The sequence below is a fragment of the Streptomyces sp. NPDC047028 genome (assembly GCF_040644095.1).
In the GTDB taxonomy this organism is placed as follows: domain Bacteria; phylum Actinomycetota; class Actinomycetes; order Streptomycetales; family Streptomycetaceae; genus Streptomyces.
Window position 1 is genome coordinate 57,672 of record NZ_JBEYVS010000017.1, and the last position, 55,804, is coordinate 113,475.

At 72.0% G+C, this 55,804-nt stretch carries 52 protein-coding genes, 5 tRNA genes, 1 other RNA gene and 2 pseudogenes (2 of these 60 only partly in view); 34 read left to right on the top strand and 26 right to left on the bottom strand.

Annotated features, from left to right (window positions below; translation table 11 throughout):
- Both ABZ854_RS17140 and ABZ854_RS17145 read right to left on the bottom strand, forming a co-directional pair.
- Positions 1-738 carry the 5' portion of a sterol carrier family protein gene (locus ABZ854_RS17140; RefSeq protein WP_361210905.1) on the bottom strand. Its footprint begins 60 nt before the window's first position, so the window shows 738 of its 798 coding nt (coding positions 1-738); it begins with the start codon at positions 736-738; its stop codon lies off the left edge, out of view.
- 47 nt (positions 739-785) lie between these two features.
- Positions 786-1,430 carry a helix-turn-helix domain-containing protein gene (locus ABZ854_RS17145; RefSeq protein WP_361210908.1) on the bottom strand — a complete coding sequence of 215 codons (645 nt, stop codon included), beginning with the start codon at positions 1,428-1,430 and terminating at the stop codon, positions 786-788.
- 96 nt (positions 1,431-1,526) lie between these two features.
- Here ABZ854_RS17145 and ABZ854_RS17150 point away from each other — a divergent pair, with 96 nt between their 5' ends.
- From ABZ854_RS17150 to ABZ854_RS17160, 3 genes are all read left to right on the top strand, one after another.
- Entirely contained in the window at positions 1,527-2,996 is a 1,470-nt protein-coding gene (locus ABZ854_RS17150; RefSeq protein WP_361210911.1) for an MFS transporter, read from the top strand.
- Positions 2,997-3,174: 178 nt separating this feature from the next.
- Positions 3,175-3,456, top strand: a complete 282-nt coding sequence (locus ABZ854_RS17155) for a type II toxin-antitoxin system Phd/YefM family antitoxin (protein ID WP_361210914.1) — start codon at positions 3,175-3,177, stop codon at positions 3,454-3,456.
- A 3-nt stretch (positions 3,457-3,459) separates the two neighbouring features.
- Positions 3,460-3,741 (top strand): type II toxin-antitoxin system RelE/ParE family toxin, encoded by a 282-nt coding sequence (locus tag ABZ854_RS17160; protein ID WP_361210917.1) that lies wholly within the window; start codon positions 3,460-3,462, stop codon positions 3,739-3,741.
- 70 nt (positions 3,742-3,811) lie between these two features.
- Here ABZ854_RS17160 and purL read toward each other — a convergent pair whose 3' ends face one another.
- From purL to purS, 3 genes are read right to left on the bottom strand one after another with little or no spacing between them, the layout of a single operon-like run.
- A complete protein-coding gene (gene purL / locus ABZ854_RS17165) occupies positions 3,812-6,070 on the bottom strand; it encodes a phosphoribosylformylglycinamidine synthase subunit PurL (protein WP_361210921.1) in 2,259 nt (752 codons plus the stop codon).
- Positions 6,067-6,747: a phosphoribosylformylglycinamidine synthase subunit PurQ gene (gene purQ, locus ABZ854_RS17170; RefSeq protein WP_361210924.1), complete on the bottom strand. Its 681-nt coding sequence runs from the start codon at positions 6,745-6,747 to the stop codon at positions 6,067-6,069. The genes purL and purQ overlap by 4 nt, the downstream gene beginning before the upstream one ends.
- Complete coding sequence (gene purS / locus ABZ854_RS17175) at positions 6,744-7,016, bottom strand: phosphoribosylformylglycinamidine synthase subunit PurS (RefSeq protein ID WP_129308198.1); 273 nt, start codon at positions 7,014-7,016, stop codon at positions 6,744-6,746. The genes purQ and purS overlap by 4 nt, the downstream gene beginning before the upstream one ends.
- A gap of 311 nt (positions 7,017-7,327) precedes the next feature.
- On the opposite strand from purS, the gene ABZ854_RS17180 reads away from it, so the two are divergent.
- The 8 genes from ABZ854_RS17180 to ABZ854_RS17215 all read left to right on the top strand — a co-directional run bounded on the left by ABZ854_RS17180 (position 7,328) and on the right by ABZ854_RS17215 (position 12,146).
- On the top strand, positions 7,328-7,645 hold the full coding sequence (locus tag ABZ854_RS17180) for an Lsr2 family protein (protein WP_361210928.1): 318 nt from the start codon (positions 7,328-7,330) through the stop codon (positions 7,643-7,645).
- Positions 7,646-7,869: 224 nt separating this feature from the next.
- A tRNA-Gly gene (locus ABZ854_RS17185) sits at positions 7,870-7,941 on the top strand.
- Between the two features lie 82 nt (positions 7,942-8,023).
- Positions 8,024-8,096: transfer RNA gene (locus ABZ854_RS17190), tRNA-Gly, on the top strand.
- 122 nt (positions 8,097-8,218) lie between these two features.
- Entirely contained in the window at positions 8,219-9,205 is a 987-nt protein-coding gene (locus ABZ854_RS17195; protein WP_361210931.1) for an ABC transporter ATP-binding protein, read from the top strand.
- Between the two features lie 104 nt (positions 9,206-9,309).
- A complete protein-coding gene (locus ABZ854_RS17200) occupies positions 9,310-10,053 on the top strand; it encodes an ABC transporter permease (RefSeq protein ID WP_361211162.1) in 744 nt (247 codons plus the stop codon).
- An 87-nt stretch (positions 10,054-10,140) separates the two neighbouring features.
- Positions 10,141-11,436, top strand: a complete 1,296-nt coding sequence (locus ABZ854_RS17205) for a histidine kinase (protein WP_361210934.1) — start codon at positions 10,141-10,143, stop codon at positions 11,434-11,436.
- Positions 11,433-12,047, top strand: a complete 615-nt coding sequence (locus ABZ854_RS17210) for a response regulator transcription factor (protein WP_361210936.1) — start codon at positions 11,433-11,435, stop codon at positions 12,045-12,047. The genes ABZ854_RS17205 and ABZ854_RS17210 overlap by 4 nt, the downstream gene beginning before the upstream one ends.
- 23 nt (positions 12,048-12,070) lie before the next feature.
- A tRNA-Gly gene (locus ABZ854_RS17215) sits at positions 12,071-12,146 on the top strand.
- A gap of 56 nt (positions 12,147-12,202) precedes the next feature.
- Here the strand turns inward: ABZ854_RS17215 and ABZ854_RS17220 are convergent.
- The 6 genes from ABZ854_RS17220 to ffs all read right to left on the bottom strand — a co-directional run bounded on the left by ABZ854_RS17220 (position 12,203) and on the right by ffs (position 21,573).
- Positions 12,203-13,102: a phosphoribosylaminoimidazolesuccinocarboxamide synthase gene (locus ABZ854_RS17220; RefSeq protein WP_361210938.1), complete on the bottom strand. Its 900-nt coding sequence runs from the start codon at positions 13,100-13,102 to the stop codon at positions 12,203-12,205.
- A gap of 70 nt (positions 13,103-13,172) precedes the next feature.
- Complete coding sequence (locus ABZ854_RS17225; RefSeq protein WP_361210941.1) at positions 13,173-14,690, bottom strand: N,N-dimethylformamidase beta subunit family domain-containing protein; 1,518 nt, start codon at positions 14,688-14,690, stop codon at positions 13,173-13,175.
- A gap of 279 nt (positions 14,691-14,969) precedes the next feature.
- Positions 14,970-16,958 carry a hypothetical protein gene (locus tag ABZ854_RS17230; RefSeq protein ID WP_361210944.1) on the bottom strand — a complete coding sequence of 663 codons (1,989 nt, stop codon included), beginning with the start codon at positions 16,956-16,958 and terminating at the stop codon, positions 14,970-14,972.
- A gap of 283 nt (positions 16,959-17,241) precedes the next feature.
- On the bottom strand, positions 17,242-18,504 hold the full coding sequence (gene purD / locus ABZ854_RS17235; protein ID WP_361210947.1) for a phosphoribosylamine--glycine ligase: 1,263 nt from the start codon (positions 18,502-18,504) through the stop codon (positions 17,242-17,244).
- A 568-nt stretch (positions 18,505-19,072) separates the two neighbouring features.
- The gene (locus tag ABZ854_RS17240) at positions 19,073-21,382 is read right to left on the bottom strand and encodes a DNA polymerase III subunit gamma and tau (RefSeq protein WP_361210950.1); all 2,310 of its coding nucleotides are present in this window, start codon (positions 21,380-21,382) and stop codon (positions 19,073-19,075) included.
- A 92-nt stretch (positions 21,383-21,474) separates the two neighbouring features.
- Positions 21,475-21,573, bottom strand: an RNA gene (ffs, locus tag ABZ854_RS17245) — signal recognition particle sRNA small type.
- A gap of 72 nt (positions 21,574-21,645) precedes the next feature.
- On the opposite strand from ffs, the gene ABZ854_RS17250 reads away from it, so the two are divergent.
- Positions 21,646-21,733 (top strand) — tRNA-Ser (locus ABZ854_RS17250).
- Positions 21,734-21,738: 5 nt separating this feature from the next.
- Here ABZ854_RS17250 and ABZ854_RS17255 read toward each other — a convergent pair.
- A pseudogene (locus ABZ854_RS17255) lies at positions 21,739-22,537 on the bottom strand (tyrosine-type recombinase/integrase); the annotation flags it as partial.
- A 38-nt stretch (positions 22,538-22,575) separates the two neighbouring features.
- Entirely contained in the window at positions 22,576-23,961 is a 1,386-nt protein-coding gene (locus tag ABZ854_RS17260; protein WP_361210952.1) for an alpha/beta fold hydrolase, read from the bottom strand.
- 719 nt (positions 23,962-24,680) lie between these two features.
- On the opposite strand from ABZ854_RS17260, the gene ABZ854_RS17265 reads away from it, so the two are divergent.
- Both ABZ854_RS17265 and ABZ854_RS17270 read left to right on the top strand, forming a co-directional pair.
- Complete coding sequence (locus ABZ854_RS17265; RefSeq protein WP_361210955.1) at positions 24,681-25,316, top strand: hypothetical protein; 636 nt, start codon at positions 24,681-24,683, stop codon at positions 25,314-25,316.
- A gap of 68 nt (positions 25,317-25,384) precedes the next feature.
- A pseudogene (locus ABZ854_RS17270) lies at positions 25,385-25,594 on the top strand (transposase); the annotation flags it as partial.
- A gap of 8 nt (positions 25,595-25,602) precedes the next feature.
- Here ABZ854_RS17270 and ABZ854_RS17275 read toward each other — a convergent pair.
- Positions 25,603-25,842 (bottom strand): hypothetical protein, encoded by a 240-nt coding sequence (locus tag ABZ854_RS17275; protein WP_361210958.1) that lies wholly within the window; start codon positions 25,840-25,842, stop codon positions 25,603-25,605.
- A gap of 501 nt (positions 25,843-26,343) precedes the next feature.
- Here ABZ854_RS17275 and ABZ854_RS17280 point away from each other — a divergent pair.
- Positions 26,344-26,988, top strand: a complete 645-nt coding sequence (locus ABZ854_RS17280; protein WP_361210961.1) for a dihydrofolate reductase family protein — start codon at positions 26,344-26,346, stop codon at positions 26,986-26,988.
- Positions 26,989-27,151: 163 nt separating this feature from the next.
- Here ABZ854_RS17280 and gap read toward each other — a convergent pair whose 3' ends face one another.
- The 3 genes from gap to ABZ854_RS17295 form a co-directional block, all read right to left on the bottom strand.
- Positions 27,152-28,162, bottom strand: a complete 1,011-nt coding sequence (gene gap / locus ABZ854_RS17285) for a type I glyceraldehyde-3-phosphate dehydrogenase (protein ID WP_361210964.1) — start codon at positions 28,160-28,162, stop codon at positions 27,152-27,154.
- A 121-nt stretch (positions 28,163-28,283) separates the two neighbouring features.
- Positions 28,284-29,240, bottom strand: a complete 957-nt coding sequence (locus tag ABZ854_RS17290; protein ID WP_361210967.1) for a helix-turn-helix domain-containing protein — start codon at positions 29,238-29,240, stop codon at positions 28,284-28,286.
- Positions 29,241-29,273: 33 nt separating this feature from the next.
- Positions 29,274-29,450: a hypothetical protein gene (locus ABZ854_RS17295; RefSeq protein WP_361210970.1), complete on the bottom strand. Its 177-nt coding sequence runs from the start codon at positions 29,448-29,450 to the stop codon at positions 29,274-29,276.
- 281 nt (positions 29,451-29,731) lie between these two features.
- Here ABZ854_RS17295 and ABZ854_RS17300 point away from each other — a divergent pair, with 281 nt between their 5' ends.
- Positions 29,732-30,718 carry a hypothetical protein gene (locus ABZ854_RS17300; RefSeq protein WP_361210973.1) on the top strand — a complete coding sequence of 329 codons (987 nt, stop codon included), beginning with the start codon at positions 29,732-29,734 and terminating at the stop codon, positions 30,716-30,718.
- Positions 30,719-30,752: 34 nt separating this feature from the next.
- On the opposite strand, the gene ABZ854_RS17305 is transcribed toward ABZ854_RS17300, so the two are convergent.
- From ABZ854_RS17305 to ABZ854_RS17315, 3 genes are all read right to left on the bottom strand, one after another.
- Positions 30,753-31,547: a DNA-formamidopyrimidine glycosylase family protein gene (locus ABZ854_RS17305; protein ID WP_361210975.1), complete on the bottom strand. Its 795-nt coding sequence runs from the start codon at positions 31,545-31,547 to the stop codon at positions 30,753-30,755.
- A gap of 112 nt (positions 31,548-31,659) precedes the next feature.
- Positions 31,660-34,050 (bottom strand): excinuclease ABC subunit UvrA, encoded by a 2,391-nt coding sequence (locus tag ABZ854_RS17310; protein WP_361210978.1) that lies wholly within the window; start codon positions 34,048-34,050, stop codon positions 31,660-31,662.
- Positions 34,051-34,173: 123 nt separating this feature from the next.
- Positions 34,174-36,015 carry a copper resistance protein CopC gene (locus ABZ854_RS17315; RefSeq protein WP_361210981.1) on the bottom strand — a complete coding sequence of 614 codons (1,842 nt, stop codon included), beginning with the start codon at positions 36,013-36,015 and terminating at the stop codon, positions 34,174-34,176.
- Positions 36,016-36,313: 298 nt separating this feature from the next.
- Between ABZ854_RS17315 and ABZ854_RS17320 the strand changes: the two genes are divergently transcribed.
- Together ABZ854_RS17320 and ABZ854_RS17325 are read left to right on the top strand one after the other, a co-directional pair.
- Positions 36,314-36,913, top strand: a complete 600-nt coding sequence (locus ABZ854_RS17320) for an HhH-GPD-type base excision DNA repair protein (RefSeq protein WP_361210984.1) — start codon at positions 36,314-36,316, stop codon at positions 36,911-36,913.
- 57 nt (positions 36,914-36,970) lie between these two features.
- Positions 36,971-37,711: an HdeD family acid-resistance protein gene (locus ABZ854_RS17325; protein ID WP_361210987.1), complete on the top strand. Its 741-nt coding sequence runs from the start codon at positions 36,971-36,973 to the stop codon at positions 37,709-37,711.
- An 81-nt stretch (positions 37,712-37,792) separates the two neighbouring features.
- Here the strand turns inward: ABZ854_RS17325 and ABZ854_RS17330 are convergent, their stop codons facing one another.
- On the bottom strand, positions 37,793-39,340 hold the full coding sequence (locus ABZ854_RS17330; protein WP_361210990.1) for a helicase HerA-like domain-containing protein: 1,548 nt from the start codon (positions 39,338-39,340) through the stop codon (positions 37,793-37,795).
- A 254-nt stretch (positions 39,341-39,594) separates the two neighbouring features.
- Between ABZ854_RS17330 and ABZ854_RS17335 the strand changes: the two genes are divergently transcribed.
- A complete protein-coding gene (locus tag ABZ854_RS17335; protein WP_003999914.1) occupies positions 39,595-39,891 on the top strand; it encodes a type II toxin-antitoxin system VapB family antitoxin in 297 nt (98 codons plus the stop codon).
- A gap of 157 nt (positions 39,892-40,048) precedes the next feature.
- Complete coding sequence (locus tag ABZ854_RS17340) at positions 40,049-40,678, top strand: LytR C-terminal domain-containing protein (protein WP_361211165.1); 630 nt, start codon at positions 40,049-40,051, stop codon at positions 40,676-40,678.
- Between the two features lie 165 nt (positions 40,679-40,843).
- Here ABZ854_RS17340 and upp read toward each other — a convergent pair whose 3' ends face one another.
- Positions 40,844-41,479 carry a uracil phosphoribosyltransferase gene (gene upp / locus ABZ854_RS17345; protein WP_361210993.1) on the bottom strand — a complete coding sequence of 212 codons (636 nt, stop codon included), beginning with the start codon at positions 41,477-41,479 and terminating at the stop codon, positions 40,844-40,846.
- A 95-nt stretch (positions 41,480-41,574) separates the two neighbouring features.
- On the opposite strand from upp, the gene ABZ854_RS17350 reads away from it, so the two are divergent.
- The 9 genes from ABZ854_RS17350 to ABZ854_RS17390 all read left to right on the top strand — a co-directional run bounded on the left by ABZ854_RS17350 (position 41,575) and on the right by ABZ854_RS17390 (position 47,261).
- Complete coding sequence (locus ABZ854_RS17350; RefSeq protein WP_361210995.1) at positions 41,575-41,853, top strand: hypothetical protein; 279 nt, start codon at positions 41,575-41,577, stop codon at positions 41,851-41,853.
- A gap of 343 nt (positions 41,854-42,196) precedes the next feature.
- Positions 42,197-42,727 carry a hypothetical protein gene (locus tag ABZ854_RS17355; RefSeq protein ID WP_361211168.1) on the top strand — a complete coding sequence of 177 codons (531 nt, stop codon included), beginning with the start codon at positions 42,197-42,199 and terminating at the stop codon, positions 42,725-42,727.
- A 59-nt stretch (positions 42,728-42,786) separates the two neighbouring features.
- Complete coding sequence (gene tadA / locus ABZ854_RS17360) at positions 42,787-43,218, top strand: tRNA adenosine(34) deaminase TadA (RefSeq protein WP_361210998.1); 432 nt, start codon at positions 42,787-42,789, stop codon at positions 43,216-43,218.
- Positions 43,219-43,284: 66 nt separating this feature from the next.
- Positions 43,285-43,369, top strand: a tRNA-Ser gene (locus ABZ854_RS17365).
- 162 nt (positions 43,370-43,531) lie between these two features.
- Entirely contained in the window at positions 43,532-43,711 is a 180-nt protein-coding gene (locus tag ABZ854_RS17370) for a hypothetical protein (RefSeq protein WP_129308157.1), read from the top strand.
- 10 nt (positions 43,712-43,721) lie between these two features.
- Positions 43,722-44,015: a Dabb family protein gene (locus ABZ854_RS17375; protein ID WP_361211001.1), complete on the top strand. Its 294-nt coding sequence runs from the start codon at positions 43,722-43,724 to the stop codon at positions 44,013-44,015.
- 188 nt (positions 44,016-44,203) lie between these two features.
- Entirely contained in the window at positions 44,204-45,151 is a 948-nt protein-coding gene (locus ABZ854_RS17380; RefSeq protein ID WP_361211004.1) for an RNA polymerase sigma factor SigF, read from the top strand.
- A 304-nt stretch (positions 45,152-45,455) separates the two neighbouring features.
- Positions 45,456-46,394, top strand: coding sequence for an RNA polymerase sigma factor SigF (locus tag ABZ854_RS17385; protein WP_129308155.1), 939 nt, complete (start codon positions 45,456-45,458; stop codon positions 46,392-46,394).
- Between the two features lie 102 nt (positions 46,395-46,496).
- Positions 46,497-47,261 (top strand): hypothetical protein, encoded by a 765-nt coding sequence (locus tag ABZ854_RS17390; protein ID WP_361211008.1) that lies wholly within the window; start codon positions 46,497-46,499, stop codon positions 47,259-47,261.
- A 60-nt stretch (positions 47,262-47,321) separates the two neighbouring features.
- Here ABZ854_RS17390 and ABZ854_RS17395 read toward each other — a convergent pair whose 3' ends face one another.
- On the bottom strand, positions 47,322-47,516 hold the full coding sequence (locus ABZ854_RS17395) for a hypothetical protein (RefSeq protein WP_361211011.1): 195 nt from the start codon (positions 47,514-47,516) through the stop codon (positions 47,322-47,324).
- Between the two features lie 238 nt (positions 47,517-47,754).
- Here ABZ854_RS17395 and ABZ854_RS17400 point away from each other — a divergent pair, with 238 nt between their 5' ends.
- The 3 genes from ABZ854_RS17400 to ABZ854_RS17410 all read left to right on the top strand — a co-directional run bounded on the left by ABZ854_RS17400 (position 47,755) and on the right by ABZ854_RS17410 (position 51,767).
- On the top strand, positions 47,755-48,249 hold the full coding sequence (locus ABZ854_RS17400; protein ID WP_361211014.1) for a MarR family transcriptional regulator: 495 nt from the start codon (positions 47,755-47,757) through the stop codon (positions 48,247-48,249).
- A gap of 12 nt (positions 48,250-48,261) precedes the next feature.
- Entirely contained in the window at positions 48,262-50,835 is a 2,574-nt protein-coding gene (locus ABZ854_RS17405) for an MFS transporter (RefSeq protein WP_361211017.1), read from the top strand.
- A 110-nt stretch (positions 50,836-50,945) separates the two neighbouring features.
- Positions 50,946-51,767: a YceI family protein gene (locus ABZ854_RS17410; RefSeq protein ID WP_361211019.1), complete on the top strand. Its 822-nt coding sequence runs from the start codon at positions 50,946-50,948 to the stop codon at positions 51,765-51,767.
- A gap of 114 nt (positions 51,768-51,881) precedes the next feature.
- Here ABZ854_RS17410 and ABZ854_RS17415 read toward each other — a convergent pair whose 3' ends face one another.
- Positions 51,882-52,571, bottom strand: coding sequence for a GAF and ANTAR domain-containing protein (locus ABZ854_RS17415; protein ID WP_361211022.1), 690 nt, complete (start codon positions 52,569-52,571; stop codon positions 51,882-51,884).
- A gap of 279 nt (positions 52,572-52,850) precedes the next feature.
- Between ABZ854_RS17415 and ABZ854_RS17420 the strand changes: the two genes are divergently transcribed.
- On the top strand, positions 52,851-53,213 hold the full coding sequence (locus tag ABZ854_RS17420; RefSeq protein WP_361211025.1) for an STAS domain-containing protein: 363 nt from the start codon (positions 52,851-52,853) through the stop codon (positions 53,211-53,213).
- A 15-nt stretch (positions 53,214-53,228) separates the two neighbouring features.
- Positions 53,229-53,699, top strand: coding sequence for a PPOX class F420-dependent oxidoreductase (locus ABZ854_RS17425; RefSeq protein WP_361211028.1), 471 nt, complete (start codon positions 53,229-53,231; stop codon positions 53,697-53,699).
- Positions 53,700-53,726: 27 nt separating this feature from the next.
- Here ABZ854_RS17425 and ABZ854_RS17430 read toward each other — a convergent pair whose 3' ends face one another.
- On the bottom strand, positions 53,727-54,488 hold the full coding sequence (locus ABZ854_RS17430) for a TetR/AcrR family transcriptional regulator (protein WP_361211031.1): 762 nt from the start codon (positions 54,486-54,488) through the stop codon (positions 53,727-53,729).
- A 97-nt stretch (positions 54,489-54,585) separates the two neighbouring features.
- Positions 54,586-55,804: the 3' portion of a glycosyltransferase family 39 protein gene (locus tag ABZ854_RS17435; RefSeq protein WP_361211034.1), read on the bottom strand. The gene runs 998 nt beyond the window's last position; the window shows 1,219 of its 2,217 coding nt (coding positions 999-2,217); its start codon lies off the right edge, out of view; the stop codon is at positions 54,586-54,588.

Sequence of the window (55,804 nt, forward strand, 5' to 3'; positions counted from 1 at the left end):
CGCGTCCGCGACCGCGTCCCTCCAGGCCAGCCGGCCGGTGGCCAGCCGCACCCAGGTCAGCGGGTCGGTCTCCACGACGTTGGGCGGAGTGCCCCGGGTGTGCCGGGGCCCCTCGACGCACTGCACGACGGCGTACGGAGGCACCCGCACCTCGGTGGAGCCGCCGGGCGCCTTCACCGCGAGCGCGTCGGCGAGCAGCCGAGTGGCGGCGGCGAGGGCGTGCCGGTCGTACGGGACCTCCAGGCCCGGGACGGCGGCGGCCAGGTCGTCGCTGTGGACGACGAGTTCGACGGTCCGGGTGACCAGGTAGTCGTCGAGGAGGAGCGCCCCGGCATTGGTCCGCAGGATGCGGGTGCCGGGGTGTTCGGCGAGCAGGTCGCGCAGGGTGGCGTCGATGTCCGCGAGGTAGGCGTCGAGGTCGGGGTGGTCCGCGGCGAGCCCGCGGGTGAACTCGTCGATGGCCGAGGAGCTGGCCGCCGTGGCGAAGGGCCAGTCCAGGAGGACGGCGTCCTGCTTGGGCGGCTCGGGCAGGGCGAGCGAGCGGTGGACGGCGGTGAGCGCCATCCCGATGTGCGCGACGAGGTCCCGTACGGTCCACTCACCGAGCCGGGTGGGCAGCGCGAACTGCTCGGGACTCAGCCCGCGCACGGCCTCGCGCACGTGCCCGAACTGGGCGAACACGGCGGTACGGGTGCGGGCGGGGTCGTAGGACCGGGCGCGTTTCCTGGCCGGGGGCATGGGGCGAGCCTAGGGCCTGCGCCGGCCGGAGCGGGCAAGGGGCGAGCCTATGCCCTGACGGCGTAGTCCTTGAGTCCGTTCTCGACCAACGCGAAGGCGTGCCGGGCGCGTTCGGCGGCGTCGGCGGCGACCTGGTCGGCGGTCTCGCCCTCGGCGGTGCGGCGGTGGTGCTCCTCGATCAGGGCGTTGCGTGCGGCGCTGAGGGTGGCGGCGGCGATGGTGGCCGTCATCATGTCGCCGGTCTCGGCGGCCAGCAGGTCGGCGAGTTCACGGGTGCCCTTCTGGGCGGCGAGGAAGGCACGCTCCATCAGCACGGGGGTGCGCAGCACCAGTTCGCGTACCTGGCGGGTGGACGCCTCGGGGTTGAGGCCGACGGAGGGGTCCCGCTCCTCGACCATCTCCAGGAACTGGCGGCGTACGGCGTCCACGGCGGACTCGCCGGGCCGACGGTCGCGGACGGCGCGGGCGGTGTCGGAGAAGTGCTCCTCCATGGGCCGGAAGATCAGGTCCTCTTTCGTCCCGAAGTAGTTGAAGACGGTCATCTTCGAGACCTCGGCGGCGTCGGCGATCTCCTGCACGGAGACGTCGTCGAAGCCACGCTCGGCGAACAGTTCGACCGCGGCCCGGTAGATCCGCCGGGCCGTCTGCTGCTTCTTCCGCTCGCGCAGCCCCATCGTCGTCGCCTCAGCCATGACCTCACCTTACCAAGACGAACTTTAGGCCCGGGCGAAACTTAATCGTGGATGAAAGATTGACTCAGTACATGTTCTCAGGGCAGAGTAGGGGCCATGACCGAAACCCAGCGCAAACTCGGCTCGCTCGTGTGCCTGATCACGATCGTGCTGGCCGTCCTGGACATGCAGATCGTGTCCGCGGCGACCGTGCCGATCGTCCGCGACCTCGATCCCGACCACGGCATCGCCCGGATCCCCTGGCTGGTCAGCGCGTTCGCCCTCGCGTCGGCGGCGATGCTCCCGCTGTACGGCAGGCTCTGCGACGTCGTCGGCGCCAAGCGGGTGTTCCTCGGCGCCCTCGGGACCTTCCTCGCGGGCTCGGCGCTTTGCGGCGCGGCCCAGTCGATCGGCTGGCTGATCGCGTCCCGGGCCGTGCAGGGGATCGGCGCGGGCGGGCTGATGAGCGTGACGATGGTCGTCATCGCCCAGCTGAAGGGGCCGGGCGAGAAGAAGAACAAGGGCGCCGGCGCCGGCGGGGTCGTCGCGGGCGGCGGCATGGCGGTCGGCCCGTGGCTCGGCGGTTTCCTCGCCGACCACGCGAGCTGGCGCTGGGCCTTCTACGTCAACCTGCCGCTCGGCATCGCGGCGCTCGCGACGGCCGTGGTCGTCCTGCGCCTGCCCCACGACACCCGCGGCCGCACCATCGACTTCACCGGCGCGGGCCTGGCCGCCGCCTTCTCCGCCACGCTGCTGCTGATCACCGAGTGGGGCGGCAAGCAGTACGCGTGGACGTCAGCGCCGATAGCCGTCCTGGCCGTGTTCGCCGCGGGCACCCTCGCGCTGTTCCTGCGCCGGCAGCGGACGGCTGCCGAACCGATCCTCCCGCCCGCCCTGTTCCGCGTCCCCGAGCTGCGGCTGGGCTTCGCGATCCAGGCCCTGATCGGCGCGGCCATGACCGGTGCCATGTACTACGTCCTGGTCTACCTCCAGGTCGCCCGGGGCGTCAGCAGCTCCTCCGCCGGCATGTTCCTGCTGCCCATGGCCCTCGGCATCACCGCCGTCGGCATCGTCACCGGCCGGCTCGGCGAACGCGGCTGGTCCGAGCGGACGTTCGTGATCAGCGGCGCGGTCGTCACCCTGGCGGCGTTCCTGCTCCTCTCCACCACCGGCGCGGACACCTCCCTGTGGCAACTGCGCGGCACGCTGCTCCTCTTCGGCATCGGCTTCGGCCAACTCCTCGGCCAGCTGATCCAGTTGGTGCAGCAGTCGGCGCCCCCGGCCCAGCTCGGCGTCGCCACCACCGCCATCCGCTTCTTCCAGACCCTCGGCACGGCCCTCGGCGTCGCCCTCTTCGGCACCCTCCTCAACCGCCTCTACGACGGCCCCGGCACCATCGGCGCCCTCGCCTCCCTCCACGGCGCGGCCCGGACAGCCGGCGTCCACGCCTACGTGTCCGCCATGGACACGGTGTTCCTGTGCGGCGCGGGCCTGATGCTCCTGTGCCTGACCCTGGCACTGCGCCTCCCGAAGCCCACCCCCACGCCGATCCCCGCAGGGTTCCGGCTGAGCGGCCAGGACGCCTGAAGTGATCACCGGCCTGAAGACAGTGTCCGGCTGCGCCGCGAGCGACTACCGGCCTGGAAGGCGAGGTGACCCGCGAACCGACCCACGTCGGCACGGGGGCGACAGGGGTGCCTGGGATGGCCGGTCACCCCGATCCGGGCCCGAGATGCAATAGATGTACATCTGCTACATTCATGGCATGAGTGAACCGGTGATCGAATCCATGGCCGAGGTACGGGGTCACCTAGCCGACGTCATCGACCGCGCTCGCCGAGAAGAGACCCCGACGATCATCACCCGGCGCGGCAAGCAGGAAGCCGTCGTGATCGATATCCAGGAATACCAGCGCCTGCGCAGGATCGCCGAAGACGCGGAAGAGGCCTGGCTCAACCGACTGGCGGACGAAGCCGAGTCCGAGGGGACGGAAGGGTCGGTCTCCCTCGAGGAGATGGCCGCGCTGCTCCGTGCCCAGCAGGACTGAGCCATGGGGTTCGCCACTCGCTTCACACCCCGCGCTCAGCGGGACCTGCTCAAGATCCCCCGCCCGGACGCCCTGCGCATCCTCTACCGCCTGGCCGAACTCCAGAAGGCGATGGACGAGAGCGACACAACGGCGTTCGACGTCAAGGCCCTCCAGGGGCACAGCGCACGTTGGCGGCTCAGGGTCGGCGACTACCGCGTCGTCTACACCGTGGAGGACGGCCAACTCATCGTGTGGGTTCTTGCTGTCGGCCATCGCCGCGATGTCTACCGCCAGGTTCCCTAGACCCAGCACACGCGAGGCCCCGCCCGTCACGCGGAGGACGGGCGGGGCCTGGCTGTAGTACGGGCGGAACCTACGCCAGCAGGGCCGGGATCGTCGACTCGTGGGCCTCGCGGAGGTCGGGCAGGGGGAGGGTGAACTCGCCCTGGATCTCGACCGCGTCGCCGTCGACCACGCCGATGCGGGTGGCCGGGAGGCCGCGGGCGCCGCACATGTCGTTGAAGCGGACCTCCTCCGAGCGCGGGACCGCGACGATCGCGCGGCCGGCGGACTCGGAGAGCAGGAAGGTGAACGCGTCCAGGCCGTCGGGTACGACGAGACGCGCGCCCTTGCCGCCCAGCAGGGCGGACTCCACGACCGCCTGGACGAGGCCGCCGTCGGACAGGTCGTGAGCCGAGTCGACCATACCGTCGCGGGAGGCGGAGATCAGGATCTCGGCCAGCAGGCGCTCGCGCTCCAGGTCCACCTTCGGGGGCAGGCCGCCGAGGTGGTCGTGGACGACCTGGGACCAGGCCGAGCCGCCGAACTCCTCGCGGGTGTCGCCGAGGAGGTAGATCAGCTGGCCCTCCTCCTGGAAGGCGACCGGGGTGCGGCGGGCCACGTCGTCGATCACGCCGAGGACGGCCACCACGGGGGTGGGGTGGATCGCCGCCTCGCCCGTCTGGTTGTAGAGCGAGACATTGCCGCCGGTGACCGGGGTGCCGAGCTGCCGGCAGCCGTCGGCGAGACCGCGGACGGCCTCCGCGAACTGCCACATCACCGCCGGGTCCTCGGGCGAGCCGAAGTTCAGGCAGTCGGAGACGGCGAGCGGCTTGGCGCCGGTGGTCGCCACGTTCCGGTACGCCTCGGCCAGGGCCAACTGGGCACCGGTGTACGGGTCCAGCTTGGCGTAGCGGCCGTTGCCGTCCGTCGCGAGGGCGACACCGAGGCCGGTCTCCTCGTCGACGCGGATCATGCCCGAGTCCTCGGGCATCGCGAGGACGGTGTTGCCCTGCACGAAGTGGTCGTACTGCTGCGTGATCCACTTCTTGGACGCCTGGTTGGGGGAGGCGACCAGCTTCAGCACCTGGGCCTTGAGTTCCTCGGGCGTCGACGGCCGGGGCAGCTTGTTCGCGTCGTCCGCCTGGAGGGCGTCCTGCCAGTCGGGGCGGGCGTACGGGCGCTCGTAGACCGGGCCCTCGTGCGCCACCGTGCGCGGGTCGACGTCGACGATCTTGCCGCCGTGCCAGTAGATCTCCAGGCGGTCGCCGTCGGTCACCTCACCGATGACGGTGGCGATGACGTCCCACTTGGCGCAGATCTCCAGGAAACGGTCGACCTTCGCCGGCTCGACCACCGCGCACATGCGCTCCTGCGACTCGCTCATGAGGATTTCCTCGGGCGAGAGCGTCGAGTCACGCAGTGGTACGTCGTCGAGCGTCACGCGCATGCCGCCCGAGCCGTTCGACGCCAGCTCGCTCGTCGCGCAGGACAGGCCCGCCGCGCCGAGGTCCTGGATGCCGACGACCAGCTTCTCGGCGAACGCCTCCAGGGTGCACTCGATGAGCAGCTTCTCCTGGAAGGGGTCGCCGACCTGGACGGCGGGGCGCTTGGACGGCTTGGCGTCGTCGAAGGTCTCGGAGGCCAGGATGGAGGCTCCGCCGATGCCGTCGCCGCCGGTCCGGGCACCGTAGAGGATGACCTTGTTCCCGGCGCCGGACGCCTTCGCGAGGTGGATGTCCTCGTGCCGCATCACGCCGATGGCACCGGCGTTGACCAGCGGGTTGCCCTGGTAGCAGGCGTCGAAGACGACCTCGCCGCCGATGTTGGGCAGGCCCAGGCAGTTGCCGTAGCCGCCGATGCCGGCGACGACGCCGGGGAGCACCCGCTTGGTGTCGGGGTGGTCCGCCGCACCGAAGCGCAGGGGGTCGACGACGGCGACCGGGCGGGCGCCCATCGCGATGATGTCGCGGACGATGCCGCCGACACCCGTGGCCGCGCCCTGGTAGGGCTCGACGTACGACGGGTGGTTGTGCGACTCGACCTTGAAGGTCACGGCGTACCCGTGGCCGACGTCGACCACACCGGCGTTCTCTCCGATGCCGACGAGCATCGCGTCGTTCTCCGGGGCCTTCTCGCCGAACTGGCGGAGGTGGACCTTGGAGGACTTGTACGAGCAGTGCTCGGACCACATGACCGAGTACATGGCCAGCTCCGCGCCCGTGGGGCGGCGGCCCAGGATCTCCACGACCCGCTCGTACTCGTCCTTCTTCAGGCCGAGTTCGGCCCAGGGCAGCTCGACGTCGGGGGTCGCGGCCGCGTGCTCGACCGTGTCCAGAGGCGTCCGGCTCATGCGTTGACCAGCTTCTTGAGGATCGAGGTGAAGAACGGCAGCCCGTCGGTACGGCCCGTACCGATCAGCGGCTCGGTGGCGTGCTCCGGGTGCGGCATGAGGCCGACGACGTTCCCGGCCTCGTTGGTGATGCCGGCGATGTCACGGAGGGAGCCGTTGGGGTTGACGTCCAGGTAGCGGAAGGCGACGCAGCCCTCCGCCTCCAGCTTGTCGAGCGTGTAGTCGTCGGCGACGTACCGGCCGTCCATGTTCTTCAGCGGGATGTGGATCTCCTGGCCGACGCGGTAGTCGCCGGTCCAGGCGGTCTCCGCGTTCTCCACCCGCAGCTTCTGGTCGCGGCAGACGAAGTGGAGGTGGTCGTTGCCGAGCATCGCGCCCGGGAGGAGGTGGGCCTCGGTGAGGACCTGGAAGCCGTTGCAGATACCGAGGACCGGCAGGCCGGCCTTCGCCTGCTCGATAACCGTCCCCATCACCGGCGAGAAGCGGGAGATGGCGCCGGCCCGCAGATAGTCGCCGTAGGAGAAACCGCCGGGCAGCACCACGGCGTCGACCTGCTTGAGGTCCTTGTCCTTGTGCCACAGGGCGACCGGTTCGGCCCCCGCGAGGCGGATCGCGCGCTGGGTGTCCCGGTCGTCCAGGCTCCCCGGAAAAGTGACGACGCCAATACGAGCGGTCACTTTGCGGCCTCCGCGACTTCGGCGGACTCCTCCACCTTGACGGTGAAGTCCTCGATCACGGTGTTGGCGAGGAAGGATTCCGCGAGATCATGGATGCGGGCGAGCGCGGCCTCGTCGACCGGCCCGTCAACTTCCAGTTCGAATCGCTTTCCCTGACGGACGTCCGAGATCCCGTCGAAACCCAGGCGCGGCAGCGCACGCTGGACCGCCTGGCCCTGGGGGTCGAGGATCTCCGGCTTGAGCATGACGTCGACTACGACGCGTGCCACTGGCACTCCCGGTGTGTGGTGCTGAGCAGGTTCCTTCAGACTACCCGCACAAAATTTCTACGCGAGTAGAGTTGGAGGAAACTACGTGACGGCTGTCACGATCGGGTGACAGCCGGGTGGTCCCACGAAAAAATCTGGGAAAGTTCCCACGATCCCCCCACGGCAGCTATTGCCTTGGGACACACCGACGGATTTAGTCGGGCTTCACTTTGCATTGCCGGGCACTGTACAAATGAATTGGCAATAGCCGATACTCGGCACGTCATCGCCGATGAGCTGTATCGACGTGCCGCACGAAGGGACCGATATTCGTGGCGCAAAAGGTCGTGGTCACGCTCTTTGACGACATCGACGGCTCGGAAGCGGCGGAAACGATCGCCTTCGGACTCGACGGCAAGTCGTACGAGATCGACCTGAACGAGGGCAACGCAAAGAAACTGCGCAAGGCGCTCGCGCCCTACGTGGACGCCGGCCGCAAGCGCTCGCGCTCCGGCAAGGCGTACAAGCAGACGGAGGTCGCCCCCGACCCGGCGGCCGTCCGCGCCTGGGCCCAGGCGAACAAGATGGACGTGCCGACGCGCGGCCGCATCCCGAAGAAGGTGTACGAGGCGTTCAGCGCCGCCCAGTGAAGCCCGCGAGGGGCAGTTCTCAGGGCCCGTCAGCGGGCCCTGAGAGCCGCTGACTTGGCCGGGTGCGCCGAGGCGTTCGGCCAGGACGCACCGGCGAGGGGCCCCGCGCGGCGGGTCGGCGCGCGGCGTCGGCGGAACCGACTTGCGCAACCCCCCCGCTGATCAGCTAGTGTCTGGGACACGCCGAGGGGCGAGGCCGAATGGCCGGATCCCGAGGACGGCGTGCGGGTGTAGTTCAGTAGTAGAACATCCCCCTTCCAGGGGGAAGGCGCAGTGTGCAATTCCTGTCACCCGCTCTGGCACCGCCGGTCCGAACCACTCTTGTGGATCAGGTAGGCTGGTGCCCGCACCGATCGGTGGGAGCCGGTCGGGAGCAGTGCGGACGTAGCTCAGTTGGTAGAGCGCAACCTTGCCAAGGTTGAGGTCGCGAGTTCGAGCCTCGTCGTCCGCTCGGGATGAAACCCCGGTCCAGTGGGCCGGGGTTTTTTCGTTCTCCCCGCTTCTGACATTTGTCATGCCCGTCGATGACACCCCGCACTGCCGTTCCGCCCCTCCCGGCGGAACGCTGGGGACATGGACACCGACGAACACGAGCACGTGATCGAGGTCACCGGCCTCCGGCGTGTGTACGGGGGCGGGTTCGAGGCCGTGCGCGGAATCACCTTCTCCGTCGCCCGGGGAGAGGTCTTCGCGCTGCTGGGCACCAACGGCGCCGGCAAGACGTCGACCGTCGAACTGCTGGAGGGGCTCGCCGCACCGGCCGCGGGCCGGATCCGGATCCTCGGCCACGACCCCTACCGCGAACGGCACGCCGTACGCCCCCGCACCGGAGTGATGCTCCAGGAGGGCGGCTTCCCCACCGAACTGACCGTCGCCGAGACCGCCCGGCTGTGGGCGGGCTGCACCACCGCCCCCCGCCCCGAACGGGAGGTCCTGGAGCTGGTCGGGCTCGGGGACAAGTGGGGGGTGCGGGTCAAGCAGCTCTCCGGCGGCGAACGGCGCCGCCTCGACCTGGCGCTGGCCCTGCTGAACGACCCCGAGGTGCTGTTCCTGGACGAGCCGACGACCGGGCTCGACGCCGAAGGGCGCCGGGACACCTGGGAGTTGGTGCGGGCGCTGCGCGACACGGGCACGACCGTGCTGCTCACCACGCACTACCTGGAGGAGGCGGAGGGTCTCGCCGACCGGCTCGCAATCCTGCACGCCGGCCGTATCGCCGCCGCCGGCACCCCGGACGAGGTCACCGCGGGCCGGCCGTCCCGGATCTCCTTCGAGCTGCCGGACGGATACCTGCTCGGAGACCTGCCCCCGCTCGCCGGCCTCGGCGTCTGCGGGCACGAGGTCGAGGGGAACGTCGTACGACTGCGCACCCGGGAACTCCAGCGGTCCGCCACCGCCGTGCTGACCTGGGCCGAACGGGCGGGGGTCGAGCTGCGCGGGCTGGACGTCCGCTCGGCGTCCCTGGAGGAGGCGTTCCTCCAGATCGCGGGCGGGATCACCGGCGGGGGCACCGGCGGAATCAGCGGCGCAATCACCGGTGAGAAGGAGGAGGCTGCGTGAGCGGGACCGGGACCGAAGTGGGGGCACAGCGCGTGAACGGGACGGGAACGGACGCGGGTGGCCGCCTCCGGAGCGGGGTCGCCTGGCGGCCCGTCGCACGGCGCTTGCGGGCGCTCGGGCGGGCCGAACTGGCCCTGCTGGGGCGCAATCGCGGCGCCGTCGTCACCGCGCTGCTCGTGCCGCTCGTACTGCCGTTCAGCGTGCGGCCGGCCATCGACCAGATGGACGTCGAGAAGCAGGGACTCTCCGTCGGCACGGTCATGCTGACCGCGTCCATCGGCTTCTCCTTCCTCTTCGCCGTCTACACCACCCTCGTCGGCGCCTACGTCGCCCGCCGCGAGGAACTCGTCCTGAAGCGCCTGCGCACCGGCGAACTCTCCGACGCCGAGATCCTCACCGGTACGGCCCTGCCCGCGGTCGGCGTCGGCCTCGCCCAGGCCCTCCTGCTGTCGGCCGGCTGCGCGGTACTGCTGCACACCGGCGCGCCCCGTGCGGCGTACCTGATCGTGCCCGGGGTACTCGCCGGGCTGGTGGTGAGCGCCGCGCTGGCCGCGCTCACCGCGTCCTTCACCCGGACCGCCGAGAGCGCCCAGGTCACGGCGCTGCCCCTGGTGTTCGTGTCGATGCTGGGCTCCGGCATGGCGGTCCCGACCGAGCTCCTGCCGGACAAGCTCGCCCGGGTCTGCGACCTGCTGCCGCTGTCCCCGGCCATCCGGCTGGTCCGCGGCGGCTGGAGCGGACAGCTGAGCGGGCACGAGATCCTGGTCGCCCTGGTGACCGCACTGGCCTGGACCGTCCTGTCGGTGTTGGCTGTACGGCGGTGGTTCCGGTGGGAGGCACGCCGGTGAGGTACGCCGGCGTGACGTACTCGGACGTGACGTATGCCGATGGGTCCGGGAAGGCGTCGCCGGTAGGCGTATCCAGGGAAGGTGCACATGCTCAGGCGGATCCGAGGGTTGCAGCAGCGCCACTGGCGGGAGCGGAGCAAGGCCGAGCGGGTCGAGCTGCACACCGTCATCACCTGGCACGGGACGATCTGGTTCTTCGCGATGTGCTGGCTGCCGCTGCCGCTGGCCGGGAACCTGGAGCGGCGCCCGCTCCCGCTGGCGCTGGGCGGGCTGCTGCTCCTCGTCGGCGCCCTGCAGTGCGTCGCCGCGAGCCGGCTCACCAGGCCCGCGCTCGACCACTACCTCGGCCGCCGCGCGGTGCCGCCGAAGGCGCTGACCGGCTCGGTCCTGCTGCTCGCCCTGGCCCTCGCGCTGGTCATGACGCTGACCGCGCTGGACGGGATCGACGCGCTGACGACGCGGTTCACGATCGGCGGCGCACTGGTGCCGTTCGGGCTGATCTACGCGCTGGTCGTGCCCGTCCGCGTGTGCCTGCGCCGGGCCGGCGTCCTCGCGGTGCTGCTCATGGCCGCCGTGGGGCTCATCGACGCGGATGTCTCCGGCGTTCTCGCCACCGCTGCCATGACCGCCTTCGCCGTGGTCTTCTCGCTGTTGGCCAGCCGGTGCGGCGCCTGGACGCTGTCGGTGCTGTGGGAGGCGGAACGGGCCCGTGAGGTGGAGGCGCGGCTCGCGGTGGCCGAGGAACGGCTGCGGTTCGGGCGGGACCTGCACGACGTGCTGGGCCGCAACCTCGCCGTCATCGCGCTCAAGAGCGAGCTGGCGGTCCAGCTGGCCCGGCGCGAACGGCCGGAGGCCGTGGAGCAGATGATCGAGGTGCAGCGCATCGCGCAGGAGTCGCAGCGGGAGGTGCGCGATGTCGTACGCGGCTACCGGGCGGCCGATCTCGCCGCCGAACTTGCCGGTGCACAGGGGGTGTTGACGGCCGCGGGGATCCACTGCGAGGTCCGCGACGAGGCCGGCGGGCTGCCCGCCGAGGTGCAGTCCGCCCTCGGCTGGGTGGTGCGGGAGGCGACCACCAACGTGCTGCGGCACGGGGACGCCGCCCGCTGCACGGTGGGGCTCCGGGCACGGGAGGGGTGTGTGGTGCTGACGGTGGAGAACGACGGGGTGACGAGCGAGGGTGGGGAGGGTGGCCCGGCGTCCGGCTCCGGGCCCGGCGGGTCCGGGCTCGCCGGGCTGCGGGAGCGGCTGGCCGTGGTGGACGGGACGCTGGAGGCGGGTCCGGCCGGCGGGGACCGGTTCCGGGTGGTGGCCGAGGTGCCCGTGCAGGCGGCGGGGACCGAGTGGGAGAAGACCGGCGAAGTGAGCGGGGTCACGCCATGAGCGGTCCGGTGCGGCTGCTGCTCGCCGACGACGAGCACCTGATCCGGGGCGCGCTGGCCGCGCTGCTCGGGCTGGAGGACGACCTGGTGGTGGTCGCGGAGGCGGCCAGCGGTCCCGAGGCACTCGCCATGGCCCGCGCGCACGCGCCCGACGTGGCCGTCCTCGATCTGCAGATGCCGGGCGCGGACGGTGTGAAGGTCGCCACATCCCTGCGGTCCGAACTGCCCGGCTGCCGGGTGCTGATCGTCACCGGTCACGGCCGGCCCGGGCATCTGAAGCGGGCGCTCGCGGCGGGTGTGCGCGGGTTCGTCCCGAAGACGGTCAGCGCGCAGCGGCTCGCCGAGATCATCCGGACCGTGCACGCGGGAAACCGGTACGTCGACCCCGAGTTGGCCGCCGACGCGATCTCCGCCGGTGACTCGCCGCTGACCGTACGGGAGGCCGAGGTGCTGGAACTGGCCGCCGACGGGGCGCCGGTCACGGAGATCGCCGAGCGGGCCGCGCTGTCCCCGGGGACCGTGCGGAACTACCTCTCCTCGGCGGTGACGAAGCTGGGGGCGGAGAACCGGCACACGGCGGTGCGGCTCGCGCGGGAGCGGGGTTGGGTATAGTTGCTCTCGCGCCACGGCGCACTGCGGACGTAGCTCAGTTGGTAGAGCGCAACCTTGCCAAGGTTGAGGTCGCGAGTTCGAGCCTCGTCGTCCGCTCCAGCGGAAGAAGCCCCCGGTTCTCACCGGGGGCTTTCTCCATGTCCGCCGGACAGGCCCTACGACCAGCGGACGCCGGTCAGGCGCTCGTAGGCCTCCACGTACTTGGCGCGGGTCGCCTCGACGACCTGCTGCGGGAGCGGTGGCGGGGGCTGCTCGCTCTTGCGGTCCCAGCCGGACTCGGCGGAGGTCAGCCAGTCCCGGACGAACTGCTTGTCGTACGACGGCTGCGCGCGGCCGGGCTCCCAGGTCTCGGCCGGCCAGAAGCGGGAGGAGTCCGGGGTGAGCACCTCGTCGGCGAGGATCAGGGTGTCGCCGTCGAAGCCGAACTCGAACTTGGTGTCGGCCAGGATGATGCCCCGGTCGCGGGCGATGTCGCGGGCGCGGGAGTAGACGGCGAGGGTGGCCTGGCGGAGCTGGGCGGCGGTCTCGGCGCCGACCTGGCGGGCGACCTCCTCGTACGACACGTTCTCGTCGTGCTCGCCGACCTCGGCCTTGGTGGCCGGGGTGAAGATCGGGCCGGGCAGCTCGGAGCCGTTGACGAGGCCCTCGGGGAGGGCGAGGCCGCAGACGGTCCGGGTCTCCTGGTACTCGAGGAGGCCGGAGCCGGTGAGGTAGCCGCGGGCGACGCACTCCACGGGGACCATGTTCAGCGACTTGCAGACCAGGGTGCGGCCGTCCCAGTCGGCGGGGGCGCCCTCGGGGACCACCGTGCTGATCACGTGGTTGGGGGCGAGGTCGCGCAGCTGGTCGAACCACCACAGGGAGAGCTGGGTGAGGACGCGGCCCTTGTCGGGGATCTCGGTGGGCAGCACCCAGTCGTAGGCCGACATGCGGTCGCTGGCGACCATCACGAGGTCGCCCGCCTCGTTCTGGTACAGCTCGCGCACCTTGCCGGTGTGCAGGTGCACCAGTCCCGGAACCTCGATCGGCTCGGGCTTTTCGACGAATCCGGACACGGTTCCTCCCCGTGGTTTTGTCTGAGTACCTCGATTCTCCCGTATGCGGATGATCGGGATGAGCAGGGGGTCAGTCGCGTTTGCAGATGCGGTCCAGGAGGTTGGCCGTGGCGCGCTGGATACGGGGGTCGACGTGGCCGGGGCGGTCCAGCGCGGGGGACCAGGCGAAGGTGCCGGAGGCGAAGACCCAGGCGCCGGAGGGGGCCCGGTAGAGGGAGGTCTCCTGGTGCCGACGGGCGCCGGCGGTGTCGGTGTAGGGCGAGTGCGCGAGGAGGATGCGCTCCTCGTGCTCGGGCAGCGGGGTGCGCGGGAAGTACCGGTCGGCCTCGCCGGCGACCAGGCCGTCGATCTCGTCGCCCTCGTGCGCTCCGGTGGCGTCCCACAGCCAGTGGCCCGCGTTGCGGACGATCAGCGGGTGCGGTTCGGGCACGCGGCCCGCGTACTGGATGCCCACCAGCTGCTGTTCGGGCCGGTCGATCTCCCGCCAGAGCACCGGCCGGCCGGGGCCCTTGCGTTTGCGGCAGGTCAGCAGCCGGTCGGGCGTCCCGGACGGCGAGGGCGCCAACTCCACGTGCCAGTACATGGTGTTGGCGGACAGGAAGACCAGCGAGGTGCCGTGGTCGCGGGCGAGTTCGACGGTGCGGCGCATCGGCGTCGACCAGTACTCGTCGTGGCCGGGGAAGAGCAGGCCCCGGTAGCGGGTGGGGTCGACGCGGCCGGCGTGCAGGTCGCGGGCGTCGGCGTAGGCGAGGTCGTAGCCGTAGCGCTCGGCCCAGCGGATGACGTCGTAGGCGTGGCCGACGTGCAGGGGCAGGCCCGCGCCGGCGTAGGGGCGGTCGAAGGAGACCGTGGTCGCCGCGTCGGACTCGCCGAGCAGGCGGCCCTGTTCGTCCCAGGCGTGGTAGAGGCTGGCGCCGGTGCGGCCGTCCTCCGGGTACAGGTTGTACGCCTGCCACGTGATGTCCGGCAGCAGCAGGAGCAGGTCGGCGGGGCGGTCGTCGCGGACGGTGAACGGCACGTGGGAGCGGTAGCCGTCGGCGGTGGTGAGGACGGCCACGTAGGCGCCGCTGTTCCAGTGGGTGGGGACCTGGAGCCGCCAGGACAGCCACCAGTGGTGGCAGGAGACGGTGCGGTCGGCGGTCAGCGGCGGGGGCTGGACGATGCCGGAAAGGCGGGGGCTGGTGGTGACCTTGGCGGCGCCGTCACCGCCGTAGTGGCCGATGCGGTAGATGTCGACGCCGAACTGCTGCGGCGGGTCGACGGTGATGTGGAAGTCGATGGCCTCGCCGGGGACGACCGTGCCGGTGGCGGTGAAGCCCTTGATCTGCCGGTGCACGTCGTCGGCGGAGCGGGGACCGCCGGTGGCGCCGGCGGCGCGGGGCGCCGGGACGCGCGCGCCCTGGCCGGGGGGCTGGGGCGGGACGGCCTGCGGCGGGACCGGGTCCATGTACCAGGGGACCACCTGGCCGGTGTCGTCGAAGTAGGTCTCACTGCCACGCAGCCAGGGGAGGGGGCCCTGGCCGAAGGGGTCGGTGACGGCGTGCGCGAGTGCTCCGGACTCCCAGCGCCGGATCTGGTCCGCGGCCATGGTCGCTCCCCTCCCTCATGCCCCCGTGTCCTGTTTCCGGTGGTGCCTGCGCTGCGCGGTGCGCTCTGCTGTTGTGCCCCGGGTCGCGCCGTCGCCGGTCGGGCCGGGCGTGCCGGGCGGCTCGGGCGTGCTGTCGTATGTCGCATGCCCTTGCCATGTGCGTGGTCGGTCCCAGCACATCACATAACGCACGGGCTCGGTCACGATTCGTTGCGAATTGACCGGAAGTGGAGGTTGGCGTTCCGGTACCTGGTGCGGGGTCGGTTCCGTGTTGCGAGGTCAGACCAGCCGTACGGGCTTCTCCGGGCGTATGCCGGACGCCGCCAGCCAGTCGCGCAGGGGGCCCGGATCTCCCTCCTCGATCAGGCTGAGCACTCTGGGCGCGAGGTCGGTGGCCCGCTCGCCGCCCAGCAGCAGGGAGGGTCCGTCGAGCCAGTCCAGGCCGGGGGTCGCGCCGGCGGTGTCCACGGCGGCGCAGCACACCATCGCCGTGACGTGCTCGGCGAGGAGCTCTCGGGCGGTGCGGGGTGGTTGCAGCGGGAACAGCGGCAGCGCGCCGTCCTCCCAGAGCGCGCTGTCGGGGCCCTGCCCGGCCACGGCGGCAGCCGCCCCGCTCGGCACGCCGGCCCCGGCCGCCGCCTCTTCCCGGGCCAGCGCGGCGGTCAGCCCGGCGGCGAGGGCGGCGCTGCGCTCGGTACCGGGGTCGGCTGGGTCGTCGAGGTCGTCCAGGGCGTCGAGGTGATCGAGGTCGTCGAGGTGATCGAGGTGATCGAGGGTGCCGGAGTCTTCGGCGGTGGCGGAACCGTCGGGGTGGGCCGGCACGGCGGGAGTGGGCTCGGCGGGACCGGGCTCGGCCGGGCCGGACTCGGTGGGATCCGGGTCCATGGGGCCAGTGTGGTCGGCGTGGTCGGCGTGGTCCGCGTGGCCGTCGCGGCCGGCGTTGCCTTCGGCGGGGGCTCGTTCCGTGAGGTGGTCCAGGACGCGGGAGAGGGTGGGGCCGGCGGGGTCGGGGGCGGCCGGGTCGGGGGTGGGGCGGACGCCGAGGGAGTCCAGGACGCGGTGCAGCCGGGCCGCGTTCGCGCGCCAGGTGCGGTCCACGACCTCCTCCGGGTACGACGCCCAATCCACCGGAGCCCAGTCCGGGCCCCGCTCCGCCGGGCCGCCGTGGAACAGCCGGGCGGCGAGCAGGGACGCGGCCTCGTCCAGCGTGCCGGGTTCCTCCAGCAGGTCGCAGGCCGGGCGCTCGCCGAGCCGTGAGGTGAACCCCTCGGCCAGCCGGTCCCGGCGGGCCAGCTCGGTCAGCGCGGAGACCACGCCCGCGTCCAGCCGGGACGGCCAGCGGCCCATGCGCCAGGCGGGCAGCGCCACCTTGGTCAGCAGCCGGTCCCAGCCCGCGTACGCCAGCCCGACCTGCTCCTGGGCGACGATCCGCAGACCGTAGTCCACGGCCTGGGCGCGCTCCGCCGCCGAGGTCGCGACGCCCCGCTCCATCAGGACCGCGTGCTCCCGGCATCCGCGCAGCAGCAGCCGGGCCACCCAGCCGAGGGTGGCGCACACCGCGCGGGTCAGCGGGCAGCGGCCGGGTGTGGCGGCGACGGCCACCGCGGCGTCCAGTCCCCGGACGAAGCGCCGGGCGGCGGCTATGTCGGGGTGCGCGGAGGGTGCCGTACCGGCGATGACCGGGGCGAGGACCGCGCGCAGCTCGCCGACGCGCATCCACCACAGGAAGGGGGAGCCGATGACGAGGAGGGGAGCGGCCACGTGCTGCCGGGTGCGCCGGGCGTCGCGTCCCCGCGGACCGGACGGGGAACCCGGGCCCGCCGGCTCGCCGTACCCCGTGGGCGGGGGCGGGCCGTGCGACGGATGCGTACGGTCCTCCAGCCAGCTGTCGCAGTCCGGGGTGAGCGCTATCGCCGAGGGCGCGGGCACGTCGAGGCGGTCGGCGAGGTCGCGCACCATCCGGTAGAGGTCCGGGGCGGACTTCTCGGTGACCGGGACCGTCGGGGTCACGGCCGGGCGGGCGCGGGCCACGACGAGGGCGATGCCGGCCGCGGCGAGCAGCACCAGCACGGCCAGCACGCAGACGACCCAGCGGGCCACGTCCCAGCCCCGGCCCACGAAATGACCGGTGGAACCACCCGTCAGCAGGATCACCGCGGCGGCGGCGGGCAGCAGGGCCACGCCCAGCGCCCGGCCCCGCACGCGCAGCACCGCGAGGGCTCGGGAACGCGCGGCCTGCGCGGCCACCTCCACACCGATTCCGGTCATGCGCCGACCTCACCCCCTCCCTGCCGATGCCGTGCTGTCCTGGCGTTGCTCACTCCCCCACTGTGGCACCCGCCACTGACATCGCAATGCCGGTGGGCCAAGTGGCAATGCCGGTGGGCCAAGTGCCGGACCGCTTGCGCCGCACCATAGTTGGGGCCCGGTCCCCCGTCAGCCGGATGGCGGATTGCTCACTCGATGGAATGGCTTTGGTCAGAGGTGGATGACGGACAGCAAAGATCAGGCCCCGGATCGTCCGGGGCCTGAGGGCAGAACGGGGTGGGGTTCAGCGGGCCTCGGCCGCTCCGGCCGCCTTCGCGGCGATGTCCGTCCGGTGCTGGGAGCCGTCGAGGCCGATGCGGGCCACCGCCCGGTAGGCCCGCGCGCGGGCCGCGCCGAGGTCCTCCCCGACGGCCGTCACGGACAGCACCCGGCCGCCCGCGCTGACGACCGCGTCGCCGTCCTGCCTGGTCCCGGCGTGCAGGACGTAGGCGTGCGGGGCGTCCTCGGCGGCCACCTCGGCGAGACCGGTGATCGGGTCACCGGTGCGGGGGGTGCCGGGGTAGTTGTGCGAGGCGACGACCACGGTGACGGCCGCGTCCTCGCTCCAGCGCAGCGGCTCCAGGTCGGCGAGGGTGCCGTTCGCAGCGGCGAGCAGGACACCGGCCAGCGGGGTCCGCAGGCGGGCCAGCACGACCTGGGTCTCCGGGTCGCCGAAGCGGGCGTTGAACTCGATGACCCGGACACCGCGCGAGGTGATCGCGAGGCCGGCGTAGAGGAGGCCGGAGAAGGGGGTGCCGCGCCGCCGCAGTTCGTCGACGGTCGGCTGGAGGACGGTCTGCAGCACCTCGTCGACCAGCTTCGGGTCGGCCCAGGGCAACGGCGAGTACGCGCCCATGCCGCCGGTGTTCGGCCCTTCGTCGCCATCCAGGGCCCGCTTGAAGTCCTGGGCGGGCTGGAGCGGTACGACCGTCTCGCCGTCGGTGATCGCGAACAGGGAGACCTCGGGGCCGTCGAGGAACTCCTCGATGACGACGCGGTCGCAGCCGGCCGCGTGCGCCTTCGCGGCGTCGATGTCGTCGGTGACGACGACGCCCTTGCCGGCGGCCAGCCCGTCGTCCTTGACGACGTAGGGCGCACCGAACGCGGCGAGGGCCTCGGCGGCCTCCGCTTCGGTGGTGCAGACGTAGGACCGCGCGGTCGGCACGCCGGCCGCCGCCATGACGTCCTTGGCGAACGCCTTGGACCCCTCCAGCTGCGCGGCCTCCTTGGAGGGGCCGAACACCGGGATGCCCGCCTCGCGGACGGCGTCGGCCACCCCGGCGACCAGCGGCGCCTCCGGGCCCACGACGACGAGTTCGGCACCGAGACCGGTGGCCAGCGCGGCCACGGCGGCGCCGTCGAGCGGGTCGACCCGGTGCAGCTCGGCGACCTCGGCGATGCCGGCGTTGCCGGGGGCGCAGTGCAGCGCGGTGACGTCGGGGTCGAGGGACAGGGAGCGGCAGAGGGCGTGTTCGCGGGCGCCGGTACCGATGACGAGGACCTTCACGTGCCTCACCCTACTGGCAACCCCACCGAACCCCGGGCCCCGGCCAAGCTGTGCGTTCCTACGAGAACCGCCGCACGCCGGTAGGTCCGCCGGGGACGTCCGCGAGACGTTCGGGCCGCCTGCGGCGAGGCGTGCGTCGGGGGCCGAGCGATGCGGGGGCCGAGGGGGCGGGGTTCGGCGGCGGAGCGCCACGCCCCGGAACGGATGCCATGGCCCGGAGCGGGTGCCGCGACCGGGTGGGTGCGCTTGTCGCCGCCTGCACGCGGGCCAAAGCCGAGCGGCCGATGAAGTCACCGGCCGGCGGCCGGCTGAGCCGGTTGCGGGCGGCGAACGCCCGCCCTGGGCCTGAGGACGGGACTGTGGACCGGGGTTGGCCGGGGTGGCTTGATCCGGCCCGGCCACTCGATGCCGGGCAGCCGCGAAGTCACCCGCGGTCGGCGAGAGCGCGCGCCGGGCCGGGACGGGTAGCACGCCGGAGCCCCGCGTCGCGGTGCGTCGGGACGGGCCGCAGACCGGAGCCCCGTATCGCGGTGCGTCGGGGCGGGTCGGCCGGGGGCGGCGCGGGCGGTTACTCGTTGGTGAATTCCTCGACCACCGTCGCACCCAGCTCGCGGACGATCAGTTCGTGGCCGGACAGGGCCGACTCGTCCAGGTCCGGGTCGTCGTCCTCGGGGACGTCGTCCTCCGGGGCGACCGGGGCGGGGCGGAGGGCGGGCGAAGGGGCCGGGGCCGCGGAGCCGGTGCCACCGGCCTGTGGGGCGGGGGCGGGCGAGGGGGCGGCCGGCTGGGGTGCCGGCGCTGCCGGGCGAGGGGCCGGGGAGCCGCCGTAGCCGCCACTGGGACCGGCGTTCCCATAGCCCGCGCCCCCGCCGCCGTAGCCCGGTGAGCCGCCGGGCGGCGGGGGTGCGGAGCCGCCCGAGGGGTCGATGACCGCCTCGATCTTCCACTGCACGTTGAACTGCTCGGCCAGCGCCTGCCGCAGCACGTCCTCGCTGCCGGTGCTGGCGAAGTTGTCCCGGGCTCCGGCGTTGACGAAGCCGAGTTGGAGCGTGGTGCCGTCGAAGCCGGTCACCTGGGCGTTCTGGCTGAGCAGGATCCAGGTGAACCGACGGCGGTTCTTGACGGCCTCCAGGATGTTCGGCCAGAGCATGCGGGGGTCGAGCCCACCGGCCGGGGCGGGCGCCGACGGCACCGGTGCCTGCTGCTGGGGCTGCGGCTGTTGCGGCTGCTGTTGCGGTTGCTGTTGCTGGGGCCGCTGCGCGGGGTCCTGACCCGGCTGCGAGCCGGCCGCGGCCGGCGTGGGCCAGCCGCCGGGCCGTCGGCCGCCACCGGCCGGGGCGGCCGTGGGCCAGGCACCGGGGCCCGCGGGAGCCGGCGTCTCGGGGCTGGCGGCCGGCGCCTGGGCCGGGGGCGCCGCGGAAGGAACGGGCGCGGCAGGAACCGTAGGCGCGACGAACGCCGCAGGGGCTTCCGGCGTGGCCGCGACTGGCGTGGGGGCGGGCGCTGGGCCCGCACCGGCCCCGGCCCCCGCACCGGCCCCCGCACCGGCACCGGGAGCTCCCGCAGGCCCGCCCGACGCGCGTACGGCGGCGCGCGCGGCCGCCGGTCCGCCGCCCGGGGGGACCTGGACCGCCGGCGCGTCGGCGCCGCTCGCGGAAAGGTGGGCGTCGGGACCGGGGACGTACCCCATGGCGGGCGCGCCGCCGCCGGTCGAGAAGCTGACGCCGCGTTCGAGCCGGTCGAGGCGGGCCATGACGGAGCGCTCGTCGTCGTAGGCGGCGGGGAGCAGCACGCGGGCGCAGATGAGTTCGAGCTGGAGGCGGGGCGAGGTGGCGCCGCGCATCTCGGTGAGGCCGTCGTTGACGACATCGGCGGCGCGGCTCAGCTCGGCGGGGCCGAAGGTGCCGGCCTGGGCCTGCATGCGTTCGACGACGTCGGCGGGGGCGTCGATGAGTCCCTTGTCGGCCGCGTCCGGCACCGCGGCGAGGATCACCAGGTCGCGCAGCCGCTCCAGCAGGTCGGCGACGAAGCGGCGCGGGTCGTTGCCGCCCTCGATGATCCGGTCGACGACTTCGAAGGCGGCCGCTCCGTCACCGGTGGCGAAGGACTCGACGACGGAGTCGAGGAGCGAGCCGTCGGTGTACCCGAGGAGGGAGGTGGCCATGGCATACGTCACACCCTCCGCTCCGGCGCCCGCGAGCAACTGGTCCATGACGGACATGGAGTCACGCACGGATCCGGCGCCGGCCCGCACGACGAGCGGTAGCACGCCGTCCTCGACGGGGATCTCCTCCCGGCCGCAGACCTCGGCGAGATAGTCGCGGAGCGTGCCGGGTGGGACGAGCCGGAACGGGTAGTGGTGGGTGCGCGACCGGATGGTCCCGATGACCTTCTCGGGTTCGGTGGTCGCGAAGATGAACTTCAGGTGCTCGGGCGGTTCCTCGACGACCTTGAGCAGGGCGTTGAAGCCGGCCGACGTGACCATGTGGGCCTCGTCGATGATGTAGATCTTGTACCGGCTGCCGGCGGGCCCGAAGAACGCCTTCTCGCGCAGGTCACGGGCGTCGTCCACGCCTCCGTGCGACGCGGCGTCGATCTCGATGACGTCGATGGAGCCCGGCCCGTTGCGCGCGAGGTCGCGGCACGACTGGCACTCGCCGCAGGGCGTCGGCGTCGGCCCCTGCTCGCAGTTCAGGCAGCGGGCCAGGATGCGGGCACTGGTCGTCTTGCCACAGCCGCGCGGACCACTGAACAGGTATGCGTGATTGACCCGGTTGTTCCGCAGCGCCTGCTGCAACGGGTCGGTGACATGCTCCTGCCCGATGACCTCCGCGAAGGTCTCCGGGCGATAGCGGCGGTACAGCGCGAGAGACGACACGCTTACGAGGTTATAGGCGCCCACTGACAATCCGGCCCGCGGAAGCCCGCCGGGGTCCGACCGCCCCGCCCTCCCCGTCGGCGATGCCCTCGAACGCAAGCGCCCCCCACGCACCCGCCAGAGCCAACCTACCCTTGCTGCCTTCCGGCCCTGGGGGAGTTCAGTCAGATAGCGCCGCGTGAGGGGCTGCGCCCACAGTACCCGATCCGGGCCTGCGGGAACGAGTTCGCGAGCACTCCCCTCGGTCATGTAATGTTTCCGGCGGAGGATTCGCCTAGAGGCCTAGGGCGCACGCTTGGAAAGCGTGTTGGGGGCAACCCCTCACGAGTTCGAATCTCGTATCCTCCGCCAGTGCCTCACCGGGCACGATGTCGAAGGGCCCCACCGCAAGGTGGGGCCCTTCGGCGTTGTCCTCGGACTTCGTTGTCCTGGTTTTGTCCACAGCGGGTGTTCCCAGATCCCCAGATGGCTTCGGCGATCTTCCGGGCCACGTCCTTGAGCATGGCGTCCGGCACATGCAGATACCTCGCCCGCACACTCGCGGAGGTGCCGGCTCCCACCCCATGATCTGATCGATGACGCGGTCCGGGGCGCCGAGCACCATGAGCACGGTGGCGGCCGTGTGACGTGCGTCATGCAGCCGGGCGTTCCGGCTCCCCGCGTCTTCCAGCAGCCGCTTCCAGTCGTGACAGTCCGTGTTCGGGCCCAGCGGGCCACCCAGCGGCTTGGTGAACCCGTAGTCCGACTCGGTCCACAGGTCGCCGGCGGCCTTGCGCTCGCGCTCTTGCGTCTCGCGGGTACCCGGATCATGGCGACCAGGGGCCGGGCAGTACCCCGCCTTACGGCCGCATGGCGAGGCTTCCGGGCACCCATGCTCGTACCGGGGGCGCAGACGGTTCCGGCGCAGCTTCGGGTACTCGTTGTCCAGGTCGACGTCAGCCCAGCGCAGTCCGAGCGTCTCGCCCTGCCGTAGTCCGAGCGCCAGCGCCAGAATCCAGCGGGCGCTGTTCCGTCGCTTGTTGGCTTCGAGCAACAGGCACTGAACCCCTTCCACGGAGTAGGGCTCAACCTCGGATTGGTCCTCTTCCAGCCGTGGCGGCTTCGCCAGTGCGGCGGATTCCTCGCCGCGTAGCCGCGCCGTACCGCCTCAGCCGTACCGCCGTATCGCCGCACCTGTCGTCCGGGTCGGGCCGCTACGGGCCCGCCTTGAACGGCGCCGGCCGCAGACCGGCCACGCAGCGGGTGTCCGGCGACTGGGGATTGGCCAGGAAGGAGGCGAACACCTGTTGCGCGCAGGCCGACTTCGGTACCACCACGTGTCCCGCGCCTGGGATGACGATGGTGGTGGAGTTCGGGAGCGTGGCCGCGGCGTGGTCGGCCAGGCTCGGCGCCGTGCGCGCGTCGAAGCTGCCCGAGACGAGCAGCGTCGGAACGTTGCTGTGCGTCACGGAGCGCTGTGCGGCCGGCGCCGCCGGTACGTCCCAGATGCCGCAGTCCTCGCTCATGAAGGGTAGTTGCGGTGCCTGGGCCAGCACCGAGTGCGGATACGCGGGGAAGGCGGCGCGCCCGGAGGCCAGGACCTGCCGGGCCGGCTGGTAGGGGACCCACTCGCTGCACAGCACGCCGTAGAAGAGCCCGGTGCCGTCGGTGCCGGCACGGGCCGGATCGGCGGCTGCGGCGCGCACCTGGGCGACCGCCCGCGGATCGCCGTGCGCCAGCGCGTTTATCGCCGCAGGGATCCCGGCCGGTTGGGCGCCGACGCCGACCAGCCACTGCACCAGCGCGCCGCCGTCGATCACCACCTTGACGGGCGCCAGGCCGGGCCCGGGTGAGGCCTGGGTGGTGATGGGGTGGGCCTCCAACTGCTGCACCAGATGGGTGAAGGTGGCCTCGAGGTGAGGGTAACGCCGGTCGCAGGTCGGCTGTTGGGCGCAGGCGGCGAAGATGTTGCCGAACGCCTCCTGGAGGCTGCCCCAGGTGGCGCCGAGGCTCGCTATGTCCGGCGGGAACACCGAGTCGAGCACCACGCTGCGGATCCCCTGCGGGTGCTCGCGCAGGTAGGTGAGCGCGAGGTCGGTGCCGTACGAGGTGCCGTACACGTTCCACTGTGCGATGCGCAGGGCGGTGCGCAGGTCGGCGAAGTCGGCGGCGTTCTCAGTGGTGTTGTACGCCGCAAGGTTCACGCCCTCGGCGACCAGGCGCTGGTGGCAGGCCCGGGTGGCCGCGAGGTGCGCGCTCTCCGTCGCCCGTGCGTCGTACGGCAGGCCGACGGCCGAGGCGTTGAACCGGTCGATCTCCGGGCAGAGCAGCGCGGGTTGCGAGGAGAGTGTGCCGCGCTGGTCCATGATGATCAGCTCATGGTCCTGGTTCACGCCGGCTTCGACCAGCGAGGTCGTCTCCTGGACGATCGGGTCGACGCCGGGGCCACCGGCCATGTAGACGATGGGGTCCGCGGCCGGGATGCGCGACACCGCCGGGACGATGGCGACGGCCAGCCGGAGCTTGCGTCCATTGCCCGGATCGGCGTGCTCCTCGGGCACCACCAGGAAGCCGCAGTGCGCGGTGGCCAGGGTCGGCACAGGCGCCGGGTGGGGGCAGGCGCCGGGCTCGAACCTGGCGGTGTGTGCAGGTACCTGCGGACTCGCGGTGGAGCCGGCGGTCGCGGCCGGCGCGAGTGGTGCGCTGGACAGCAGTGCAAGACAGAGCGTCACCGCGAGGAATCCGACCCGAATGCCCGGCCCGGGGCAAACGAACGGTCCGATTCATGGCGTTCTCCCACGTGGCGTGTCTGCCGACGTCGCAGGCGGTGCCGATTTTCCAGGTGCGGTGGATTCCCGGCCGACGCGTGTCCCGCCGCGGCAGCCTCAGCTGCCATGGTCCCTCAGCCTGTCGAGGGTCGCACCTCGGTCGACGAGTGCGATCACGTGACGCCAGGCCGTGACCCGGTGATCACCAGATCGTCGGCTTGATATGACTCCGTGTGGTGATCCGACGGACGCGCAATGGGCCCTGCCGCTTCCCGCGTCCGCACACCGGATGGATCCGACTTGAAATCAGATCAATTCTGCGATGGGGGGTTGGCCGCCCACCGGGCGGAGCCGGTGCACGACGCGTCAGCTCGACCCGACCGACCACAGGTGGCTGACGAACTGCGCGGAGCCGGTGCGGATGCCGCCCGGCCGTCCGGGACCGCCGGGCCCTGGAGCGGTGGCCGCTCGTATCGCCGCAGGCGCGACGGGCGGCGAGACTGGCCGGAGGGGGGTGCCAGGGGAAGTACCCGGAAGGATGGGAGACGAGCATGCGAAAGGGACCACTCGCCGTGCCGTCGCTCGCGGCGGCCGCTGCACTGGCAGCCGGGGTGTGCGCGGTGCCGGCGCAGGCGCTGACCCCGTCGCCGGTCGTCGTCGCACAACAGAGCCCAGGCGCGTCGCTGCCGACGAACGTGACACTGTCGCTGAAGTCCGTCGGGCGGTTCTTCCCCGAGGTCACTCGGGTCGTGAGCGTCGGTCCGGACCGCACCGCCGTCGGCATGCCCACGGCCACCGTCGCCGTGGTGTACGCCGACCCGACCGGCACCAGGAAGGTCACGATCTCCGTCGACCTCTACCGCACGGCCCCCGTCGCGGCGACCGCCTTCCAGCAGGCCGCCAAGGCCAGCCGCGCCGTCCCGGGCTTCACACCGCTGACCACGCCACGCATCGGCACGGCGACCACCGGCGGCATCGTCACCATGGGCGGCGAGACGCACATCGGTATCGGTGTCCTGGACGGCCGTCACGCCGTCGGCGTGACCCTCGCCGGCTACGACGCCACACCGGCCAACACCGCCTCCCTCGTCGCCCTCGTCCGCGCCGAAGTCACCGCTGCCGATGCGGTCCTGGGCGCCGCCACGACGCCGCACAGCAGCCAACCCGCGGGCATCGCCGAGTTCTGACGGTCACTCCGTTGCCCGGCCATGCCACTCTGTCAGCGACCCCGGACCGGCGGACCGTGCACCGGTGGCGGTGACGGCGGATCACGGCCCGCATCGCCCGCCGCGGCATCGACTCTTCAACCCGCCTCGGCCGCCACCGCTGGACCATCGAGCGGACCGTCGCCTGGCTCGGCGGCTTCCGCCGGCTCCACCGCTGCTACGCACGCATGAGCACCCACTTCGCAGCCTTCGCCACCATCGCCGCCGCTCTCGTCTGCCACCGCCGACTCACCAAATGAGATGACTTCTAAGGTCCCTCCACATCCTTCCGGCTGGACACCGCAGCCCGCGCGATCATCGACAACGCCAGCTCTCGCTCCTCGTCGATGACGAGCCAGCCCTTGTCCAGGAGGGACTGGAGGAGAGGGCGGACCTCATCGCCCATCTCCTCCGCCAGGTCGTCATCCGTGGGGGAGAGGCCAGAGTGGAGGAGGGAGACCACATGGAAGACCAAGGCCTCCTCTTCCGCGGTGAGGTTGAAGTCCATGTTCTGAAGTTAGGCGAGTGTCCTGGTTGCGGCACGGCCTAGCTGGGCCTGCCCGGTTTCGAACCGGCTGACCTTTCAGCCCATGCGGCTGAGCCAGATCAGCAAAAGCCATACGCGGGGATCATCGGTCAGCTGTCATGGAACGGACCGAACTCGTCTGGAGGGAAACGTGCCTCAGAGTCACGAGGGATCCTCGTTCCAGTGCAGCGGGACGCGCACCCCCTCTGACCTGCCTCGCGAACCCGTACGGACGGCCCCGTAGGGCCACGCGGACAGGTGGAAAGCGTGTTGGGTGCAACCCCTCACGAGTTCGAATCTCGTATCCTCCGCCGGCCCTCTGGCGTTTCTGCGTCTCCCTCGCTCTCCGGCGGGCACCCCTGCTCTTTTCGCCTGCCTTGGAAAAAGTCGCGGGTCGCTGTCGATCCGGGGCCGGCCCGTTCGACGTCATGGTGTGCGGCTGCTTGCCGTACCAGGACGCGACAGGAGCAGGTGAGGTCAGGCATGGAGCAACTGCTGAGAGTCATGAACTTCAACATCTCGAGTGACGGGATCGGGGCCGGTGAGCACCAGAGTCTCGAGCGGCCGTTCGGCCTGGACGGTCCCGAGAGGCTGTTCACGTGGGCCGGGGCCACGGCGAGCTGGCCCATGCGTACGGATGCCGGCGGGAGCCGGGGCCTGGACGACTACTTCACCCGGGACTTCGCGCGGGGCATCGGCGCCGAGATCATGGGGCGCAACAAGTTCGGGCCCCAGCGTGGGCCCTGGCAGGACCATGAGTGGCGCGGCTGGTGGGGGGAGGAGCCGCCGTTCCACACCCCCGTGTTCGTCATGACCCACCACGCGCGTCCGTCGTTCACTCTTTCCGACACCACGTTCCACTTCGTCGACGGCGACCCGGTCACGGTCCTGGAACGAGCACGAGAGGCCGCGCAGGGCCAGGACGTCCGGCTCGGCGGCGGGGTCACCACCATCCGGCAGTTCCTCGACGCCGACCTCGTCGACACCCTGCATGTGGCGGTCTCGCCGGTGAAGCTCGGGTCCGGACTGCGGCTCTGGGAGTCCCCGGACGACTTGCTCGACCGGTTCCACCTCGAGGTCGTGCCCAGCCCGAGCGGCGTCACACACCACCTGTTCTGGCGGAGGTGAGGCGAGCGCCCCTCGGGTACGGATGCGGTCACGAGGGGCGTGGGACGAGCGTGGGTACGGGCTGTTCGGCGTCGAGGAGGCCCCGGCCGCTGAGCGGTCGAGGCCCCCGGGTGGACCGGCGGGTGCTCGTCCTGCCTGCATCCCCCGGCAGGGGGTGCGCCCGTCAGCGGGTGCCGGCGAGGAGTTCCAGGGTGTCGATCACCCGGTTCGAGAAGCCCCACTCGTTGTCGTACCAGGCGACCACCTTGATGTGGCGGCCGTCGACGCGGGTGAGGGCCGAGTCGAAGATCGACGAGGCCGGGTTGCCCGTGATGTCGGCGGAGACGAGCGGGTCGTCCGAGTATTCGAGGACGCCGGCGAGCCGGCCCTCCGCCGCGGCGCGGTACGCCGCCAGCACCTCGTCGCGGGTGACGTCGCGGGCGACGGTCGTGTTGAGTTCGACGATCGAGCCCACCGGGACCGGCACCCGGATCGAGTCGCCCGACAGCTTGCCGTCGAGGTTCGGCAGGACCAGGCCGATCGCCTTGGCGGCGCCCGTCGTGGTCGGCACGATGTTGACGGCGGCGGCGCGGGCGCGGCGGGCGTCGCGGTGCGGACCGTCCTGGAGGTTCTGCTCCTGCGTATAGGCGTGCACCGTCGTCATGAAGCCGTGCTCGATGCCGGCGAGTTCATCGAGGACCGCGGCCAGCGGGGCGAGCGCGTTGGTCGTGCAGGAGGCGTTCGAGACGACCGTGTGCACGTCCGGGTCGTACGCGTCGGTGTTGACGCCGTACGCGAGCGTGACGTCGGCGCCCTCCGAGGGCGCGCTGACGAGGACCTTGCGCGCACCCGCGTCGAGGTGGGCGCGGGCGGCCTTGGCCGAGGTGAAGCGGCCGGTGGCCTCCAGGGCGATGTCGACGCCGAGTTCGGCCCACGGCAGCCGGGCCGGCTCGCGCTCGGCGAGCACCTTGATGCGGCGGCCGTCGACGACGAGGACGTCCCCGTCGACGGTCACCGGGCGACCGAGCCGGCCGGCCGTCGTGTCGTAGGCGAGCAGCCGGGCGAGGGTGGCGGGCTCCGTGAGGTCGTTGACGGCGACGATGTCGAGGTCGGTGTCGCGTTCGAGCAGGGCGCGCAGCACATTGCGTCCGATGCGGCCGAATCCGTTGATCGCGATGCGAGTCGTACGAGTCATGAGTGGTGTCATCCCCTTCGGTTCCTCACCAGCCTCGCGCGAGGCCTTCGCCCCGGACAGCGGCGCGATCGCCATGGTTCGCAAGGATCGCGCCATACGGCGTCCCCGGCGCGGGCGGGAGCTACTCGCCCCGGGTGAAGGTGCGCCGGTACTCGCTCGGTGTGGTGCCGAGGATGCGCTGGAAGTGCAGCCGCAGGTTCGCGCCGGTCCCCAGGCCGACGTCGGCGGCGATCTGCTCCACGCTCCGTTCCGAACGTTCGAGCAGTTCACGGGCCAGGTCGATGCGGGCGCGCATGACCCACTGCATCGGCGTGTACCCGGTGTCCTCGGCGAAGCGGCGCGAGAAGGTGCGCGGCGAGACCGCCGCGTGCCCGGCGAGGATCTCCAGGGTGAGGGGTTCGCCGAGCCGGTGCAGCGCCCACTCCCGAGTGGCGGCGAACCGCTCGCCGAGCGGCTCCGGCACGCTGCGCGGCACGTACTGCGCCTGGCCGCCGCTGCGGTAGGGGGCCGCTACCAGGCGCCGGGCCGCGTGGTTGGACGCGGCCACCCCGAGGTCGCCGCGCAGGATGTGCAGGCACAGGTCGATGCCCGAGGCGGCGCCCGCCGACGTCAGCACGCTGCCCTCGTCGACGAACAGCACATTCTCGTCGACCTGGACGCGCGGGTGCTTCGCCGCGAGCGCCCGTGAGTAGTGCCAGTGCGTCGTGGCCCGTCTGCCGTCGAGCAGGCCCGTCGCGGCGAGCGCGAAGGCGCCCGTCGAGATGGCGGCGAGCCGCGTGCCCCGGGCGTGGGCCGCGAGCAGCGCGTCGACGACGGCCCGCGGCGGGTCGTCGCGGTCCGGGAACCGGTAGCCGGGGATGAAGACGATGTCGGCCCAGTCGAGGGCGTCGAGCCCGTGGGCGACGGAGTACGACAGGCCGTCGCCACCGGTCACGAGACCGGGTGCCGCCCCGCACACCCGCACCCCGTACGGCATGCTCGCCCGGGTCGTGAACACCTGCGCCGGGATACCGACGTCGAGCGGTTTCGCACCCTCCAGCACCAGGACGGCGACGCGGTGCAGGCGGGAGGACGACACGGAGACAGGGTACGAGCGGGCGCCCCTCGTACGTCACATGTGGTCGAACCGGGGCTCCGGGTGGGGCGGGCCGGGCCAGGTGAGGGCCAGGGTCATGTGGTGCTGGGTCTGTTCGGCCACCACGCGGGCTTCCGCCACGGCGTCGCCGAGTTCGCGTATCAGGCTCTCGTACACCGGGAGGCGGTCGATTCCGGTCGGGCTGGGGGTCACAGCGGGTCCTTCTGTGGAGCGGCTACGGGGACTGTTCCCGGGGGACGCAGGCCCCCGTGGGTCTCGGTGGGCGACAGCCGGGTCATGCCCACAGGCCGATAAAACAGGACGGCCGGGCCGGCGACGCACCCTCGCCCGGGAACCCCCGCAGGAGCCTCACATCGGCTGCACACAGTCTTTCGAAAGCATCGTTACCGTTACTGGCTGCTCGATCCCGCGTGCGAACGTGACCGGGCCGCGGCCCGGGGGGTCGACGGCGTGCCAAGTCAGGAAGACCGCAGATGGACTACTGCTCCTCGTGTCGTCGGCATCTCAACGGCGCCCTGGTGTGTCCCGGGTGCGGTGCGTACGCACCCGACATCGCCCCCAGCACCACCCCGGCCGCCGCTTCCGGCTTCGCCCCCGCGGCCCCCTACGACTCCTACGGCTCCTACGGCTCCTACGGCTCCCACGACTTCGTGCCCGGCCCCGCCGCCTTCCCCCTCACCGAGATGACGGCGCCGGCGGAGAGGCCGGCGCCCGTCGCCCCGGACACGTGGGACGCCGACGGCAACGACCATGGCGATGGCGACGTCGATCTCGAGGCCGTGCCGGTCGCGCCACGGGGACGGGCCGCGCGGCGGCGGCAGCGGGCCCGGTGGAAGAAGACCCAGCGCCGGGCCGTGGTCGCGACCGCCGTCGCGCTCGTCGGCGGCGGGCTGACCCTGGCCTCGATGGACCGGCAGTCCGGCGACCGCGCGCAGGCGGCGGCCGGGCCGAAGGACCCGGGCGCGGGACAGTCGGCGCAGGACGACGTCCTGCCGACCTCCCCGCGTCCCGACACCCAGCGCTCCGTGCCGACCACGCACACCCTGTCGCCCGCCTCCGGCCACACCACCGCGCACTACGCCACCGCCTCGGTGCGTACGGCACCCGGTGGCCGGCCCGGCACCGGCAACGGCACCCAGGTCCACACGGCGGCGCTGTCGGCACCGCAGTCGTACACCGCCGCGTCGTCCTCGGACGGCACCGCCTCCGGTCACACGGGCACCGCACACACCACCTCCACCGGTACGACGAACACCGCGGGCACCACGAGCAGCACGGGTACGACGGCTGTCACCACCCCCGTCCAGTCGCCCGCCCCCGCCCCCGCGCCCACCAGCGGCACGGACTCGGGCACCTCGCCGACGACCACCACGTCGAGCACCTCGACCACGTCGGACCAGGCCACACAGCCCCAGCATCAGCACCAGCAGCTCTGCCTGCTCGTCCTGTGCGTGGGCTGAACGCGAGCGGGACCCGACCCCGGCGGCCGTAGCCTCAGCCCCCGTCCGGCTGGCAGCGGGGGCACCACACCGTGCCCCGGCCGCCCACCCGGGACCTGGTCAGGAGGGAGCCGCAGCGCGGGCAGACCGGGCTGGGCTCGTCGCGGTGGCCGGTGAGCCAGGAGTCGCGGGGCGGGACCCGGCCCTCGGCGACCGCGGAGCGCAGGGTGCGGCGCATGTGGGTGAACAGGCGCCGGAGTTCGGCCTCGGTGAGGTCCCGCGCGGAACGGGTCGGGCGCAGCCCGGCACGCCACAGGATCTCGTCGGCGAGCAGATTGCCAAGCCCGGCGAGGACGTGCTGGTCGGTGAGCACGCTCTTGATCCCGCCGCGGTGCGCGGTGAGGGCGGCCTCGAACGCGGCCCGGTCCACCGCCAGCGCGTCGGGGCCCTGGTCCGCGAGCAGCCGGTGTACGGCGCTCTCGTCGTCGGCCAGCCACAGGCCGCGGAGTTTGCGCTGGTCGCGGTAGTGGAGCCGGCGGTCGGCGCCCACGGTGAACAGGACGCGGTCGTGCGGCTCGGGCGGGTCGTCGGGGTGGCGGCACAGCAGCAGGCCGGTCATGCCGAAGTGCAGCAGGACGGTGGGGCCGCCCGCCGTGGTCCGGGCGAGCAGCCACTTGCCGTGCCGATCGGGTGCGGCGAAGCGCCTGCCCTCCAGTGCGTCGGGCAGCCGCCGCGCGCTCACCCCGTGCAGCACGCCGGTGTCGCGGACCTCGACCCGCCGGATCACCCGGCGCCGCGCACAGGACTCCAGCACCTGCCGGAATCCTTCCACGTCGGGCAGCTCGGGCACGGGCCTGCCTCCCTGATTGAGGGGACGGGTCCAGTCTCGTACGGACAGGTCCCCTCACGCGCGGCGCCCGAGGAATGTCCCCTCACGCGCGGCACATCGGCGGGGCGGCCGGTCAGCGGCCCACGTACTTCGCCAGGTGCTCCCCCGTCAGCGTCGACCGGGCGTCGACCAGCTCGGACGGGGTGCCCTCGAAGACCACGCGGCCGCCGTCGTGGCCGGCGCCGGGGCCGAGGTCGATGATCCAGTCGGCGTGGGCCATGACCGCCTGGTGGTGCTCGATGACGACGACGGACTTGCCGGAGTCCACCAACCGGTCGAGCAGTCCGAGGAGTTGCTCGACGTCGGCGAGGTGGAGACCGGTGGTCGGCTCGTCGAGTACGTAGACGCCGCCCTTGTCGCCCATGTGCGTGGCCAGCTTCAGCCGCTGCCGTTCGCCGCCGGACAGGGTGGTGAGCGGCTGGCCGAGGGTGAGGTAGCCGAGGCCGACGTCGGTGAGCCGTTCGAGGATCTTGTGCGCGGCCGGGGTGCGCGCGTCCCCGGTGCCGAAGAACTCCTCGGCCTCCGTCACCGACATCGCGAGCACCTCGCTGATGTCCCGGCCGCCGAGGTGGTACTCCAGGACGGACGCCTGGAACCGCTTGCCGTCGCAGTCCTCGCAGGTCGTGGCGACGCCGGCCATGATCGCCAGGTCGGTGTAGACGACCCCGGCGCCGTTGCAGGTCGGGCAGGCGCCCTCGGAGTTGGCGCTGAACAGGGCGGGCTTGACGCCGTTGGCCTTGGCGAACGCCTTGCGGATCGGTTCGAGCAGCCCGGTGTACGTCGCCGGGTTGCTGCGCCGCGAGCCGCGGATCGGCGTCTGGTCGACCGAGACCACGCCCGCGGCGGCGGGAACGGACCCGTGGATCAGGGAGCTCTTGCCGGAGCCGGCGACTCCGGTGATCACGCACAGCACCCCGAGCGGGACGTCGACGTCGACGTCCTGGAGGTTGTGCCGGTTCGCGCCGCGGATCTCCAGGGTGCCGCTGGGCCCCCGCACCGACTTCTTCAGCGAGGCCCGGTCGTCGTAGTGGCGGCCGGTGATGGTGCCGCCGCCCCTGAGCCCCTCGACGGTGCCCTCGAAGCAGACGGTGCCGCCCGCCGTACCGGCACCGGGGCCGAGGTCGACGACGTGGTCGGCGATGGCGATGACCTCGGGCTTGTGCTCCACGACCAGCACCGTGTTGCCCTTGTCCCGCAGCCGCAGGAGCAGGGCGTTCATCCGCTGGATGTCGTGGGGGTGCAGGCCGGTCGTCGGCTCGTCGAAGACGTACGTCACGTCGGTGAGCGAGGAGCCGAGGTGGCGGATCATCTTGACCCGCTGCGCCTCGCCGCCGGACAGCGTGCCCGCGGGCCGGTCCAGCGAGAGGTAGCCGAGGCCGATCTCCACGAACGAGTCGAGGGTCTGCCGCAGCGCGGTGAGCAGCGGCGCCACGGACGGCTCGGCGAGACCGCGGACCCATTCGGCGAGGTCGCTGATCTGCATCGCGCAGGCGTCGGCGATGCTGACGCCGCCGATCCTGGACGACCGGGCGCCCTCGTTGAGGCGGGTGCCCTCGCAGTCGGGGCAGGTGGTGAAGGTGACCGCGCGGTCCACGAACTCCCGGATGTGCGGCTGCATCGCCTCCCGGTCCTTGGACAGCATCGACTTCTGGATGCGCGGGACGAGCCCCTCGTACGTCATGTTGATGCCCGCGATCTTCATGCGGGTCGGCTCGCGGTGCAGGAAGTCCTGCAACTGCCTCTTGGTGTACGAGCGGATCGGCTTGTCGGCGTCGTAGAGGCCGGACTCGGTGTAGAGCCGGTAGTTCCAGCCGCCCGGCTTGTATCCGGGGACGGTGAGGGCGCCCTCGTTCAGCGACTTGTCCTCGTCGTAGAGCTGGGTGAGGTCGATGTCGGTGACGGAGCCGCGGCCCTCGCAGCGCGGGCACATGCCGCCGGTGATGCTGAAACTGCGGCGCTCCTTGACCTTCTGGCCGCCGCGTTCCACGGTGACCGCGCCGGCTCCGCTGATCGAGGCCACGTTGAAGGAGAACGCCTTGGGCGAGCCGAGGTGCGGCGTGCCGAGCCGGCTGAAGAGGATGCGCAGCATGGCGTTGGCGTCGGTGGCGGTGCCGACGGTGGAGCGGGGGTCGGCGCCCATCCGCTGCTGGTCGACGGTGATCACGGTGGTCAGCCCGTCGAGTACGTCGACCTCGGGGCGGGCCAGGGTCGGCATGAAGCCCTGCACGAACGCGCTGTACGTCTCGTTGATCAGGCGCTGCGACTCGGCGGCGATGGTGTCGAACACCAGCGAGCTCTTGCCCGAGCCGGAGACGCCGGTGAACACGGTCAGCCGGCGCTTGGGGATCTCGACGCTGACGTCCTTGAGGTTGTTCTCGCGCGCCCCGTGCACCCGGATCAGGTCGTGGCTGTCGGCGGCGTGCGGCTCGGGCGACTGCGTGTCCGTCCTCGTGGCCATGCTCATCGTGACTCCATCCGTCGTGGGCGCCGGGAAGGCCGACTGAGGCAACGCTAACCGGGGGCCGGCCGTGGACGCTTCTCGATTCCTGACCGATGCGTGCGGCCCCGTCGCCGACCCGTGACCCCGCTACCGCGCCACGCGCACCACCTTGTGCACCGTCACCTGGTCCAGCTCCGACACCCGCACCGTCGCGTTCACGGTCCACTCGCCCGCGAGGGGGAGGGTGAACGAGTCGGCGGCCCAGTAGCCGCCCCGGTCGGTGATCCTGGTGTCCAGGGGGCCGATGTCCCGGGCGGCGAGCGTGAAGGTGAGGCGGAGTCCGGGGATTGCGGCCAGGCCGCCGTCGGCGCCGTAGACGATGACCTGGACGGAGCCGGTGCCGACGCGGCCGGGGTCGAGGGTGATCTGCAGCGTGCCGCGGCCGCCGGTGCTGCCGGCGTCGAAGGGGATGGTCGTGACCAGGGCGGTCGGAATGCCGACACCGGCGGCCGCCGCCGTCCCCGGCGAGGAGACCGCCTCGGCCGCCGCCCGGCCGGGCACGGTGGTCGTCAGCAGCGTCGTGAGCACCAGAACGACGACTCCGACGGCCACTTCGGCGAGGACGGAGCGGCGGAGGCGCTCGTGGAGGGCGGGCGCGGGTGCCGGGCCCGAACTCGCGTCATCCTCGGGAGGGGGAAGCGGGGGGCCGCCGGCCGGCTCGGGGACGCGCGTGGGCGCCGGGGCGCGGCGTGCGGTTGTCGCCAGGGTGGCCGTCCAGCGGCGGGACCAGGCAGCCGCCGTCAGCAGCAGGGTCACCGCCGCGAGTTTCGCCAGCAGGGTGCGGCCGTACGTCGTGTCCGTGAGCGCCTGCCAGGAGCCCAGGCCCCGCCAGGACTGGTAGGCGCCGGTCACCACCAGGACCGTCACCGAGGCGGAGGCCAGCCGGGAGAAGCGGGTGACGACCGATGGCGGCGGGGTGTGGGCGAGCGTGACGAGCAGGGCCGTCAGACCGCCCAGCCAGGCCGACATGGCCAGGACGTGGAGGGTGGCGGAGGTGATCGCGACGGGCACCTGGATGCCGGCGGAGGCGTGTTCGGCCGCCGACCAGGTCAGGGACAGGGCCACGGAGAGTGCCAGGCCGGCGGCCGGCAGGACGGGTCGGAGGAGCGCCGGGCGGCGGCGACCGCTGCCGGCCCGGGCGTGGAGGCCGGCGGCCAGCGCCAGCAGGGCCAGCCGGGCGAGGAGGAGTTCGCCGGGCCGGGTCGTCGCCGTACGGGCGAGGGCGGAGCCGGTCAGACCCGTCAGCGGGGAGGCGCCCTCCTCGTAGGGCGCCCGGAGGAGGAACAGGGCCGCGGTGGTGGCCACCAGGGTCCACCAGGCCACGCGCACCGGCCGACGGAGGCGGTCCGTGCGCGGCGGCCGGCAGTACGCGACGAACGCCGCCGTGCCCAGCAGCAGTGCCACGGACAGGTAGGCCAGATAGCGGGCGATGTTGTAGAGGCCCGTGGTGGCGCCGTTCGCTGCCGTATCCCGGTCCGCGATCGGCGTCGTGGCCGTGCGCGTGCCGACCGAGAAGGTGAGCGCGCCGGACACCGGATGGCTGTCGGCGGACACCACCCGCCAGGCCAGCGTGTAGGTGCCCTTGCCCAGCTTCGCGGCGGTGAGCGGGACGCGGACGGTGTCGGGGTGGTCGGGGGCGTGGCCGGGCCGGCCCGTGCGGACGCGGCGGTTGTGGGGGTCGTACAGCCGGAACGAGTCGTCCAGGAGACCGACCGACTCCGTGTAGGTCAGGGTCAGTTGACGGGGGACCGCCTTGAGGAGGGTGCCGTCGGCGGGATCGGTACCGCGCAGGGCCGCATGGGCCGACGCGGGGACCGCCGTACCGAGGAGGAACAGCAGCACCCCGACGACCGGCACGAGCGCACGGAGCGCCCGCCGGAACGGTTGGGGCAGCCGGGACGGCTGGGGCCGCCAGGAGGGCCGGGACATCCGGGATCGCCGAGTCCGCAGCCCCGGCCTCCCGGCGTCTCGGCCGATCCGCAACCCAGGCCGCCAGGCCCGCGGCGCGAACCCTCGCGACCGAGCCCCGTACACCTCACCAGCCCCACCGACCTCACCCGCCGCCCGCCCCGCCTCACTCACCGGCCCCACCCACGTCGGCCCTCCCTGTCCCGGCGCACGTCTCCTCGTAGTACGTACGGAGCGATCGGCCGTCGCGCTCAATGGAGTTCGGGGTGCCGGCCGCTCCCGGCGGGCGGGCGCCGGCCGCACGCGCGATCATCGAGCCATGGATGTGACTCTGCACCTCGCCCAGGACCCCGACGCCGACGCCCTGCTCGGGCGCAGTCCGCTGGCCGCGCTGGTCGGGATGCTGCTGGACCAGCAGGTGCCGATGGAGTGGGCGTTCAAGGGACCCGCGACCATCGCCCGGCGGCTGGGCGCCGACGACCTGGACGCGCACGAGATCGCCGGACACGAGCCGGAGGCCTTCGCCGCGCTGCTCGCCGAGAAGCCCGCCGTGCACCGGTACCCGGGATCGATGGCCAAGCGGATCCAGCAGCTGTGCCAGTACCTCGTCGAGCACTACGACGGTGACGCGGAGGGCGTCTGGCGCGGGGCCGGCAGCGGCACGGAGCTGCTGCGCCGGCTGGAGGAACTGCCCGGGTTCGGGAAGCAGAAGGCGCAGATCTTCCTCGCCCTCCTCGGCAAGCAGCTGGGGGTACGGCCGCAGGGGTGGCGGGAGGCGGCCGGGGCGTACGGGGAGGCGAAGTCCTTCCGCTCCGTCGCCGACATCACCGGCCCCGAGTCACTGGCCAAGGTCCGCGCGCACAAGCAGGAGATGAAGGCGGCCGCGAAGGCCGCGAAGGCGGGCAAGCAGCAGGGATGAGAGTGGGGGCCGTTCCCTCCGGTGGCGGGAGCGACACGGCCGTACTCACCATGGAGTATGAGCGAGCCATCGAGCAGCGGCTCCCCGTGGGGGCGGGAGTTCGACGACCGCAAGGTCCATGCCACGGGCAGCCGCGACGACACCTTCACCGACGACCGCAGGGTCCGCACCAAGGAGCCAACGGGCGCCACCGGCCCCCGGCAGGAGCCCCCGACGGAACCCGAGCCACCCTTCGAAGGGCCCCTGGGCGCACTGTCCGAGGCCGCCTGGCAGGTCATCCTCCTCACCGGCGGCGCCTCCCTGATCCTGGGCATCCTGGTGCTGATCTGGCCCCAGGCCACCCTGCTCGCCGTCGGCGTGCTGTTCGGTGTCTACCTGGTGGTCAGCGGCATCTTCCAGCTGGTCGCCGCCTTCGGCACCCACAGGAGGACCTCACTGCGCGTCCTGGCCTTCGTCAGCGGCGCCCTGTCGATCCTGCTGGGCCTGTTCTGCTTCCGGGGTCCCATGCAGTCGATCCTGCTGCTGGGCCTGTGGATCGGCATCGGCTGGCTGATCCGCGGAATCACCCAGACCCTGGCCGCCGCCTCCGACTCCCGGATGCCCGCCCGTGGCTGGCACGCCTTCCTCGGCGTCGTCACGTTCATCGCCGGGATCGTCCTCATCGACTCCCCGTTCCGCTCCGTCGCCGTACTGACCCTCCTCGGCGGCTGGTGGCTGATCGCCGTGGGCATCGTGGAGATCATCACGGCGTTCCGAGTCCGAGGCCGGGCCACCAAACAGCAGGAGGCCCACCTGTAAGGGGCGCGGGGAACTGCGCAAAAAGGGGGTCTGGGGGCGAAGCCCCCAGGGACGGGAAGGGAAGGGGCGGCGGGGGCGCGACTACCGTCGCCGCCGAGCCGTCCCGAACAACGACCGAGTGATCTCCCGCCCGATCTGCGTCCCCACCGACCGCGCCAGCGACTTGAACATCCCACTGCTCACAACCTGTTCGACGAGGGACTCCTCGTCCTTCGCCTTCGCGGGCCGCTCGGCCCTGCCAACACCACCGCTCGCAGGAGCCTCGGAGGCAGCCGCAGCAGCCGTCAACTTCTCATACGCCGACTCACGATCCACAGCCTGTGCATAACGTCCGTAGAGCGGCGACCCCTGCACCGACCGGTCCAGCTCAGCCCCCTCCACCGGCCCCATCCGGGACTCCGGCGCCCGCAGCCGGGTCGCCGCGACCGGCGTCGGCGCCCCCTTCTCGCTGAGCACGGTCACCACCGCCTCACCGGTACCCAGCCCGGTGAGCAGCTCTTCGAGGTCGTAGGGGGAGTTCGGAAAGGTCTTCACGGTGGCCTTCAGCGCCTTCTGGTCGTCCGGCGTGAAGGCGCGCAGCGCGTGCTGGACGCGGTTGCCGAGCTGGCCGAGCACGTCGGACGGTACGTCCTTCGGGGTCTGGGTGACGAAGAAGACGCCGACCCCTTTCGAGCGAATCAGCCGCACGGTCTGCGTGATGGAGTCCAGGAACGCCTTGGAGGCGTCGTTGAACAGCAGGTGCGCCTCGTCGAAGAAGAACACCAGCTTGGGCTTGTCGGCGTCACCCACCTCGGGCAGGTCGTGGAAGAGGTCGGCGAGCAGCCACATCAGGAACGTCGAGAACAGCTGCGGTCTGTCCTGCACGGCGGGGAGTTCGAGCACGGAGACGATGCCCCGCCCGTCCTCCGAGGTGCGCAGCAGCTCCGCCGTGTCGAACTCCGGTTCCCCGAAGAAGTCGGACATGCCCTGCGCCTCGAAGGCGGTCAGGGAGCGCAGGATCACCCCGGCCGTGACGGTGGACAGGCCGCCGATGTTCTTCAGTTCCGCCTTGCCCTCGTCGGAGGTGAGGAAGGCGACGACCGCCCTGAGGTCCTTGAGGTCGATCAGCTCCAGGCCCTTGGTGTCGGCGTAGTGGAAGATCAGGCCGAGGGACTGCTCCTGGGTCTGGTTCAGCTGGAGCACCTTGGAGAGCAGCACCGGGCCGAAGCTGGTGATCGTGGCCCGTACGGGGATGCCGTGGCCGATGCCGCCGAGGGCGTAGAACTCGGCGGGGAAGCCGGCCGGGGTCCACTGCTGGCCGACCTCGGCCGCCCGCCCCGACACCTTGTCGTTCGCCTGCCCGGGCCGCGCGATGCCGGACAGGTCGCCCTTGACGTCCGCGAGGAACACCGGGACGCCCTGCGCCGACAACTGCTCGGAGATCAGCTGGAGGGTCTTGGTCTTGCCGGTGCCGGTGGCGCCCGCGACCAGGCCGTGGCGGTTGAGCACGGGCAGGGGGATGCGGACCGGGGCACCGGCGTGGCAGCTCCCGTCCCACAGGAGGGCGCCCAGGTCCAGGGCGGCCCCGGTGAAGGCGTACCCGGAGGCGATCTCCCGGGCCTCGGCGGGGAGCGTCTCGCTGTCACTCATCTACGGCCCCTGTTCCCTTGTTCCCTAGAGTCACCAGGTCACCGGACGGCCCGGCCGGTGGTCGGGCCGTGGCCACCCGGCGGCTGCCCCACGGCTGCCCCACGGCTGCTCCACGGCTGCCGCCCGGCTGCTCCACGGCCATCCGCATGCTCATCCGATAGTCGCCGGTATGACCTGTTGTGCCACGGCTTTTTCAGCGTCGCACTGCGGCGCCATGGCTGCGCCCGGAACGTCTTGACCGGTAGGCTTTCCGTGTGATCTTCAAGCGCATCGGAAACGGCCGGCCGTACCCCGACCACGGCCGGGAAAGCACCCGGCAGTGGGCGGACGTCGCGCCGCGCCCGGTCCGCCTCGATCAGCTCGTGACGACCAAGGGTCAGCTCGACCTGGAGACCCTGCTGGCCGAGGACTCCACGTTCTACGGCGACCTCTTCGCGCACGTCGTGAAGTGGCAGGGCGACCTGTACCTGGAGGACGGCCTGCACCGCGCCGTCCGCGCCGCCCTCCAGCAGCGCCAGGTCCTGCACGCCCGCGTACTCGAGCTGGACTGACAGCGGCGGACCACTGACACCGGTGGACACCTGTCACCGGCGGACCAGGGTTGTTGACCCTTTCGGGTTCCGCTGAGCGGCCTGCACTGATCATCTAATAGGCATCGCCGCTCGGGCGCACTACGCTGCGTTCATGAGCATGCTGACTCCCCCCGGCATGGGCGGCAAGTACCGGATCACAGGGGACAAATACCCCCGGATGCGCCCTCCCCGGCGGCGCGGCAGGCTCGCGCTCGCCCTCGTGGCGTCCGTGGCCGCGCTCGGCCTGGTCGGCTGGGGCACACTGCAGCTCATCGACGTCTTCACCGGCGGCGACAAGGCTTCGGCGGCCGCGTCCTCGGCGGCGTGCCGCAAGAAGGCGCAGTCCGCCTCGAAGGTGAAGGCCGCCGGCCGGCGGCAGGCCGCGCCGCCCAAGCCGGGGCAGATCACGGTGAACGTCTACAACGCCACGACACGCGGCGGCCTCGCCAAGAGCACCGCGGACGAGCTGAAGAAGCGCGGCTTCGTGATCGGGGACGTGGCCAACGCGCCGAAGCAGTACGACAAGAAGGTCAAGGGTGTCGGGTTGCTGCTCGGGCCCTCGTCCGCGCTCAACACGTCGCTGCCGGTGCTGGGTACGCAGGTGGCGGGGGCCGAGCGGCGGACCGAGGCCGTGCGCAAGGGGGCCGGCCTCGATCTGGTCATCGGGGACGGCTTCAAGGGGCTCGCTCCGCGGGGGGCGGCCGATCAGGCGCTGGCGAAGTTGGCCGCGCCTGCATCCAGTGCTTCTCCGAAGAAGGGTTGCTGAACGAGGGCCGTCGTTCGGGCGCGGGCCGGCTGTGGCTGGTCGCGCCCACGCGGCGGAGCCGCATGTTCAGACACAGCCCCGCACCCCTTTTGGGGCGCGCCTCCGGCACCGCCGCTCTGGAAAAAACCCGGAGAACACCCTGGGGAAGGACTCCGAACCGTTCGGTTACTCCGCCGCGCCGTACAGGCGGTCGCCCGCGTCGCCGAGGCCCGGGACGATGTAGCCGTGGTCGTTGAGGTGGTCGTCGACCGCCGCTGTGACGACCGTGACCGGGGTGCCGGCCAGTTCGCGTTCCATGAGGGCGACGCCCTCGGGGGCGGCGAGCAGGACGACGGCGGTGACGTCGTCGGCGCCGCGCCGGATCAGCTCCCGGATGGCCGCGACCAGCGTGCCGCCCGTGGCCAGCATCGGGTCGAGGACGTACACCTGACGGCCCGAGAGGTCCTCCGGCATGCGCGTGGCGTACGTGGACGCCTGCAGCGTCTCCTCGTTGCGGATCATGCCCAGGAAGCCCACCTCGGCGGTCGGCAGCAGCCGCACCATGCCGTCGAGCATGCCGAGCCCGGCCCGCAGGATCGGCACGACCAGCGGACGGGGGCGGGCCAGCTTGACGCCGGTGGTCCGGGCGACCGGGGTGTCGAGGTCCACCGCTTCGGTGCGCACGTCCCGCGTGGCCTCGTAGGCGAGCAGGGTGACCAGTTCGTCGGCGAGCCGGCGGAAGGTCGGGGAGTCCGTGCGCCGGTCGCGCAGCGTGGTGAGCTTGTGGGCGACCAGGGGGTGGTCGACGACGTGGAGACGCATGCCCATAACAGTAACCGCGTCCACGGGCACCTCGCCCTGGCGTCAAACCGCCCGTCCGGGGGAAAGTGGGAGGGACGGACTGGGGTGGTGAGACCGTGCCCGACCTGCCTGACCACGAAACGGGCCGCACCGGAGGCGCCGAGAAGGGGCGCTCCGGCCCGACGCCGTACGACCGGACGGCGCACGAGCCGTCGTACGACCGGACGGCGCACGAGCCGGCGCCGCCCGAGACGGACGCCGAGCGCCGGCGCCGGCGTGCCCGGTTCCTGCGGGACCTGGCCGAGGCCCGCGCGCTGCGCGACCGCGTCCAGCCGCGACGCGCCAAGGCGGCCCGGCTGCGGCACGCGATGCGCATGCGCACCTTCCGCTGGTGACGAAGCCCACGTGAGAGAGGCCGCCAAGGCAAGAAGACGGTGAGGAAGATCCACGCCGGACCGGTGTTCCGGCAGGTGACGTGCGTGAACACCCCGTGAAGCCGCGTACGATCCGCAGGTGGCGGCGATGAGCGCGCTGGTGGGTCCCTTGGGATTCGTTGGGGACCCGTTTGCGATCCACGATCAAAACAGCCAGACACAGGGAGCGGAAGACATCCCCTGAACGCCTTGTTTCTGCCACGATTCCGAGTGGGTGGGGCTCGGGCCCCAAGCTCTCCCCACCCGACGACCTCCGCCGGGGGGACCCCCAACCGGCACGCCTATGACCAGTGGGAGAGTCACGGTGTACTTCGCCGCACTGCTCGCGCGCACCGAAGACGGGTGGGAAGCGAGCGACACAGAGCTGGACGATGTGGAGACCCTGTCGGACCTGGCCGACCTGGCGCGGGAAGCCAATCCCGACGAGGACACGGTGCTGGTCCTGATCGAGCAGGAGGACTCCTGGTTCGGCGTCGTCCGCGTGGACGGCGAGGAGGACCCTCGCATCTACGTCTCGGACGCGGCTGCCGCCGCCCGCAGCGCTTACGGGGAGCTGCTGCTCACGGACGAACTCCTCGGCCGCGAGCCCGGTTCCGACGGCCCCGACCTGGACGCCCTGGACCTCGACGGCACCGAAGACGGCGAGTCCGAGGACGACGACGAGGAGGGCGGCGACTCGGCCGACGCCGTGCCGCACAGCCCGGTCGGCGACAGCCGGATCCTCGACGACCTGGGCGTCTCCGAGAAGGAGCTGCGCACCCTGGACGCCGACGACGCGCTGGGCGCCATCGCCGAGGCCGTGGGCGCCTCGGAGGTGCTGGAGACCGTCCGCTGACCGCGCCCCGCCCCCACGGCACGACACCCGATCCGGTGCGCGACCGCTGGCGGTCCGCCATGCGGCTCGCACTGGAGGAGGCCGGGCTGGCCGCCGGGGGCGGAGACGTCCCCGTCGGCGCCGTCGTCCTGTCCCCGGACGGTACGACGGTGCTCGCGGCCGGGCACAACGAGCGCGAGGCCACCGGTGACCCCACGGCCCACGCGGAGGTCCTCGCGCTCCGCCGGGCCGCCGCGCGGCTCGGGGAGTGGCGGCTGACCGGCTGCACGCTGGTCGTCACCCTGGAGCCCTGCACGATGTGCGCGGGGGCGCTGGTGCAGTCCCGGGTGGACCGGGTCGTCTACGGCGCCCGGGACGACAAGGCGGGAGCGGCCGGCTCCCTGTGGGACGTGGTGCGCGACCGGCGCCTCAACCACCGGCCGGAGGTCGTCGAGGGCGTCCTGGCGGCGGACTGCGCCGCCCTCCTCACCGACTTCTTCCGGAACCGCTGACACGGCCCTCCGGGCCCCCGAATACCGATTTCAGACCATGCCCCGCCGTGCTGTAGGGTCTCCCTCGGTAGCGTGTCCGAGCGGCCGAAGGAGCTCGCCTCGAAAGCGAGTGTGGCGCAAGTCACCGAGGGTTCAAATCCCTCCGCTACCGCTCTGGAAGGGCCCCGCCGTCAGGCGGGGCCCTTCGTGCGTGGAGGGACCTTCGGGGCAAAAGCCCTCCCGCCGCTGGCGGTTGGCTCTTGATGCAGGCATGACGGTTACACTCGCCGCCGGCAACAGGGCGCCCACGAGGCACAGGCACAGGGAGGCCGCGGTGGCGGTGAACGCCAAGAAGATCGCCGTGTACGTGCTCGTGGTCTTCGCGCTGTACGTGATCATCACGGACCCGGCCAAGGCCGCCGACTACGTGCAGATAGGCTTCCAAGGCATATCGGACGCGGCCAAGGCGATAGGTGACTTCATGACCTGGATCGCCGACGGCGCGAAGAACTGAGGAACCGCCCATGATCCGCCACCTGGTCCTGTTCCGGCTCAACGACGGCGTCGAGCGTGACGACCCGCGCGTCGTCGCGGGCGCCGAGGCGTTCCGCGCGCTCGGCGGCCAGATCGAGGAGCTGTGCTTCTGGGAGTGCGGCTGGAACGTCAGCGACCGGCCGATCGCGTACGACTTCGCGATCAACTCGGCCGTCGAGGACGCGGACGCCCTCAAGCGCTACCTGGACCACCCGGCGCACCAGGCGGGCGTCGCGCTGTGGCGGGAGTTCGCCACGTGGGTGATCGCCGACTACGAGTTCTGAGCCGGCCCACTCTTTTCGCCGGGAGCCCTCCGCCGTTACGGCGGGGGGCTTTCGTGCGTTCCGGGCCCCAACTTCGCGGCGGTTGACCTCAACACGGTGTTATGGGGTGCTTGCACACAGTGCACATGTCTTGTGATGCTATGACCGCTTTTGACGGATGATTGACCGAAGAAGAGGTGGCGTTGACCGTGTCGGCCAGTACTGCGCCGCCCCAGGACGAGGCGCCCGCGCCCGCTCCTCCCGCCCTCGCTCCGACGACCCCCGGTCCCACCGCTTCCCCCGATCCCGCCGCCTCATCCGGCCCAACGACCACCTCCGCACCCGGCCCCGCGACCGCCCCTGCCCCCGCTCCCGCTCCCGCCCCCGAGAAGCGGCGCGGTGCCGACACCCGCGCCCTCACCCAGGTGCTCTTCGGGCAGCTCAAGGACCTCGTGGCGGGCACGCCGGAGCACACCCGGGTGCGGGCGGCGCTCATCGAGGCCAACCTCCCGCTCGTGCGCTACGCGGCGGCCCGCTTCCGCTCCCGCAACGAGCCGATGGAGGACGTCGTCCAGGTCGGCACCATCGGGCTGATCAACGCCATCGACCGGTTCGACCCGGACCGGGGCGTGCAGTTCCCGACCTTCGCGATGCCGACCGTCGTCGGAGAGATCAAGCGGTACTTCCGGGACAACGTCCGCACGGTCCACGTACCGCGCCGGCTGCACGAGCTGTGGGTGCAGGTCAACAGCGCGACCGAGGACCTGACCACGGCCTTCGGACGCTCGCCGTCCACCGCCGAGATCGCCGAACGGCTGCGCATCAGCGAGGACGAGGTGCTGTCCTGCATCGAGGCGGGACGGTCGTACCACGCCACCTCCCTGGAGGCCGCACAGGAGGGCGACGGACTGCCCGGCCTGCTGGACCGCATCGGCTACGAGGATCCCGCCCTGGACGGCGTGGAGCACCGCGACCTGGTCCGCCACCTCCTGGTCCAGCTCCCCGAACGCGAACAGCGCATCCTGCTGCTGCGCTACTACAGCAACCTGACGCAGTCCCAGATCAGCGCGGAACTGGGCGTTTCCCAGATGCACGTCTCCCGGCTGCTCGCGCGCAGCTTCCAGCGGCTGCGGTCGGCCAACCGGATCGACGCCTGAACCCGGAACAGCCCCCGCTGACACCGCCGAACGGGTAACCGGTCACAGGAGCGATCACTCACCGGTGGGAGCGAATCGCTCACCAGGGCCGTTGCCGACAGTTATGGACGGACGGGCCGTCAGACCCCTTTTCTCCAGGGGCTATTCACGTCTCGCATGTCGACATGTCACTACAGCGTGTTGCCGACATGTGACATTCTGCCGGAAGCGCGTTTGCCGAGGCTCCGGCTCCGGTATTCAGGTGAAGGCTGCGTTGCTCGGTAGCGACGCCGCCGCGACCGTCCCGCGACCCAAAGGGGGTGGCATGTCCGCAGAACAGGGCAGCTCGAAGGTGCTCACGCCCACGAAGAGCGAGGCAGCACCCAAGGAGCTCGACGCTCTCGACGTGCTCGACAGCTTCCAGAGCGGACCGGCCCTCGAAGCCGTGCCGACCCCGGCCGCCCCGGCCGCCGCCCCCGAGCCGGCGCCGCCGGCCTCGGGAGACATCGACACCCGCACCCTGTCCCGTTCCCTGTTCCTGCGGCTCGCCGCACTGGCCGACGACAGTCCCGAGCGTGCGTACGTCCGGGACACCCTGATCGAGCTGAACCTCCCCCTCGTGCGGTACGCGGCGGCCCGCTTCCGCTCCCGCAACGAGCCGATGGAGGACATCGTCCAGGTCGGCACCATCGGCCTGATCAAGGCGATCGACCGCTTCGACTGCGAACGGGGCGTGGAGTTCCCGACGTTCGCGATGCCGACCGTCGTCGGCGAGATCAAGCGCTTCTTCCGCGACACCTCCTGGTCGGTGCGGGTGCCCCGGCGCCTCCAGGAGCTGCGCCTGGCCCTGACGAAGGCCAGCGACGAGCTGTCCCAGAGGCTGGACCGCTCCCCGACCGTCCCGGAACTGGCGAGCGCCCTCGGCGTCTCCGAGGAGGACGTGGTCGACGGCCTCGCGGTCGGCAACGCGTACACCGCCTCCTCGCTGGACTCCCCGGCCCCCGAGGACGACGGCGGAGAGGGCTCCCTCGCCGACCGCCTCGGCTACGAGGACAGCGCGCTGGAGGGCGTGGAGTACCGCGAGTCCCTCAAGCCGCTGCTGGCCAAACTCCCGCCCCGCGAGCGACGGATCATCATGCTGCGCTTCTTCGCCAACATGACCCAGTCGCAGATCGGCGAGGAGGTCGGCATCTCCCAGATGCACGTCTCCCGCCTGCTGACCCGCACCCTGGCCCAGCTCCGGGAAGGACTCATCTCCGACTGAGGTTTCTCGGGTTCCCTCCCTAGGAGGGTTCCGAGGGCCCCTTGCGCGAGGGGTTCCGCCCGACGGGTTCCCATCTGACGGGGCATCAGCCACCATGGCCGGATGCGTCCCGCCCGTGTGTTCCGTTCGACGACATGGCCGCATGGCCGCCGAGGCGCCGTCCTGGCAGCGTCGGCGGCCGTCGTGTGTGCGGGCGCGGTCCTCGGCACGTCCACCGGCGGTGGCGGGAGCCGTGACGGATACGTCGCGGTGGGCGGGGTCCCGCGTCAGCCCAGCGGTACGGCGGGGAAGCCGACGGGAGCTGTACGGATGGTCCCGCTGGACGGCGACGCCAAGTCGTCCCGGCCGTCCGGCACTTCAGTCCAAGGGGCGAAGGAGGCCCCGGGCACGGCGCCCGGCACGTCCGGCACCCCCGACCCGTCCGCCGACAACAGCGGCGACACCGGCAACGGCGACGCCGGGGCCCCACCGAGCAGCCACGGCACCGGCACCCCCACCCCCACCGGCCCCGCCTCCCCGAAGCCGCCCTCCCCCACACCGACCCCCACCGGGCCCCCCGCGCCCGCCGCCCTCACCTGGGGCACCCAGACACGGCAGCCGACGGACAGGCGCTGGTGCGAGAAGGTGACCGTGCCCTTCCGCAACTCGGGCGGCACGGCCGTACGTGCGGGCACGGTGACCTTCCGGACGCACGTCATCGGCGCCCTCGGCATCGACTGGTCGACGGTCGAGTCGACCGTGGACCTGCCGGCGCCGATCGGCCCCGGCACGCACCGGAGCGCCACCTGGACGGTATGCGTGGACGCCTGGCGCGTACCGCTGGGCATGCACATCGAGACGCGGGACGTCTCGGTCAGGTGGTCCTAGGCGCTGTCGTCAGGCAGCGCCTAGCCGGGTGTGAGCCGGCGATGCCGGCCCCCCGGCGGGTTACTTGAGCGCCAGCCAGGCGACCGCCGCCACGATCACCACTCCGACGACGATGCCGACGATCAGGCCGACGCGGGGGCCCGACGGGGCCGCCTGCTGCTGCCGGCCCTGGGGGGACTCGTCGACGAAGGCGCGGAACATCTGGGTGCTGCCTGCGGGGTCGTAATTGCCCTCGGGGCCCTGGGTGTTAGCCATGGGCCGAGACACTAGCGAATCCGGGGGAGCGGCCCAAGTGCGGGGCCATCCGGACCGAGGGGGCCCAGAGGGGACCTAGAGGAACCCCAGAGGAGGCCAAGCGGCCCACTCCCACCTGTGTCTTTACAAATGCAATGCTTGTCTTTGCCAACTTTTTACACCCATCCCGGCCAACTTGTTTGCCTGTAGCAACCAATCACTATTATGGTTGCCCCAAGCAACGAATACGGGAGGTGTGATGGCCGAGCGGGCGCAGTACGAAGAGCTGGCGCGCCAGCTCAGTGCCGTCGGTGCCGTGAAGCGGGACATGGGGCGGATACTGCCGCCCGACTGCCCGGCCGGCTCGGCCGCCGTGCTGACCCTGTTGGGCCGCCACGGCGCCATGCGCATGAGCAGGCTCGCCGAGCTGCTCGCCGTGGACATGTCGGTGACCAGCCGGCACGTCGCGCACGTCGCCGCGCGCGGCTGGATCGAGCGGTCCCCGGACCCGGCGGACAGGCGCTCACGCATCCTGCGCCTGACGCCGGCGGGCCTGGACCAGCTCGACGAGCTGTCCCGGCGGACCACCCACCTGCTCGCCGACCGGCTGAGCGACTGGACCGACGACGAGGTCGGCCAGCTCATCCGGCTGATGACGCGGCTGCGCGCATCCTTCGGCGACTGCCGGTCGGCCCCCGCGCGGCTCTCCGCACCCGTACTCACCGAGACCACCCGTACACCCGCGAACACGTAGTAAAGGAAGCCCATGGCAACGACCACACCAGCCGGTGTGCGGGCTCACGCCAAGCACGGGGGAGGCTCCTCGGCGGGGCAGGCCCCGATGACGCACCGGCAGATCATGGAGGCCCTCTCGGGCCTGCTGCTCGGCCTGTTCGCCGCGATCCTCTCCTCGACGATCGTCACCAACGCACTGCCGACGATCATCAACGACCTCGGCGGCGGCCAGTCCGCCTACACCTGGGTCGTCACCGCGGCCCTGTTGTCGATGACCGCCTCGGTGCCCCTGTGGGGCAAGCTGGCCGACCTGCTCAGCAAGAAGGCGCTCGTCCAGATATCGCTGCTGATCTACGTGATCGGCTCGGTCGTCGCCGGACTCGCGCAGAGCCCGTCGATGATCATCGGCGCCCGCGTGATCCAGGGCCTGGGCGCGGGCGGCCTGTCCGCCCTGGTCCAGGTGATCATGGCGGCGATGATCTCCCCGCGTGAGCGCGGCCGGTACTCCGGCTACACCGGTGCCACGTTCGCCGTGGCCACCGTCGGCGGCCCGCTGCTCGGCGGTGTCATCACCGACACCGACTGGCTGGGCTGGCGCTACTGCCTGTTCGTCGGCATCCCGTTCGCGATCATCGCCATGGTCGTGCTGCAGAAGACGCTGCACCTGCCCGTGGTCAAGCGGAAGGTCAAGGTCGACTGGACCGGCGCCTTCTTCATCACCGCCGCCGCCTCGCTGCTGCTCCTCTGGGTGACCTTCGCCGACGACAAGTACGACTGGCTGTCGTGGCAGACGTACACGATGGTGGGCGGCACGATCGTGCTGGCGCTGCTGTTCGTGTTCACCGAGACGCGCGCGTCGGAGCCGATCATCCCGCTGCGCCTGTTCCGCAACCGCACCATCACCCTCGCCTCGCTGGCCTCGCTGTTCGTCGGCGTCGGCATGTACTCGGGCACGGTCTTCTTCTCCCAGTACTTCCAGCTGGCCCGCGACAAGTCCCCCACCATGTCCGGCGTCATGACCATCCCGATGATCGGCGGCCTGTTCGTCGCGTCCATGGTCTCCGGGCGGTTCATCACCAGCACCGGCCGCTGGAAGGGCTGGCTGGTCGCCGGCGGTGTGTTCCTCACGGCCGGACTCGGCCTGCTCGGCGCGATGCGCTACGACACCCCGTACTGGCAGCTGTCGATCTACATGGCCGCGCTGGGTATCGGCGTCGGCATGATGATGCAGAACCTGGTGCTCTCCACGCAGAACCAGGTCGCCCTCGCGGACCTCGGCTCCGCGTCCTCCGTCGTCAGCTTCTTCCGCTCCCTCGGCGGCGCCGTCGGCGTCGGCGTGCTCGGCTCGGTGATGTCGACCCGGATCACGCACTACGCCAAGGACACGATCACCAGCCTCGACCCGCGGGCCCAGGCCGCCGCGGCCAAGTCGATGGGCTCCGGACAGCTGCCCGACATGGACCTGCTGCCCGCCCCGGTACGCACCTGGCTGGAGGGCGCATACGGCCACGGCATCGCGGACATCTTCCTGTACGCGGCCCCCTGCGCCCTGATCGCCCTGATCGTCTGCCTGTTCATCAAGGAGGTCCCGTTGCGCACCACCGGCGCACTCGCCCAGGACGCCCAGCAGAAGGCGGCCACGGAGACCACGGGTCCGGCCGAGTCCCAGGCGCTGGAGTCCGAGGCCCTGGAGTCGACGGCAGTGGAGCAGCCGGCGGACGAGTTGGTCCCGGCCGCGGTCGCCGTGAGCCCCGCGGCTCCCGAGGGCGCCGAGCTCACGGCCGCCGCCACCCGGCCGGTGACCGCCGTCGCCACGGTCGCCGGGCCCGCGCAGGGCGCCTCCGGCGGCACCCCGGTGCACGGCCACGTCCGCGGCGCCGAGAGCGCCCCGGTCGCCGGCGCCGCCGTCACGCTGATCTCCCTCTCCGGCCGCCAGCTCGGCCGCGCGGTCGCCCAGGCCGACGGCTCCTACGGGCTGGACGCGCCCGGCGCGGGGTCGTACGTCCTGATCGCCTCCGCCGACGGCTACCAGCCGCAGGCCTCCACCGTCGTGGTGGGCGAGGAGCCGCTGTCGTACGACGTGCTGCTCAGCGGCACCAGCGGGCTGACCGGTGTGGTCCGGGCCGCCGGGAGCGCGCTGCCCGTCAAGGACGCGATGGTGATCGTCACCGATGTGCGCGGGGATCTGCTGGCCACCGCCGCCACCGGGGAGCAGGGCGAGTTCGCGCTCACCGACCTGGTGCCGGGCACGGTCACCGTCGCGGTCAACGCGAACGGGTTCCGGCCGCGCGCGCTGCCCGTCGACGTCAGCACCGCCGGGGTCACCCGGATCGAGGTCGACCTGGACGCCGGCGCCCAGCTGCGCGGTGTCGTACGGGCGCCGCACGGTCCGCTGGCCGACGCCCGCGTGACGCTGGTCGACGCGGCGGGCAACGTGGTCGGCACGGCCACCACCGGCGCCGACGGGGCGTACGCCTTCGCCGACCTGGACGGCGGCGAGTACACCGTCATCGCGACGGGCTACCCCCCGGTCGCCACCGCGCTGACCGTCTCCGGCACCGGTGTCGACGACCACGGCATCGAACTCGCCCACCCCGGCGAGTAGTCCACCACCGGCCCGTGGCGGAGCGCGCCCTGAGCTCGGACGCGCGCCCGCCGCGGGCCGGTTTTCCTGACGACCGACCGATATACACAGCTTTTCAGGGAGAAAACGGGATGGGACTGACCGCGAGGATCCGTACGCGGGACGGATGGGCCGTGTCGCACGCGGTCGTCACGGTGACCGACGTCACCGGCGCGCAGGTGCTGCGCGCCGAGGCCGACGCGGAGGGTGCCGTACGGGACACCACCGAGCTGGCGCCGGGGCCGTACACGGTGATCGTGACCGCCGTCGGCTACGCGCCCGCCGCCTCCAGCGCGATCGTCACCGCCAGCGGACGGGCCGAGGTCGGCACGGTGACGCTGGCCCGGCAGGGCGGCTCCCTGCTGCCGCCGCCCGGACCGTGGACCATCGACCCGGCGCACTCCTCCGTCGCCGCCGTCGCCCAGCACCTGGGCATCTCCAGCGTGCACGGCCGGTTCACCGAGTTCGGCGGGACGGTCGAGATCGCGCCGGACGACATCGCCAAGTCCCGGGTGACGGCCGTGATCCGGGCGGCCTCCGTCGACACCGGCAACGGCATGCGGGACACCCACCTGCGGTCCCCGGACTTCCTCGACGTCGAACGGCACCCTGAGATCACGTACACCTCCACGGGGCTCACCCAGGCCGGCCCGGACCGCTGGACCGTCCACGGCGACCTGGCCATGCACGGCGTCGTACGGCCCGTCGACCTGGACCTCGCCTACCTCGGCACCGGCGCCGACCCCTGGGGCGGCACGCGGGCCGCGTTCCGCGCGACGGCCGAACTCCGTCGCGAGGACTTCGCGATGAACTACAACCAGGTCCTCCAGGCGGGCATCGCCGCGATCGGCACGACCCTCCGGGTCGAACTGGACATCCAGGCGGTGCAGGGGGAGTCTTTGCCGGCCGCGTGAGGTTCTGCTCCCGGGGCTGTTCGGCGGCTGCGGCTCGGATGCGGCTTGTCGCGCCCACGCGGCGGAGCCGCATATCGATGCAGCCCCGCGCCCCTGGGGGCGCGGCAGGCATCCCTAGTTTTCTGTCGCCCCGACAATCCGCCGAGCAAGATCCCGCAGCTTCACATTCTCCCGCTGCGACGCCCGCACCAGACTCTCGAACGCCGCCGCCGCGTCGATGTCGAGGCGTTCCATCAGGATGCCCGTGGCCTGGCCGATCAGGTCACGGGTGTGCATGGCCTCGGTGAGCTGCTCGCGGACGGTCACCGAGTTCAGCGCCAGGCTGACATGGGTGGTGAGCAGCCGCCCGAGGCGGGTCGCGGTCTCGTCGAAGGCGTCCGGCTTGCGGGAGTACGCCGACAGCACCGTGATCCGGCGCCGGTCCGCGCGCAGCCGCAGCGACAGCACGGAGCGCAGCCCCGGCCCGGACAGCGATTCCCGCGAGGGCCCCGCCGCCTCCGCGTCCTCCAGGCCGTCCGGGTCGCCGTGCCCGGTGCGGACCACCGGCGTGGTCCACAGCTGCTCCCAGTGCGCCAGGTCCGGCGTCTGCGTGGCGCGCACGATGTCGTCGGTCCAGGCGACCGTACGACGGCTCTCACCACGCTCGATCTCGGAGATCCCCGCGTGTTCGGCACCGGGCAGCAGATGCACGGCCAGCCGTACGGCGGTGTCCAGCGTGGCGTGCGGAGTGGTCGTCTCATGCAGCTGCCGGGCCGCGACGGTGATCGCCTCGGCCAGGTCCAGGCCTAGCTGAAGACGCGTCACATCGGAAAAGTCAGACGAAGCCACCACGAACCTCTCGGACAACACGGCCTACGGCCATGCTCAGGAGAGCTCCGCAGCACATTCCCGACTGCGAGCACACGACATCTGAACTCTAGCTGCTCCATTGCGGTGACGTGATGTTCGCTCGGCGACCGTGTCCGGCCGCCTTCCGCCGCCGGGTGGCCCGTGGTCCAATGGAACCGTCGGTCAGGAAGCGGCCTCCCGGATTCCGGGCCGCCCGGAACCGGAAGCGGAACCTTCCCCCGTCCGCCTTTCCAGGTGAGTGCCGTGACCTTCCTTCCCACTCCGTGCCCGCAGCTCGACCTGCCGGGCCGCACGCTGCTCACCCTGCCCCCGGACATCGACCTGAGCACCGCGCCCGCCCTCTACTCCCACATCGTCTCCGTCGTCCGCGCCCGCCCCTCCCCCCTGCGCCTGCTCGTGCTGGACCTCACCCGCACCCGGTTCATGGACTCCCAGGGCGCCCGCCTGGTCGACGACATACGGCGGCTGCTGCAGCCGCACACCGAGGTCCGCGTCGTCGCCCACCCGCACGATCTGCCGAGCCGCGTCCTGGAGCTGACCGGCGTCCGCCGTGACGTACCCGTGTACGACGACCTGACCGAGGCGATGGCGTTCTAGTCCTAGGCTGCGCCCATGGCACCGAACATCGCGACGAACACCCGTGTCTCGCTGGACGAACTGCTGGACTTCGTACGGCCCCGCCATCGCGCGATCCTGCTCACCCGCCGCGCCGACGGCAGCCCCCAGGCGTCCCCGCTGACCTGCGGCGTCGACGACGCCGGCCGGATCGTGGTGTCCACGTACCCGGAGCGCGCGAAGACCCGCAACGCCAAGCGTGAGAGCCGGGTCAGCCTGCTCGTCCTCAGCGACGAGTGGAACGGTCCCTGGGTCCAGGTCGACGGCACCGCCGAGGTCCTCGACAGCCCCGACTCGGTCGAGCCCCTGGTGGAGTACTACCGGAACATCGCCGGCGAGCACCCCGACTGGGACGAGTATCGGGAGGCGATGGTCAAGCAGGGAAAATCGATCATCCGGGTGACTCCCGAGCGGTGGGGTCCCGTGGCCACCGGGGGATTTCCGGCACGGCTCGTGGAGCAGGAGTAGCGGGCCCGACGGCCCCGGCCCGGGGGCTCAGCCGCGTTCGACCATCGCCTCGATGCCGGCCACCAGCAGGTCCAGGGCGAAGGTGAAGTCCCGGTCCAGCATCTCGGCGACCGTGTCCCCGCCGCGGGCCTCCATGATCTCCTCGGACTCGTGGAGGGCCTCGGCGGCGTCCGGGTCCTGCCGGACCGAGCGCATGGCCTGCGCGTAGTACTCGTCCGGGGTGAGCCCGGCACCCTCGACGCTGGCCAGGAAGTGGCCCTCGATCGTGCCGTGGCCATACACGAACTGGAAGACGGCCGCGATCGCGCCCGTGACCCCGTGCGCGGGCAGCCCCGCCCGGCGGACCACCCGCCGCACCTGGCGCGAGAAGCCGAGAGAGTTCGGGCCGATGTTGAGGTAGCGCCCGGCGAGCGCGGACAGCCACGGGTGGCGCACCAGCAGCGCCCGGTACTCCGTGGCCAGCCCCCGCAGCTCGTCCCGCCAGTCGGCGCCGCCGTCCGCCGGGTCGGGCAGCGCCAGCTCGCCGAAGGCCGCGTCGAGGGCGAGTTCCAGCAGGTCGTCCTTGGTGTCGACGTACCAGTACAGGGACATCGCGGTCACGTTCAGCTCGGCCGCCAGCCGCCGCATGGAGAACCTGTCCAGGCCCTCGGCGTCCAGCAGCCGTACCGAGACGCCGGTGATCCGCTCCCGGTCCAGACCCGAGGGCTGCGCACTCCCCCGCCCGCCCCGCCGGACCTTCCCCCCGAGCCACACGCTGGCCCGCGCCGACCGACCTGCTGCCTTCGCCACGGGAGCACCCTCCTCGATTCCGGCCACCCTCCCAAACTAAGGGGCGCGGGGCGGTGCCGAAACGCGGCGACGCCACGAGGGGGCTGCTCCCGGCCGGTCAGCTCCGCTTCGTGAGGTCGTAGAAGGTGGCCGAACCGACCGTGACCTTCGTGAAGTTGCCCTCGACCCACGAGGTGATCTGCGAGGCCGTACCGCGGTTGCCGCCGCCCATGCCCGCTCCCATGCCTGCGCCCATGCCTCCGCCGGCGATGAAGTAGTGGATCTTGCCTTCGGCCACGTACTTCTTGAACTGGGCCAGGGTCGGCGACGGGTCGGTCCCGTTGAAGCCGCCGATCGCCATGACCGGGTCGCCGGTGGCCAGCTGGTAGCCGGCGGCGTTCTGCGAGCCGATGGACGCGGCGACCCAGGTGTACTCGTTGGCGTCGGCCTCCAGCAGCTTCTCGGCGGCCGAGGAGACGTTCGCGCCGTCCAGCAGCCCGCCCATGCCACCGCCGGCACGTCCACCGCCCCCGCCTTCGCCCGTGCGGGCGCCGCCGGGGAGGCCGTTGCCGTTCTGACCGGGGAATCCGTTGCCGTTGCCGTTCCCGTTGGGTTGGCCTTGGCCGCCCGGCCGGCCCTGCTGATTCTGGCCGCCCTGCCCCGGCATGCCGCCGCCGAAGCCACCCCGTGCGCCGCCGGCGACACCCCCGCCGGCGCCCCCGGGGCCGCCGCCCGGCCGGCCGCCCGGGCCGCCCATCATGCTCGCGCCCGCCGGACCCGCCGTGGGGATCGAACCTGTGTGGGCCGAGTTCACCGTGCTCAGGGTGTACGCCGTCGGGCCCGCCAGCGCGGCCACCAGGCCCACCGCCGCCGCGCCGAGCGCCGGCCGCCTGCCGATCCGGCAGGCGAAGACCAGGCCGAGGGCCGCCGTCAGCCCGCCGACCAGCACCAGCCACCTCAGCCAGGGCAGATAGTCCGGCACCCGGTCGAGCAGGACGTACCCCCAGACCGCCGCGGCCACCACGGACCCGGCCGACGCCAGCGACGCCCAGGTCTCCCCCCGGCGCTCCCACAGCAGCCCGGCGCTCATGCCGGTCACCGCGGCGAGGTAGGGCGTGAGGGCGACCGTGTAGTACTGGTGGAAGATGCCGGCCATGTAGCTGAAGACCGCCATCGTCATCAGCAGCGAGCCGCCCCAGACCAGGAACGACGCGCGCGTGACGGACGTGCGCCGGGCCTTCCTCGTCGCCCACAGGCCCGCGAGCAGCAGGATCAGCGCGGCCGGAATCAGCCAGGAGACCTGGCTGCCGATCTCGGAGTTGAACATCCGGTCCCAG

Excerpts from the sequence above, each read along its gene's own strand:
- ABZ854_RS17385 (WP_129308155.1), top strand. The coding sequence starts at position 45,456 with ATGTCCGCAGAACAGGGCAGCTCGAAGGTGCTCACGCCCACGAAGAGC.
- gap (WP_361210964.1), bottom strand. The coding sequence starts at position 28,162 with ATGACTCGTACGACTCGCATCGCGATCAACGGATTCGGCCGCATCGGA.
- ABZ854_RS17195 (WP_361210931.1), top strand. The coding sequence starts at position 8,219 with ATGGACACCGACGAACACGAGCACGTGATCGAGGTCACCGGCCTCCGG.
- ABZ854_RS17225 (WP_361210941.1), bottom strand. The coding sequence starts at position 14,690 with ATGGCCGCGGACCAGATCCGGCGCTGGGAGTCCGGAGCACTCGCGCAC.
- ABZ854_RS17320 (WP_361210984.1), top strand. The coding sequence starts at position 36,314 with ATGGATGTGACTCTGCACCTCGCCCAGGACCCCGACGCCGACGCCCTG.
- ABZ854_RS17400 (WP_361211014.1), top strand. The coding sequence starts at position 47,755 with ATGGCCGAGCGGGCGCAGTACGAAGAGCTGGCGCGCCAGCTCAGTGCC.
- ABZ854_RS17425 (WP_361211028.1), top strand. The coding sequence starts at position 53,229 with ATGGCACCGAACATCGCGACGAACACCCGTGTCTCGCTGGACGAACTG.
- ABZ854_RS17395 (WP_361211011.1), bottom strand. The coding sequence starts at position 47,516 with ATGGCTAACACCCAGGGCCCCGAGGGCAATTACGACCCCGCAGGCAGC.
- purL (WP_361210921.1), bottom strand. The coding sequence starts at position 6,070 with ATGAGCCGGACGCCTCTGGACACGGTCGAGCACGCGGCCGCGACCCCC.
- ABZ854_RS17325 (WP_361210987.1), top strand. The coding sequence starts at position 36,971 with ATGAGCGAGCCATCGAGCAGCGGCTCCCCGTGGGGGCGGGAGTTCGAC.
- upp (WP_361210993.1), bottom strand. The coding sequence starts at position 41,479 with ATGCGTCTCCACGTCGTCGACCACCCCCTGGTCGCCCACAAGCTCACC.
- ABZ854_RS17265 (WP_361210955.1), top strand. The coding sequence starts at position 24,681 with ATGCGAAAGGGACCACTCGCCGTGCCGTCGCTCGCGGCGGCCGCTGCA.
- ABZ854_RS17310 (WP_361210978.1), bottom strand. The coding sequence starts at position 34,050 with ATGAGCATGGCCACGAGGACGGACACGCAGTCGCCCGAGCCGCACGCC.
- ABZ854_RS17150 (WP_361210911.1), top strand. The coding sequence starts at position 1,527 with ATGACCGAAACCCAGCGCAAACTCGGCTCGCTCGTGTGCCTGATCACG.
- ABZ854_RS17300 (WP_361210973.1), top strand. The coding sequence starts at position 29,732 with ATGGACTACTGCTCCTCGTGTCGTCGGCATCTCAACGGCGCCCTGGTG.
- ABZ854_RS17375 (WP_361211001.1), top strand. The coding sequence starts at position 43,722 with ATGATCCGCCACCTGGTCCTGTTCCGGCTCAACGACGGCGTCGAGCGT.
- ABZ854_RS17330 (WP_361210990.1), bottom strand. The coding sequence starts at position 39,340 with ATGAGTGACAGCGAGACGCTCCCCGCCGAGGCCCGGGAGATCGCCTCC.
- ABZ854_RS17315 (WP_361210981.1), bottom strand. The coding sequence starts at position 36,015 with ATGTCCCGGCCCTCCTGGCGGCCCCAGCCGTCCCGGCTGCCCCAACCG.
- ABZ854_RS17275 (WP_361210958.1), bottom strand. The coding sequence starts at position 25,842 with ATGGACTTCAACCTCACCGCGGAAGAGGAGGCCTTGGTCTTCCATGTG.
- ABZ854_RS17230 (WP_361210944.1), bottom strand. The coding sequence starts at position 16,958 with ATGACCGGAATCGGTGTGGAGGTGGCCGCGCAGGCCGCGCGTTCCCGA.
- ABZ854_RS17410 (WP_361211019.1), top strand. The coding sequence starts at position 50,946 with ATGGGACTGACCGCGAGGATCCGTACGCGGGACGGATGGGCCGTGTCG.
- ABZ854_RS17145 (WP_361210908.1), bottom strand. The coding sequence starts at position 1,430 with ATGGCTGAGGCGACGACGATGGGGCTGCGCGAGCGGAAGAAGCAGCAG.
- ABZ854_RS17160 (WP_361210917.1), top strand. The coding sequence starts at position 3,460 with ATGGGGTTCGCCACTCGCTTCACACCCCGCGCTCAGCGGGACCTGCTC.
- ABZ854_RS17155 (WP_361210914.1), top strand. The coding sequence starts at position 3,175 with ATGAGTGAACCGGTGATCGAATCCATGGCCGAGGTACGGGGTCACCTA.
- ABZ854_RS17210 (WP_361210936.1), top strand. The coding sequence starts at position 11,433 with ATGAGCGGTCCGGTGCGGCTGCTGCTCGCCGACGACGAGCACCTGATC.
- ABZ854_RS17280 (WP_361210961.1), top strand. The coding sequence starts at position 26,344 with ATGGAGCAACTGCTGAGAGTCATGAACTTCAACATCTCGAGTGACGGG.
- ABZ854_RS17390 (WP_361211008.1), top strand. The coding sequence starts at position 46,497 with ATGCGTCCCGCCCGTGTGTTCCGTTCGACGACATGGCCGCATGGCCGC.
- ABZ854_RS17340 (WP_361211165.1), top strand. The coding sequence starts at position 40,049 with ATGGGCGGCAAGTACCGGATCACAGGGGACAAATACCCCCGGATGCGC.
- tadA (WP_361210998.1), top strand. The coding sequence starts at position 42,787 with ATGCGGCTCGCACTGGAGGAGGCCGGGCTGGCCGCCGGGGGCGGAGAC.
- ABZ854_RS17205 (WP_361210934.1), top strand. The coding sequence starts at position 10,141 with ATGCTCAGGCGGATCCGAGGGTTGCAGCAGCGCCACTGGCGGGAGCGG.
- ABZ854_RS17405 (WP_361211017.1), top strand. The coding sequence starts at position 48,262 with ATGGCAACGACCACACCAGCCGGTGTGCGGGCTCACGCCAAGCACGGG.